General features: G+C 56.8%; 43 protein-coding genes and 7 pseudogenes (2 of these 50 running past the window's edge). 36 read left to right on the top strand and 14 right to left on the bottom strand.

The genetic code is table 11. The annotated features are described in order from the left end of the window. Together OMP40_RS33035 and OMP40_RS33030 are read right to left on the bottom strand one after the other, a co-directional pair. On the bottom strand, nucleotides 1-648 hold the start of the coding sequence (locus OMP40_RS33035) for a DegT/DnrJ/EryC1/StrS family aminotransferase (RefSeq protein ID WP_277537621.1). 714 nt of this gene lie to the left of the window's left edge; the window shows 648 of its 1,362 coding nt (coding positions 1-648); its start codon is at nucleotides 646-648; its stop codon lies beyond the left edge, outside the window. 145 nt (nucleotides 649-793) lie between these two features. Next, on the bottom strand, nucleotides 794-2,248 hold the full coding sequence (locus OMP40_RS33030) for an extracellular solute-binding protein (protein ID WP_277537619.1): 1,455 nt from the start codon (nucleotides 2,246-2,248) through the stop codon (nucleotides 794-796). Nucleotides 2,249-2,264: 16 nt separating this feature from the next. On the opposite strand from OMP40_RS33030, the gene OMP40_RS33025 reads away from it, so the two are divergent. Then, the gene (locus tag OMP40_RS33025) at nucleotides 2,265-2,459 is read left to right on the top strand and encodes a hypothetical protein (RefSeq protein WP_277537616.1); all 195 of its coding nucleotides are present in this window, start codon (nucleotides 2,265-2,267) and stop codon (nucleotides 2,457-2,459) included. Between the two features lie 76 nt (nucleotides 2,460-2,535). On the opposite strand, the gene OMP40_RS33020 is transcribed toward OMP40_RS33025, so the two are convergent. The 4 genes from OMP40_RS33020 to OMP40_RS33005 form a co-directional block, all read right to left on the bottom strand. Continuing rightward, the gene (locus OMP40_RS33020) at nucleotides 2,536-3,405 is read right to left on the bottom strand and encodes a carbohydrate ABC transporter permease (RefSeq protein ID WP_277537614.1); all 870 of its coding nucleotides are present in this window, start codon (nucleotides 3,403-3,405) and stop codon (nucleotides 2,536-2,538) included. Nucleotides 3,406-3,449: 44 nt separating this feature from the next. Continuing rightward, nucleotides 3,450-4,388, bottom strand: a complete 939-nt coding sequence (locus OMP40_RS33015; RefSeq protein WP_277537612.1) for an ABC transporter permease — start codon at nucleotides 4,386-4,388, stop codon at nucleotides 3,450-3,452. Between the two features lie 56 nt (nucleotides 4,389-4,444). Continuing rightward, on the bottom strand, nucleotides 4,445-6,082 hold the full coding sequence (locus OMP40_RS33010; RefSeq protein WP_277537610.1) for a polysaccharide deacetylase family protein: 1,638 nt from the start codon (nucleotides 6,080-6,082) through the stop codon (nucleotides 4,445-4,447). Nucleotides 6,083-6,334: 252 nt separating this feature from the next. Continuing rightward, entirely contained in the window at nucleotides 6,335-7,717 is a 1,383-nt protein-coding gene (locus OMP40_RS33005) for an extracellular solute-binding protein (RefSeq protein ID WP_277537606.1), read from the bottom strand. 190 nt (nucleotides 7,718-7,907) lie between these two features. Between OMP40_RS33005 and OMP40_RS33000 the strand changes: the two genes are divergently transcribed. The 3 genes from OMP40_RS33000 to OMP40_RS32990 all read left to right on the top strand — a co-directional run bounded on the left by OMP40_RS33000 (nucleotide 7,908) and on the right by OMP40_RS32990 (nucleotide 10,983). Beyond that, on the top strand, nucleotides 7,908-8,777 hold the full coding sequence (locus tag OMP40_RS33000; RefSeq protein WP_277537604.1) for a dihydrodipicolinate synthase family protein: 870 nt from the start codon (nucleotides 7,908-7,910) through the stop codon (nucleotides 8,775-8,777). Nucleotides 8,778-8,814: 37 nt separating this feature from the next. Next, the gene (locus OMP40_RS32995) at nucleotides 8,815-9,471 is read left to right on the top strand and encodes a cyclase family protein (protein ID WP_277537603.1); all 657 of its coding nucleotides are present in this window, start codon (nucleotides 8,815-8,817) and stop codon (nucleotides 9,469-9,471) included. Nucleotides 9,472-9,558: 87 nt separating this feature from the next. Further along, nucleotides 9,559-10,983 (top strand): N,N-dimethylformamidase beta subunit family domain-containing protein, encoded by a 1,425-nt coding sequence (locus OMP40_RS32990; RefSeq protein ID WP_277537601.1) that lies wholly within the window; start codon nucleotides 9,559-9,561, stop codon nucleotides 10,981-10,983. An 18-nt stretch (nucleotides 10,984-11,001) separates the two neighbouring features. Here OMP40_RS32990 and OMP40_RS32985 read toward each other — a convergent pair whose 3' ends face one another. Both OMP40_RS32985 and OMP40_RS32980 read right to left on the bottom strand, forming a co-directional pair. Beyond that, nucleotides 11,002-11,469, bottom strand: coding sequence for an IclR family transcriptional regulator (locus tag OMP40_RS32985; RefSeq protein WP_420872103.1), 468 nt, complete (start codon nucleotides 11,467-11,469; stop codon nucleotides 11,002-11,004). Continuing rightward, nucleotides 11,456-11,788 carry an IclR family transcriptional regulator gene (locus tag OMP40_RS32980; protein ID WP_277537598.1) on the bottom strand — a complete coding sequence of 111 codons (333 nt, stop codon included), beginning with the start codon at nucleotides 11,786-11,788 and terminating at the stop codon, nucleotides 11,456-11,458. Before OMP40_RS32980 ends, OMP40_RS32985 begins: the two co-directional genes overlap by 14 nt. A 191-nt stretch (nucleotides 11,789-11,979) precedes the next feature. Between OMP40_RS32980 and OMP40_RS32975 the strand changes: the two genes are divergently transcribed. From OMP40_RS32975 to OMP40_RS32915, 14 genes and pseudogenes are all read left to right on the top strand, one after another. After that, a complete protein-coding gene (locus OMP40_RS32975) occupies nucleotides 11,980-13,860 on the top strand; it encodes a beta-N-acetylhexosaminidase (protein WP_277537596.1) in 1,881 nt (626 codons plus the stop codon). Between the two features lie 30 nt (nucleotides 13,861-13,890). Beyond that, nucleotides 13,891-15,189, top strand: coding sequence for a M20 family metallopeptidase (locus OMP40_RS32970; protein ID WP_277537594.1), 1,299 nt, complete (start codon nucleotides 13,891-13,893; stop codon nucleotides 15,187-15,189). Nucleotides 15,190-15,226: 37 nt separating this feature from the next. After that, nucleotides 15,227-15,601 carry a Rid family detoxifying hydrolase gene (locus OMP40_RS32965; RefSeq protein WP_277537591.1) on the top strand — a complete coding sequence of 125 codons (375 nt, stop codon included), beginning with the start codon at nucleotides 15,227-15,229 and terminating at the stop codon, nucleotides 15,599-15,601. A 19-nt stretch (nucleotides 15,602-15,620) separates the two neighbouring features. Continuing rightward, complete coding sequence (locus OMP40_RS32960; RefSeq protein WP_277537589.1) at nucleotides 15,621-16,370, top strand: SDR family NAD(P)-dependent oxidoreductase; 750 nt, start codon at nucleotides 15,621-15,623, stop codon at nucleotides 16,368-16,370. A 25-nt stretch (nucleotides 16,371-16,395) separates the two neighbouring features. Next, nucleotides 16,396-17,496, top strand: a complete 1,101-nt coding sequence (locus OMP40_RS32955) for an alanine racemase (protein ID WP_277537587.1) — start codon at nucleotides 16,396-16,398, stop codon at nucleotides 17,494-17,496. Between the two features lie 3 nt (nucleotides 17,497-17,499). Then, nucleotides 17,500-18,403, top strand: a pseudogene (locus OMP40_RS32950) (SMP-30/gluconolactonase/LRE family protein). 15 nt (nucleotides 18,404-18,418) lie between these two features. Beyond that, a pseudogene (locus tag OMP40_RS32945) lies at nucleotides 18,419-19,310 on the top strand (fumarylacetoacetate hydrolase family protein). A 147-nt stretch (nucleotides 19,311-19,457) separates the two neighbouring features. After that, nucleotides 19,458-19,721 (top strand): annotated as a pseudogene (locus OMP40_RS42655) (alcohol dehydrogenase catalytic domain-containing protein); the annotation flags it as partial. Nucleotides 19,722-19,833: 112 nt separating this feature from the next. Next, nucleotides 19,834-20,376, top strand: a complete 543-nt coding sequence (locus OMP40_RS32940) for a zinc-dependent alcohol dehydrogenase (protein WP_277538196.1) — start codon at nucleotides 19,834-19,836, stop codon at nucleotides 20,374-20,376. A 281-nt stretch (nucleotides 20,377-20,657) separates the two neighbouring features. After that, nucleotides 20,658-21,365 carry an N-acetylmannosamine-6-phosphate 2-epimerase gene (locus OMP40_RS32935; protein ID WP_277537586.1) on the top strand — a complete coding sequence of 236 codons (708 nt, stop codon included), beginning with the start codon at nucleotides 20,658-20,660 and terminating at the stop codon, nucleotides 21,363-21,365. An 8-nt stretch (nucleotides 21,366-21,373) separates the two neighbouring features. Continuing rightward, the gene (locus tag OMP40_RS32930; protein ID WP_277537585.1) at nucleotides 21,374-22,309 is read left to right on the top strand and encodes an ROK family protein; all 936 of its coding nucleotides are present in this window, start codon (nucleotides 21,374-21,376) and stop codon (nucleotides 22,307-22,309) included. Further along, a pseudogene (locus OMP40_RS42645) lies at nucleotides 22,243-22,422 on the top strand (DUF4127 family protein); the annotation flags it as partial. The gene OMP40_RS32930 and the pseudogene OMP40_RS42645, both read left to right, overlap by 67 nt. After that, entirely contained in the window at nucleotides 22,385-22,786 is a 402-nt protein-coding gene (locus OMP40_RS32920; RefSeq protein ID WP_338131351.1) for a DUF4127 family protein, read from the top strand. The pseudogene OMP40_RS42645 and the gene OMP40_RS32920, both read left to right, overlap by 38 nt. Beyond that, nucleotides 22,689-23,900: a DUF4127 family protein gene (locus tag OMP40_RS32915; protein ID WP_338131350.1), complete on the top strand. Its 1,212-nt coding sequence runs from the start codon at nucleotides 22,689-22,691 to the stop codon at nucleotides 23,898-23,900. Before OMP40_RS32920 ends, OMP40_RS32915 begins: the two co-directional genes overlap by 98 nt. Here OMP40_RS32915 and OMP40_RS32910 read toward each other — a convergent pair. Further along, nucleotides 23,842-24,306 (bottom strand): hypothetical protein, encoded by a 465-nt coding sequence (locus OMP40_RS32910; RefSeq protein WP_277537583.1) that lies wholly within the window; start codon nucleotides 24,304-24,306, stop codon nucleotides 23,842-23,844. The two genes, OMP40_RS32915 and OMP40_RS32910, sit on opposite strands and share 59 nt — an antisense overlap. 130 nt (nucleotides 24,307-24,436) lie before the next feature. On the opposite strand from OMP40_RS32910, the gene OMP40_RS42640 reads away from it, so the two are divergent. From OMP40_RS42640 to OMP40_RS32855, 13 genes and pseudogenes are all read left to right on the top strand, one after another. After that, nucleotides 24,437-25,381 carry a cache domain-containing protein gene (locus tag OMP40_RS42640; protein WP_420872068.1) on the top strand — a complete coding sequence of 315 codons (945 nt, stop codon included), beginning with the start codon at nucleotides 24,437-24,439 and terminating at the stop codon, nucleotides 25,379-25,381. Nucleotides 25,382-25,631: 250 nt separating this feature from the next. Next, nucleotides 25,632-26,249 (top strand): helix-turn-helix transcriptional regulator, encoded by a 618-nt coding sequence (locus tag OMP40_RS42635; RefSeq protein ID WP_420872101.1) that lies wholly within the window; start codon nucleotides 25,632-25,634, stop codon nucleotides 26,247-26,249. A 174-nt stretch (nucleotides 26,250-26,423) separates the two neighbouring features. Continuing rightward, nucleotides 26,424-27,317, top strand: a complete 894-nt coding sequence (locus OMP40_RS32900; protein WP_277537579.1) for an ABC transporter permease — start codon at nucleotides 26,424-26,426, stop codon at nucleotides 27,315-27,317. A 327-nt stretch (nucleotides 27,318-27,644) separates the two neighbouring features. Continuing rightward, the gene (locus OMP40_RS32895; protein WP_277537575.1) at nucleotides 27,645-28,229 is read left to right on the top strand and encodes a carbohydrate ABC transporter permease; all 585 of its coding nucleotides are present in this window, start codon (nucleotides 27,645-27,647) and stop codon (nucleotides 28,227-28,229) included. A gap of 68 nt (nucleotides 28,230-28,297) precedes the next feature. Continuing rightward, nucleotides 28,298-29,296: a type 2 periplasmic-binding domain-containing protein gene (locus OMP40_RS32890; protein ID WP_277537574.1), complete on the top strand. Its 999-nt coding sequence runs from the start codon at nucleotides 28,298-28,300 to the stop codon at nucleotides 29,294-29,296. After that, nucleotides 29,253-29,963, top strand: a complete 711-nt coding sequence (locus OMP40_RS32885) for a type 2 periplasmic-binding domain-containing protein (protein WP_277537572.1) — start codon at nucleotides 29,253-29,255, stop codon at nucleotides 29,961-29,963. Before OMP40_RS32890 ends, OMP40_RS32885 begins: the two co-directional genes overlap by 44 nt. Continuing rightward, nucleotides 29,964-31,298 carry an ADP-ribosylglycohydrolase family protein gene (locus OMP40_RS32880; RefSeq protein ID WP_277537570.1) on the top strand — a complete coding sequence of 445 codons (1,335 nt, stop codon included), beginning with the start codon at nucleotides 29,964-29,966 and terminating at the stop codon, nucleotides 31,296-31,298. A gap of 313 nt (nucleotides 31,299-31,611) precedes the next feature. After that, nucleotides 31,612-35,481 (top strand): annotated as a pseudogene (locus tag OMP40_RS40770) (heparinase II/III domain-containing protein); the annotation flags it as partial. 1,423 nt (nucleotides 35,482-36,904) lie between these two features. Next, nucleotides 36,905-36,958: pseudogene (locus OMP40_RS42630) on the top strand (hypothetical protein); the annotation flags it as partial. A gap of 75 nt (nucleotides 36,959-37,033) precedes the next feature. Continuing rightward, a pseudogene (locus OMP40_RS32870) lies at nucleotides 37,034-37,615 on the top strand (chitinase N-terminal domain-containing protein); the annotation flags it as partial. An 88-nt stretch (nucleotides 37,616-37,703) separates the two neighbouring features. Continuing rightward, nucleotides 37,704-42,008 (top strand): heparinase II/III domain-containing protein, encoded by a 4,305-nt coding sequence (locus tag OMP40_RS32865; RefSeq protein ID WP_277537569.1) that lies wholly within the window; start codon nucleotides 37,704-37,706, stop codon nucleotides 42,006-42,008. A 373-nt stretch (nucleotides 42,009-42,381) separates the two neighbouring features. Then, on the top strand, nucleotides 42,382-43,266 hold the full coding sequence (locus OMP40_RS32860) for an extracellular solute-binding protein (protein ID WP_277537567.1): 885 nt from the start codon (nucleotides 42,382-42,384) through the stop codon (nucleotides 43,264-43,266). 249 nt (nucleotides 43,267-43,515) lie between these two features. Beyond that, nucleotides 43,516-43,815, top strand: a complete 300-nt coding sequence (locus OMP40_RS32855; protein WP_277537566.1) for a hypothetical protein — start codon at nucleotides 43,516-43,518, stop codon at nucleotides 43,813-43,815. Between the two features lie 917 nt (nucleotides 43,816-44,732). Here OMP40_RS32855 and OMP40_RS32850 read toward each other — a convergent pair. The 4 genes from OMP40_RS32850 to OMP40_RS32835 all read right to left on the bottom strand — a co-directional run bounded on the left by OMP40_RS32850 (nucleotide 44,733) and on the right by OMP40_RS32835 (nucleotide 48,716). Beyond that, the gene (locus tag OMP40_RS32850) at nucleotides 44,733-45,563 is read right to left on the bottom strand and encodes an extracellular solute-binding protein (protein WP_277537564.1); all 831 of its coding nucleotides are present in this window, start codon (nucleotides 45,561-45,563) and stop codon (nucleotides 44,733-44,735) included. A 133-nt stretch (nucleotides 45,564-45,696) separates the two neighbouring features. After that, complete coding sequence (locus OMP40_RS32845) at nucleotides 45,697-46,443, bottom strand: carbohydrate ABC transporter permease (protein ID WP_338131301.1); 747 nt, start codon at nucleotides 46,441-46,443, stop codon at nucleotides 45,697-45,699. Between the two features lie 148 nt (nucleotides 46,444-46,591). After that, complete coding sequence (locus OMP40_RS32840; RefSeq protein ID WP_277537562.1) at nucleotides 46,592-47,554, bottom strand: ABC transporter permease; 963 nt, start codon at nucleotides 47,552-47,554, stop codon at nucleotides 46,592-46,594. Nucleotides 47,555-47,633: 79 nt separating this feature from the next. Next, the gene (locus OMP40_RS32835) at nucleotides 47,634-48,716 is read right to left on the bottom strand and encodes a Gfo/Idh/MocA family protein (protein ID WP_277537560.1); all 1,083 of its coding nucleotides are present in this window, start codon (nucleotides 48,714-48,716) and stop codon (nucleotides 47,634-47,636) included. A gap of 475 nt (nucleotides 48,717-49,191) precedes the next feature. Between OMP40_RS32835 and OMP40_RS32830 the strand changes: the two genes are divergently transcribed. After that, a complete protein-coding gene (locus OMP40_RS32830) occupies nucleotides 49,192-49,425 on the top strand; it encodes a hypothetical protein (protein WP_277537559.1) in 234 nt (77 codons plus the stop codon). A 1,802-nt stretch (nucleotides 49,426-51,227) separates the two neighbouring features. Then, the gene (locus OMP40_RS32825) at nucleotides 51,228-52,076 is read left to right on the top strand and encodes a heparinase II/III domain-containing protein (protein ID WP_338131300.1); all 849 of its coding nucleotides are present in this window, start codon (nucleotides 51,228-51,230) and stop codon (nucleotides 52,074-52,076) included. Nucleotides 52,077-52,488: 412 nt separating this feature from the next. On the opposite strand, the gene OMP40_RS32820 is transcribed toward OMP40_RS32825, so the two are convergent. Further along, nucleotides 52,489-54,198: an NHL repeat-containing protein gene (locus tag OMP40_RS32820; protein ID WP_277537555.1), complete on the bottom strand. Its 1,710-nt coding sequence runs from the start codon at nucleotides 54,196-54,198 to the stop codon at nucleotides 52,489-52,491. Nucleotides 54,199-54,903: 705 nt separating this feature from the next. Here OMP40_RS32820 and OMP40_RS32815 point away from each other — a divergent pair. The 3 genes in view from OMP40_RS32815 to OMP40_RS32805 are tightly spaced (at most 2 nt apart) and all read left to right on the top strand, a layout consistent with a single transcriptional unit that may run on beyond the window. Continuing rightward, complete coding sequence (locus OMP40_RS32815) at nucleotides 54,904-56,166, top strand: polysaccharide deacetylase family protein (RefSeq protein WP_277537553.1); 1,263 nt, start codon at nucleotides 54,904-54,906, stop codon at nucleotides 56,164-56,166. Between the two features lies 1 nt (nucleotide 56,167). After that, on the top strand, nucleotides 56,168-56,629 hold the full coding sequence (locus tag OMP40_RS32810) for a hypothetical protein (protein WP_277537551.1): 462 nt from the start codon (nucleotides 56,168-56,170) through the stop codon (nucleotides 56,627-56,629). 2 nt (nucleotides 56,630-56,631) lie between these two features. Next, on the top strand, nucleotides 56,632-57,671 hold the 5' portion of the coding sequence (locus tag OMP40_RS32805) for a DegT/DnrJ/EryC1/StrS family aminotransferase (protein WP_277537549.1). The gene runs 61 nt beyond the window's last position; 1,040 of the gene's 1,101 nt are visible here — the first part of the coding sequence; its start codon is at nucleotides 56,632-56,634; its stop codon lies beyond the right edge, outside the window.

The following is a 57,671-nucleotide window of genomic DNA, read 5'->3' as shown; positions in this document are numbered from 1 at the left end:
GTCTTCCGCGTCTCCCGAGTTGACCGTGACCATGCCGCCGTCGCCCGTCGAGATGTGTTTGAAGTCGTTCGTGCTGAAGCAGCCGTAGTCGCCGATCGTGCCGACCAGCTTGCCTTTGTATACGCTCATATAGCTTTGCGCGCAGTCTTCGATCACCTTCAGCCCATGCTTGCGCGCGATCGCCATGATGGCGTCCATATCGCAAGGATTGCCCGCCAGATGAACGGCGACGATCGCCTTGGTCCGCTTCGTGATCCTGGCTTCGATAGAGGCCGGGTCCATATTGTACGTGTCCGGCAGGACGTCGGCGAATACGGGAATCGCGTTCTGGTACAGGATGCCGATCACCGTCCCCTGATCGGTAATCGGACTCGTGATGACTTCGTCTCCCGCGGTGACGCCGGCCGCTCCCAGCGCGACGTGAATGGCGGCCGTGCCCGAACTGGCGGCTACGCTGTAGCGCACCCCGTACATCTCGTTAAATTTTTTCAGGAAGCTTTTAACCTTCTCGCCGTAATGATAGAACAGCGTATCTTGCTCCAGCGCTTCGCGGAGCTCCTTCAATTCTTCTTCCCCGAAACGCTTTCCCGTTCCGAACGGCGTCGTCTTGACCTTGGGACCGCCGTGGATTGCCAATGCTTCAGCCATTATGAATTCCTCCCGATGGATTGCTCAAGTCTGTATAAGGTGGAGTCGACCGAGAAATAAAGCCGTCCGTCATGCACGGCCGCGGTCAAAGGGGATGAAAAAAACCCAAGATTACCTTGGGTTTTTGAAGGGAAGCAGGACGACCTTATTGCCCCATTTTCTTAAATCCGATCAACGTTCTTCCTTGCAGGCTTTCGTTCATTTCTTTGATAATATCCGTGCCGCCGCTTTTCATGAAGTCGTCGACCATTTTGTCCCAGCTGGTCAACGGCAGCTCGCCCATGATCATTTTTACTTGCGCGTCCGAAACCTTTAAGATGGCGTCGGCGCCTTTGTTGCTGTTTAACGTTTCGGAATACCCCATGTACTGGGGATCGACGTACTCTTCGTAGTTCGCGTACTCATTCTCAAGCTGTTTCACGTATTCTTTGAGAAGAGGATTCTGCGTCGTGTCGGAATACTTGTTGTCCAGCACGGAAGGCGCCCACATGTTGCTGTCGGGCAGGTAGGAAGAGACGAGCAGGCCTTGATCCGGCTGCGTGAACGTAGCCGCGCCGTTTTCGAACGTGTAGCCCGCATTCAGCTTGCCGGAACGGAAGTCGAACGTCTCGTTGTCCGGCGTACGTTGGTCGATCGGAATGAACGTACGTCCAAAGTCGACCAGCGACAGGATGCGGTCGATCTTGCCCTCGTCGCCGGCAAGCTTGGCGTTCAGCACCGTAATCCGGTAGTAGCCGCGCTGCGCGGTCAGGCCTTGCGTGCCGTCCGGCGCTTTAAAAGGCGGAATGGAGGAGAATTTCGCGTTCGGCGCGACCGACAGCAAGGAGTTGGCGAGGTTCTCGTCCATGCCGCGAATGCCGCCCATGAAAATGCCTGCTTTGTTGTTGTAAAAGTCGGATTGTCCGACTTCGAAGCTGGCGTTGGCGCCGAAGCCTTTGTTGATGGCGCCTTGCTTGTACAAGTCCGCGAACAACGTTACGTTTTCTTTGCGCGCGTCGGAGATGTAGCCCGGGATCAGATTGCCGTCCTTGTCCTTGTGGTACCAGGTATCTCTATCCCAGTAAGCGCCCATGCCGTAGCCGGGTGCGCCGCCGGGACCCATGACGAGGCCGTAGGTGTCGTTTTTGCCGTTTTTGTCCGGATCGTTCTTGGTGAACGCAATCGCGACTTGCGCAAGTTCGTCGTAAGTGGTCGGCATTTTCAGACCGAGGTTGTCCAACCAATCCTGGCGAATGACCCAGCTCTGCGTCGGCGTATTCGGATAATAGCGCGGAATTCCCCAAATCTTGCCGTCCTTGTTGGTGACGGCCGCCCAGATTTCCGGCGGAACGAGCGCGAGACTCGGATACTTTTCGATATAGTCGTTCAACGGCAGGAACGCGCCTTGCTCGGCCCATTTGTGCAAGGAGCCGGCCGCCAAATATTCCTCGATGCCCATGACGTCGGGCATGTCGCCGCCGGCGATCGTGGTGGACATTTTCTCTTGATAGCCGTCGTAAGGAACGATCGTCGGTTTATAATCGATGTTGAACTTATCGTTCAGAAGCGCTATGGCTTTGCCGTTCGAAGGCGGAATTTTGCCATAGGTGAAATCAAGCATCGAGATGGTGTATTTCTTGCCGGTGTCCGCGCCGCTGGCGCTGGCGCTGCTTGCGGGCGACGCAGCGGAGGCGCTCGCGCTCGGGGAATTTTCCGAGTTGCCGTTGCCCGAAGAACAGGCTGTTGCAACAGCGATCAGGGAGATGAAGGAAAGCGTTGCGATCATTCGATTTTTTTGTCTTTTTCATGGCGGGTTCGTCCCCTTCTTTTGAATTTGGCGTTGCGGCGGCGTTCGCTCGGACGCTGCCCGTCTTCTTTTGTTTCCCTTAGCTTTTGTTTCCCCTAGCTTTAACCTTTAACGGATCCCAGCATCACCCCTTTAGCGAAGTGCTTTTGCAGAAACGGATAGATTACGAGCACGGGCAGCGTCGCCACCAGCACGGCTGCCATTTGAACGGTTTGCGCCGGAGGCGGATCCTTCAACAAGCTGGCTATCAAATTGTTGTCGGGCGGGGATACGATTACGATTTGCCGGAGCACGACCTGAATCGTCCACTTCGTCGTATCGTTAATGTAGAGAATCACGTTGAAGTACGCGTTCCAGGCATCGACGGCATAGAAGAGGGCGAACGCCGCGAGGGCGGGCTTTGACAGCGGGAGCACCAGCTTCGTGAACATTTGAAGCTCATGCGCGCCGTCGATCTTCGAGGCTTCGAATATTTCCTTGGGTAGGTTTTGAAAAAACTGTCGAATGACGATCAAGTTAAACGTGCTGATCGCGCCGGGCAGGATAAGCGCCCAGTAGGTGTCGATCAGATGCAGGTTGCGAACCATCAAATAGCTGGGGATGAGTCCCGGAGAAAACAATAAGGTGAAAATGATCATCCTCAGGATCAGCTTCGAACCGACGAAGGAATGGACGGTAGCGAATGCCATACTGCTGGTCATGAGCAGATTGAATAACGTGATGACCACGGTGAGGCAAGCGCTGACCAACATCGCGCGGCCGAAAACGGGCGTGTCGAAAATATATTCGTACGCGCCCAAATCCCAATGCGATGGCCACAATACGATGTCCTTCTGAATATAATCCTGCATCGTCGAGAAGGAAACGGAGAAAATGTACAGCAGCGGGAAGACCATACACAGCCCGACGACGGACAGCAGCAGGTAATTGATTCCGTCGAACCACCTGTCCGATCTTGTTTTGAAATGCATGGCCAGATACTCCTTTCCTCATGGAATTCGATTAGAACAAACCGTCATTGCCGGACTTTTTTGATGATCCGGTTCGCCGTGAGAACGAGAACAAGACCGACAACGCCCTTGAACAAGCCGACAGCGGTACTGAAGCTGAAATCCCCCTGTTTGATTCCTTTCGTATAGACGTAAGTGTCCAGCACTTCGCCGATATCCCGATTAAACGGGTTAAGCATCAGAAAAATTTGTTCGAAGCCGGTGTCCAGAACCGTTCCGAGACGAAGAATAAGCAGGATCGCAATCGTCGAACCGATGGACGGCACAATGATATGCCAGATCCTTTTCCAGCGGTTAGCGCCGTCGACGATCGCGGCTTCAAGCAGCTCGTGGTTGATGGAGGCGAGCGCCGCCAGGAAGATGATCGTCGACCATCCGGTTTCCTTCCAGATCAGCTCGACGATGACGATGGGTACGAACAAATGCGGATTGGTCATGAAGGATACCCAATCGTAGCCGAAGTACTGGAGCAGTTGATTGATCAGGCCTTCGGGCTTTAGAAAAATCGTCGCGATGCTGACGATGACGACCCAGGAGAAGAAATGGGGCAAATAAATAATGGATTGGATGAGTCTTTTGGTTTTTTCGCGGGCAACCTCGTTTAACATGATCGCAAGCAGGATCGGTGCGGGAAAAACGAAAATGATTTGCATGAGGGAAATAAATAAGGTGTTTCGAAGAATCCGAAGCACCTCGGTATCCTCGAAGATTCGTTTGAAATTGCTGAAGCCGACCCAATCGCTCGCCCACATTCCCTTGAAGGGGTTGTAATCCTGAAACGCAATTACGTTGCCGAATACGGGAATGATCTTGAACAGCAGGAAATAGAGCAAGCCCGGCAGGAGAAGAATAAAAATATAGCGGTCTCTCCAGCTTTTTCGGAGGAGCGTTCGAAAGAAAGTTTTTTGTTGACGGCTACCATCAGCGGCCATTTCCGACGGCATTTTCATCTATCCTTTCCTGGATGATGTATTTCCGGCAGTGCGCGCCAAACCTCTTTTCATAAATACCGTCCGGGGAACGCTCGCCGGCCGCCACGGGGACGTATACGACCGCCGATTCCGGGAGCGGGGCGCCTTTCGGAATCGGCTTCCCCCGATTCGTCGAACCCGGCGATAGCGACCTTCCTCCGCGCTCTCTCCCATTCGTTCACTTGATCGATCGTCCATAAGGCGTATCCGCGTTTTTTGGCGCCGTCCACAACCTCGCGCACGGCCTGTCTGACCGATTCGAAATTGCAAATATGGGCTTGATGAAAAAGAAAATGCGCTACGCCTTCTTCTTTTCCGACGATATCCAGAAAAGGATCGACGAGGCTTGCATCGTATAATTGAGGGTGATTCAAGTCCTGACTCAGAAACCCGATTTCCAGCACGTCGTAAAGTCGGTTCCCTTCGGTGACATCGCTGACGGGAAAGTAGGGATGACAGGTGCCGAACAGGAGACCGGTATTTCCTTTTTTGCTGGGGCCGCGGGTTTGATCGGATTCAATGCCGTTCGACTCGCACCAACGGAACAATTCGCCCCAACCTTCAAAGCGGGTGTAGTGATTTTTATTGGAAGAGATCCGGTCGATGCCCGCCGCATTCCTGAGCCACTCGCTCTGGCTGCGAAAGGCATCTTCGCTCCAGATTCCGCCATCCATCTCCAAAGCGTTATAATGGAGGCTTATATCGTGGCCATCGGCCTTCAATTGCTCATAGATAGCCGGAGAATAACCCGGTTCAAGCATGCACCAGGTCGATCGAATGCCGACCTCCCGAAGCAGCTTCAATGCGGCCGTCGCATGCTCGTCGCGATTCAGATCGCTGTCGTGCGAGATGGCGGCCACGGCCGGGATGCCCGCAGGCCAATAACCCAGGAAAGGGAGCGTCTTTCCCTTCGACAGCGCGATTTCGATCAGATGCCGGACCATGGCCGCCCGCCACCAGTCGGCGTAGGGAAAGGCATAGTAAGGAATGCCCGTGGCGGTCGTCAGACGATCGAATTCCCAATCCATCGCGCAGCGGTCGTCCGCCTTCAACGTGTCGTCCTGAACGGGAATGGATCCGTCGGGCGCCGATGCGCCGTCGTCGTATACAGGACTCGTGCCTTGCTGCAGGGCGACGATCGTGCCGACGATGTCGACCGACCAGCGCTCGAACGTGCCTTCGCCCCAAGGGATGGAGAGCAGCGCCGGACCGGATTCGGCGCCCGATGGGCTGCCGTTGCGCAGCGTGCCGAACGCCTTGTCGCCTCGGACCTGACCGGAGAGCTTGCTCCAACCCGTCGCGGACAGGAATCGAACCGGGGCGGAGCCTTCGGGAAAGACGGCGTAGCCTGCGCCGAGCGGACGTTCCTCGAAATAGCCGAGCTTTTCCGCCATTCCCTTCAGACCGGCGTACGAGACGACGGTGCCTCCGTTTTTCACGTACGTTAGCAGTTTGTCCCGATTGTCCGCGTTTTCGTCGAACAAGGCCGGGATCAGAATATCCGGCTGCCATTCCAAGGCGTCTTCGAGCGAATCGAAGATGCGAAAAGGGATGCGGAGACGGCCCAGCACTTCTTCGACATAGCCTTCGAAGGAGTTGACGCCGTATCTTTCTTTGCGCGTTCGAACCGAGGCATCGGTTAAAATTGCTATTGTGCCCAATTCCACGTGGTGTCACTCCTTTGTGAATCAAAGCATTCGACATTGATGATAGACAATCTAACGTAAATGCGAGATCCCATTTTTTAAATTAGGATAGGTTTAGAACCAATTCCATTATATCATGAAGCGGTTGCCTTGCGTCAATAACGAAATGTCATAAAATTTCACCCCAATAAAAAAAAGAAACCGCTTCATAAATGAACGGTTTCTTTGTAAACGCAAACACCTAACATCGTGTACCAAAAGTCAGATCGGGTCTTACGCATTTCGCAATTTGTCGGTCAGACGCCTTATCGTCTGGGCCGGCGTTTCGAATCCCGCCCAGAACAGGTTCATCTCTTGAACGAGCGTCAGCTCCAGGGTCGGATCGGGCAGCATCTCGTTCATGAAGTACGCAGGCTCCGAATTGGTCTCCGTCAAGCCGAGCGCGCTGCGTTCGCGTTCCGTCCACACTTCTTCGTTCACCTTCGAATAGATGGACAGAAGTTTGGCTTCGCTTGCCATGCGCATCTGATAGTCGGCCCGCATCGCGAATTGGGCGAACTGCTTGGCCAGCGTCGGATTCCCGCTCGTATGCGGAATCATCATGCCGTTGGCGATCGCGAGGTTTCCTTTGACGGCGTCTTTGCTTGCAGGCAGGGGGATAACGGTCACGGGAAACGCGGCGTTGTTCATGCTGGTCGTCAGCGTCGTCGTCAGAAACATGCCAAGGCGGCCCTCGTCGAACAACTGGGCGAGAAGCTCCCAGTCGTTGACCGCCATCACCGGACTTACGCCCTCCCGATAAAGGAGCGATTGAACGAAATCCAGAAAACCGGCCAGCCCTTCGGTGTTCAGCATGCCGGACGGCTCTTGCCGGAACGGGTAGCTGTGCTTCCTGGCGAGAACCGGCCAGCGGTACAGCGATGAAGATAAGCCGAAGCCGTAAATGTCGTTCAGGCCGTCCCCGTTCGAATCCCTTGTCAGCGTTTTGGCCGTCTCGACGAATTGTTCCCAGCTCCATTTTTTATGCGGGAGCTCCAAACCGCTTTCTTCGAACAATTGCGGATTGCACGCGAGGAATACCGGCGAATAAGTGAGCGGGATGGCATACTGTCCGTTCATATGGCCGAAAATTTCCATGAGCTTGTCCTGGGCGATCTCCAGCTCCGGTTCGATATCCTCCAGCGTCAAGAACTTGTCGAGCGGCAAACGCTGCATGTCGATGTCGCTCATGATGACGATGTCCGCGTTGACGCCGAAGCTGGACAAGTCCTGGAGGAAGTCCTCGTTGCCGACGCCCGTGCCGAACTGTCTGAACTCGACGTTCGGATAATGCGCATTGAACATCTCGATCAGAATCGGCAGCGCCTTGTTCACGTAAGAGGAATGCTGCGGACAAATGATGTTGATGACGCTCCCCGCATGCTTGCCGATGTCGAGCTCCTTGCTGACCATCGTGCCGCGACCGACCATCTTGACCAAAAGCCCCTCATTCGTCAGCAGCTCGAGCGCTTGCCGCAGCGAATTGCGGCTAATGTCGTATACCTGGCACAGCTCCTTCTCCGGAAGCAGGAACTGGCCCGGCTTCAGATGGCCGGACAGAATCTCCGTCCGCAGCTTTCCCGCCAGCTCGATATATCGAAATTCCTTCTTGATCACAAAACCCCTCCATAAGGTGAACGAACCAGAAATTAGCTTCCTATTATTATTATAACGCCTGGCGTCATGTTGGTATAGGTTTGGTACAATTGTCGTTGACACCGTTTGAAAAAGGGTGCTATAGTTGAGTGCGTTCAGTCGCATAAATAATCGTTTTGTATTCAGAAAATAATTGCTGGAGGAATGGGCCGTGAAAGGTAACATACCCGTCATACCGACGCCGTTCGATAATGGCAAAATCGACTACGAAGGCTTTGAAAATTTGATTCGGCATACGTCCGACTACGTAGAAGGCTACGTCATCGGAGGGAGCACGGGCGAATCTCCCGCATTATCCGCCGAAGAGCGCATCGAGATCGCCGAATATTTCGGCAAGCGTCTGCCGAACAAGCATATCGTCATCGGCCTTGGACATACGAACCTGGAGGAAGCGTCGAGAATCGGCAAGGCGGCTGCACATGCAGGCATCCGGACCGCGCTTGTGCCCAGCCCTTATTATTTCCCGAATTCGCTGGATATGGTGAAGGCGTACATTGGGAGCCTGGCGGAGAAAACGGGCCTGCAGATCGTCTTCTACGACAATCCGGTCACGACCAAGACGTTCTACACGGCGCAGCAGTTGATAGAGCTCGCCGCAGCCGTTCCGGCGATCAAAGCGGTCAAGATGACCGACCATAACATGGGCAAAATCAGGTCGCTCAAGAAAAACACCGAGCTTGCCGTATTCGGCGGAGACGACATCATCGCCTATCGCGCGATCGAAGCGGGCGTCGACGGAAATATGATTATCGCGCCGATTATCTTCCCGAAGGCATTCAAGGAGAGCTGGGATTTGCACCGGGCCGGCAAGCGCGAAGAGAGCTTCGCCCTTTTCTCCAAAGCGATACTGCCGTTCATCCATATGTTCGGTCCCGGGGACGAGATTCCGACGACCAAAGCGCTCTACAAGCATCTCGGTCTGTTCAAGAGCGCCGAGACGCGGCTTCCTTTGCTGCCGTCCGACGAACATCGCATAAGCGAGACGCTGCTGGGCTATAACTTCGGCTTGTCCCAAATCTAAGCGCGGCCGATCCAATTTAGGAAAGGAGGGGACTTGCATGAAGAAGTGGCTGGACTTGACCGGCAAGCTGGAAAACGGCATGTGGAACTACGGCGCTCCGTTCCCCGAGATTGCCGTGGAAAAGGTTGCGAATGCGGCGGAGGACGGCTATGAAGGCCACGCCTTTCGCCTCCATTCCCTTGCGGGGACCTATCTGGAGACGGCGAACCACCTGTTCGCCGACCGGGAGCTGCTCGGCGACGTCGGCCTCGATCGCCTCGCGATGAGAGCATGGGTCGCGCAGCTGCCCGACAAGCGGCCGTACGAAACGATTGGGGCCGCCGAGCTGGAGCGGGCAGTCGGATCGGTGCTGGAGCCTGGCGACGCGCTGCTGATCGCGACCGGCTGGGATTCGCGCTGGAACCTTCCCGGCTACACGGAGTCGAGTCCTTACTTCGAATCCGAGGCGATGGATTGGATTATCGAGCGCGACGTCGGCTTGCTTGGCATGGACATCACGTCGATCGAAGATCCGCGCCTCCCCGGCGGGGAGATGCCGATGCTCAAGCGTTACTATGCCAAGGACCGTCTGATGGCCGCGCCGCTCGTCCGGCTGCGGGAAGCGGGCGAGGGGCCGTGGACGCTTATGGTGCTGCCGCTCAACATTCCGGATGTATGCGCCGCCCCGTGCCGGGCGATTTTGTTTCAGCCGTAGCGGCGAAAAGCAGGAGACGTTCGAGCCGGGCGGCTCTTTCTTTTTAAGGATCGGCAGGTCACTGAGAATGCGACGGGGGGGCGCCGTATGAGCAATGCTACCGTGAAAGAAAACAGGCTCGAAGGCACGCTGGATTGGCAAGTGACGCGATTCATCCACGAATATCCGGAAACGACGATCGGTATGCTTTATCCGCTGACCCGGGGGCTGCGGTCTCCGGCCATCGAAGGATTCGCTTCGGCCGCGAGCGTATACCCGGGCGAGCGGATCGACTTCATGGTCAGTCTGCACCCGGCCGGCGCTTATACGATCGATATTTATCGGTTGGGCTATTACGGGGGCAAGGGCGGCCGGCACGTTAGGCAGATCGGACCGCTGGGCGGCTCTCCGCAGCCGATGCCGATGGAGACGATCGAGCGGCTTCGGGAATGCGAGTGGGAGACCGGAGCGTCGCTTGTCGTGCCGGACGATTGGCCGAGCGGCGTCTATCTGGCCAAGCTGTCGAGAGAGGAACCTCAGCAAGCGCAAAGCTACATGATTTTCGTGGTGAAACGAAGAGGACCTGCGGACATCGTCGTTCAAGTGAGCGATCTTACCTGGCAGGCGTATAACAAATGGCCGGGGATCAACTCGCTGTACGACGACGGCACGCCGTATTTGTGGTATCAAGGGCCGAACGTGCGCGTGAGCTTCAATCGTCCGTATTCCAAATATGCCCAGATCGTGGATTCGCCGATGTCCTGCGGATCGGGACAATTCCTGCTGTGGGAGTTCCCGCTTGCGTATTGGCTCGAGGCGGAAGGCTACGACGTGGCGTACTGCTCGAACTTGGATCTGCACGAGGAAGCCGATTGGGCCGGGAAGTGCCGGGTATTCATCTCCGTCGGGCATGACGAATACTGGACCCGCCGGATGTACGACCACGCCGCGGCCGCGCGTGACGAAGGCGTCAGCCTGCTCTTTCTGTCCGGCAACGCCTTGTGCCACGAGATCGTGACTTACGGAGAAGAAGGCAAGCCGTTCCGGTCCTTCGCCAGACACAAGCGATTCCACGACGAGCATGAGCTGATGGGTTCTTCGACGTTCGGCTCGGCCTATGGCGACTGGACGGTCGCCAGGCCGGAGCATTGGATGTTCGAAGGCACGGGGATGAAGAAGGGAGACGCGATCCCGGGACTGGTCGGCTGGGAGTACCACGGGGCGCCGTTCAAGGAGATCGAAGGTCTCGAGGTCGTGGCGGAGAGCCGCCTGTTCCGTATACCGGATCCGGACGACGACAAGCTTGCGAAGCCGGAGCACGGCATTCACGGCGCGGTCATCTATCCGGGACCCAGAGGCAACTGGGTATTCAATGCGGGAACGATCTGGTGGGCGAACGGGCTCAGCAGTCCTCCGGGCCACATCCCGGCGTCGGGGACCTTCGGCCGGACGCAAGGGGTGGACGCCAGGGTGCAGACGATCACCCGCAATCTGCTGTCCGAATGTCTGAAGGGCAAGAGAAAGCCCGATTAATCGTCAGGCAAGCCGGCGCTAGCGAGGACGCTCTTGCCTTTCGTCCGAATAGCCGAGCTTGCCGGATATGGCCGACGCCTTCTCTTGAAGAAGCTTGCCGAAGGCGTCGAAGGAAATGCTCGGCAGCTCGCTTCTCAGCGCGGTAATCCCGATCGCTCCCGCCGTTTTCCCGCTATGGTCGAAGATCGGCGCGGCGATGCAGCGGATGCCGGCTTCGCCTTCCTCGTCTTCGATGGCGTAGCCCTTCTCCCGCACGCTGGCCAGGAACGCCTTGAAGACCGAAGCCGAGGTCATCGTATGCTCCGTCGTTTTGGGCATGCCGTGCATCGCGATGGCATGCGTCAACCGCTCGTCGGTCATATAGGCGGCGAGCGCCTTGCCTACGCCCGAGTTATGCAGCATTTGGGTTTGTCCGATCTGGGTGGAAAATTGGACGAAGCCGGGTCCGTTCACTTTATCGATGTAGCGCGCCTTATCGTTTTCCAGAACGGCCAGGTGGACGGTGAACTTCAGCTTGCTGCGCGATCGCTTCCATCTCGGGTCTGGCCGCCTGGCGGATATCCAGCTTGGAGAGCCTCTCCATGCCGACGTTGTAAAGCTTCAAGGTCAATTGATATTTGCCGGCTTCGGCCCTTGCGACATAGCCGAGGTTCTCCAGCTCGCTCAGGATCGTAAAGATCGAGGACTTCGGCAATCCGCTTCGCTCGTAAATGTCCGTGATGCCGAGCGCATCTCTGGAGGCTGCCAGCATCTCGATAATCGCCATTCCTTTCGCTAAAGCGGGGACGCTGTACTTGTTTTTCATACGCAACACCTTTTCAATATACTGAAAAATTTGTTCAAATCATTAAAACATATTTCGCAAACGGTCGCAATATACGAAACGATTTTCGTAAAAATGATTCTTTAGACCCGGAAGTTTGGTCTGCTTTTCGCGTCGAAATTCAATTCATTGTCTAAAATTTTTACTATCTGAAAATGTTGGGGTGGTTTGGAGTGGAATTCAAATTTATCGGAGATCTGGAAGGGCTGGAAACGGGACTTCGCGAGCTGGCCGCCGAAGCGGGCGTTACGCTGTCGGACGAAGGAAGAGCGGTCGAGGTGATCCGCCATGACGAAAATCGCATTGTCGTGGAGGCGAAGGAAGGCAGCCTGCGAATCGCGTTCGGACGGAAAATTCACTTCTTCCGGGCGGTCGGCCTGCTGGTCGCGGGGCTTCGAGAAAACGGCGAGTTCCGCATCGAAGAGGTGCCTCAGTTCGATATGAACGGCCCGATGTTCGACGTCTCCCAGGGCGGCGCGGTCATCCGCACCGCTTCCGTCAAGGCATTTCTGCGTAAAATGGCGCTCATGGGGCTCGACATGATCATGCTGTACGCGGAGGACAGCTTCGACGTGGCCGGCCAGCCGTACTTCGGCTACATGAGAGGACGCTACACGCAGGATGAGATCAAGGAAATGGACGATTACGCAGATCTGTTCGGCATCGAGATGATTCCCTGCATCCAGACGCTCAGCCATCTGGCGGACGTGCTTAAATGGAACGCCTTCGCCGATATCCGCGACGACCATGAGACGATGCTGGTCGGCTACGATCGGACGTACGAATTCATTGAACAGATGATCGCGGCGGCGGCGGCTCCCGTCCGGACGAAGCGCATCCATATCGGGATGGACGAAGCCTGGAAGCTCGGTCTCGGCAACTATTTGTCGAAGAACGGCCTGCGTTCCAAGTTCGACATTATGAACGACCACCTCAAACGGGTCATGGAGATCGTCGAGCGGCACGGCCTCGTGCCGATGATGTGGAGCGACATGTACTTCCGCGCCGGCTCGGAGACGGGCGACTACTACGACGTCGACGGCGTCATTTCCGACGAAGTGATCGCCGGCATGCCCCAAAATATGCAATACGTCTATTGGGACTATTACCACTACGACGAAGCTTTTTATACCGACTTCGTCCAACGGCACAAACGCTTCGGCTCGACCCCGATCTTCGCGGGCGGCATCTGGAACTGGAAGGGCTTCGTTCTGAACTACGGCGCGACGTTCGATTCGACGAACGCGGCGCTGAACGTGTGCAAGCGCGAGGGCGTGCGCGAAGTGATCGCCACCCTGTGGGGCGACGACGGCACCGAATGCGACTGGTTCTCCGCGCTGCTCGGCCTGCAGCTGTTCGCGGAGCACGGCTATGCGGCGGAGCTCGACGAGGACAAGCTTCGCCGGCGCTTCCACTACTGCACGGGCGCGCACATGGACGACTTCATGGCGATCAAGAACATCGACGAACCGCCGGGCATCAAGCCGGGCAACCTGGAGACCTACAACCCTTCTCGCTACATGCTCTGGCAGAACGTCATGATGGGGCTGTTCGACGCCAATATTCGCGGCCTGGAAGTCGCCGAACACTACGCCGGCCTGGAGAAGGAGATGGCGCTGTACAAGACCCGCAACGGGGAGTACGGCTTCGTGTTCGAAGTGCTGGAGCGGCTGTGCGCCGTGCTCGCGCTCAAAGCGGACGCCGGCATCCGGATCACGGACGCTTATCTGGCAGGGGACAAGGCTGCGCTGTCGCGTATGGCGCAGGAGACGCTGCCGGAGATCCGGACGCGGGTGGAGAAGCTCCGGGATTATCATATCGAGCGCTGGCATATCGTCAACAAGGCGTTCGGCTGGGATATTATCGACCTGCGCTACGGCGGACTGCTCGCCAGCCTGTCCACGGCGATCGCGCGCATCGCCTCGTTCGTGGAGGGCCGCGCCGAACGCCTCGAAGAGCTTGAAGAGCAGCGGCTGCCGTTCCAGAGCCAGGAAGGCCTCGTGGATTGTTATCTGTACAAGCATATGCCGACGCCGAGCCGCATCTCTCAATAAAGGCCGTGTCCGGAAAGGAAGGCGACAGCCATGAAGGGGAACGAACAGCTGCCGGCATCGATCCGGCGGTGGATCGCGTCGAATCGCGATCGGATGACCGACCTGCTTCTCGAGCTTGTTCGGCACGATACGGTGAATCGGGTCGTCGACGGGACGGAGCGGGAGTGCCAGCATACGCTCCATGCCAGGCTGCAGGAGCTCGGCCTGGCGTCGGAGCTGTACAGCCCCGAAGAGGTGCCTGGCTTCCGCGAGCATCCCGCCTATTATCCGGGCAAGGACTACGGCAACAGGCCGAACGTTAGCGCGGTATGGAAGGGGAAGGGCGGCGGACGTTCGCTGCTTTTCTCCAGCCATATCGACACGGCGGCCGTCGCGCCGGGCTGGGAGACCGATCCGCATGCGCCGTATATCGACAGCAACAAGCTGTACGGTCTCGGCGCTTACGATATGAAGGGCGGTCTCGTCGCCTCGATCATGGCGGTGCGCTGCCTGCAGGAGCTTGGCATCGAATTGCAAGGCGACGTCCGCATCGAGTCGGTCGTCGACGAGGAGTTCGGCGGCGCGAACGGCACGGTAGCCGGGCGGGCGCGCGGCGACCATGCCGACGCCGTCATCATTCCCGAGCCGACGAATCTCGCGCTGTACGCGGCGACGCGGGGCGGCGCGCTATGGCGCGTCACGTTCCGGGGGACGACGGGGCTGTCGTTCAACGGCGAGGAAGTGCGGAATCCGGCCAACGACGCCGCGCGGTTTATCGTGTTCCTGGAGCAGCATGAACGGGAGCGGGCGAAGCGGACGGGACCGGCTCCATGGTACGCGCATTCGAAGGATACGCTGCCGATTATCGTCACCCGGCTGGAAGCCGGCGATATGGGCTCGCCCCTGTGCGACGTCGGCCCCGTCGAATGCCATGTCGATATTTGGGTCGAATGTTATCCCGGCGTGGACGAGGACGGGCTGCGCGAGGAGCTGCTCGCCGGCTATGAGCGCTTCTGCGGCCGCAGCTACGAGCAAGGGCTGCAGAAGCCGGCGTTCGCCAGAATGATCCGCTTCCTGCCGGGCAGCGAGGTCGATCCCGGCTTCCCGCTGCTGCCGCTGCTGGCCGACGAGATCGAGGCGGCCACGGGGCGGCCGGCCGAGGTGACCGGCTCGCCGTTCGCCTGCGATGCCTTCGTATTCAACGCGTACAGCCCGTCGAAGGCGCTGATTCTCGGACCGTCGGGCGGCAACGCGCACGCGCCGGGCGAGTTCGTCGAGCTGGACAGTCTCGACGCGCTGACGGAAATTTATGCGAAAACGATCGTCAGTTGGTGCGGATTGTCGTCGTAAAAAAACGGAGTACATTCATCGGACAGGAGGAGAGCGCGTGAGACAAGCAGTGAGCACGAATCAGGCATCGATCGGCAGCGGTCCGTATTCCCAGGGCATCGCGGTCGGCCATATGCTGTTCGTATCGGGACAGGGACCGCTGGATGCGGAGGGCGAGATCGTGCCGGGAGACATCGAAGCCGAGACGAGGCTGACGATGGACAATGTCAAGGCAATCGTCGAGGCCGGCGGCTACACGATGGACGACGTCGTCAAGGTGAGCGTCTACTTGGCCAGCCTGGCGGATTTTAACCGCTTCAATGCGGTGTACGTGTCGTACTTCGATGCGCCGTATCCGGCACGGACCTGCGTCGAAGCCGGACTGGACGGCATCAAGGTCGAGATCGACGCGATCGTATGCAAGCAAAGCTAAGGAGAGGAGCGGGCTGTCCATGCAACGGTTTGTAAATCGCACGGCGCTGGTCACGGGAGCAGGACAAGGCATCGGGTTCGCCATCGCGGAGCGATTCGCGGCCGAGGGGGCGCACGTTCTGCTGGCGGATATCAAGGAATCGGTGTTGATCGAGGCGGAGGCGAAGCTGCAGGCGGCCGGTTATTCGGCTTCCAGGTATGTGCTTGACGTCTCGAACCCCGATCAGGTGGATGAGACTGTCGACCGGATGATCGAGGAGCGGGGCGCGATCCATATCCTCGCCAACAATGCGGGCATCGCCTGGGAAGAGCCGTTCGTCGACATCAAGCACGAGAACTGGCGCCGCATGATCGATGTCAACCTCAACGGCATGTTCTACGTCGCGCAGCGCGTAGCGCGTCATATGAAGGAGCGGGGCGAAGGCGCCATCGTCAATATGGCTTCGACCAACGGCCTGGCCGGCGAGGCGAAGTATGCGCACTACAATGCTTCGAAGGGCGGCATCGTCCTGCTAACGAAGACGATGGCGCTCGAGCTCGGCACTGCCGGCATTCGCGTGAATGCGGTATGCCCAGGTTACATCCAGACGCCGATGTCGGAGGCGATCGACGATCCGGCATTTGTCGAGAACTATATCAACAATCATATTCCGCTGGGCCGCGTCGGCAAGCCGAAGGATGTAGCCGGCGTATTTGCCTTCCTGGCGTCGGACGATGCCGCGTTCATTCACGGCGAATGCATCGTCGTGGACGGCGGCCAGCTGGCCTGAGGAGACCGTACGGGAGGTGAAAGACATGCAAAAATACGAGCTGGATACGCCATGCATCGTGGTCGACCAAGATAAGCTGAAGGCTAACATCGCGCGCGTCCAGCGGCTGGCCGACGAGGCGGGCATCGCGCTTCGGCCCCATGCCAAGACGCACAAGACGCCCCAGATTGCCAGAATGCAGCTGAAGGCCGGCGCGGTCGGCATTACGGTCGCCAAGCTCGGAGAAGCGGAAGCGATGGCGGACGGCGGGATCGGACCGATTCTGATCGCCTATCCGATCGTGGGCAAGACGAAGCTGGAGCGGCTGATGCGACTCGCTGCCCGCGCGGAAGTGACGGTTGCCGTGGACAGCCTGGAGGCGGCCGCCGGCATATCGGACGCCGCAGTCAATGCGGGCATCGTCATGCCGGTCTGGATCGAGGTCGATCCGGGGTACGGCCGGGCGGGCGTTCAGCCGGGAGAAGCGCTATTGCGACTTGGTCGCGAGTTGCGGACATTGGCGGGCATCCGCGTGACCGGCGTACTCGTATTCGCCGGTCAGTCGTACGATGAAGACAGCGATGAAGGGCGCATCCTTGTAGCGGAGCGCGAGGCGGCGACCGCCTTGGCGTCCGCCGAAGCGCTGCGCGGCCTGGGCTTCCCGATCGAATCGGTCAGCGCGGGTTCGACGCCGGTCAGCCGCTTCGCGTCCGCCATGAAGGGCGCGACGGAGATGCGTCCCGGCACATACGTCTTCGGCGATCTGACGCAGGTGAAGGCAAAGGCGATGAACGTTGGGGAATGCGCGCTGACGGTGCTCGTTACCGTCGTCAGCCGACCGGCGCCGGACCGGGCCGTCATCGACGCCGGGACCAAGGTGTTCACGTCGGACGGCGAGGATTCGCCGATCGGCACGGGCCGCGGCTACGTGATCGGGCATCCGGGTATCGAAGTCGCCTGGTTTAACGAAGAGCACGGCGTGCTGCGCCTGCCCCCGGAGGAACGGGAGCTGAAGATCGGCGATAAGCTGGAGATCGTTCCCGTCCACTGCTGCGCCGTCGTTAATATGCTGGACGTGATGCACATGGTCCAAGGGGACGAAGTGAAGGACGTTCTGCCGATCGCCGGACGCGGGAGGGTGAAATAAACGATGCGCCAAGACGAATGGAACCCGGTCGTTTCGTCCGCGCGGCCGGCAGCCTTGGGCGAGGGGCCGTGCTGGGACGAGCGGACCGGCACGCTGCTATGGGTCGACATTACGGGTGCGGCCGTTCGTCGACTTGATCCGTCGAGCGGGCGTTCGGCGTCGTACCCGGCTCCCGAATGGATCAGCGCGATCGTGCCATGCACGAACGGAAGCTGGATCGCGGCTGCCGATCGCAGTCTGTATCGCTGGGAGCCGGAAAACGGGAAATTCGAAGAAATTTTGCGTCTGGAGCTGCCCGGCTCTATTCGCTTCAACGACGGCAAGGCGGGACCGGACGGGCGGCTCTGGATCGGAACGATGGATCGGAGCGGGGGAACGGCCGATCGGCAGCCTGTACCGGATCGATCGCGATATGACCGTCATCGAAGCCGTGCGGGACGTGACTTGCTCCAACGGTCTGGACTGGAGTCCGGACGGCCGCGAGATGTATTACGTCGATTCGGCGATTCGCGAGGTTCGCGCCTATGCCTTCGACGCCGAGCGAGGCGAGCTCGGCGAGAGACGTACGGCGATCCGCCTGGAGGAAGGAACGAATGGGGTACCGGACGGGATGACGCTCGATACCGAGGGCATGCTCTGGGTTGCCCAATGGGGCGCCGCTCGGGTAGCGCGCTGGAATCCGGCCGACGGCTCGCTGCTGGCGCAGGTGCGCCTTCCCGCGCTTCAGCCTTCAAGCTGCGCGTTCGGCGGGGAGCGGCTGCAGACGTTGTACATGACAAGCGCATCCGACGGAATGCGGGAGCCGGAGCTTGACGCTTATCCGCATTCGGGCGCGCTGTTCGCGCTGGATTTGAGCGCCGCCGGGCTGTCGGGCAGGCGGCCGTTCGCATTCGACATGGCTTACTAACTGGAGGTATAAAAGATGAAGCTTCTGCACTATCGGGAAGACGGACGGATTAAACTCGGGATCTCCACCGTTCACGGCGTCCTCGACGTCGAGGCGGCGGAAGGCGGAGCTTCGCCGGAGCTGGCGTCCGCGGACGCTGCGCTTGCGGCGGGAAGCGCGGCGCTGGAGCGGCTTCGCGCGCTGGACCGCCGCGTCTCGGAGCAAGGGCCGGCGGCGTTCGCGGGCGCGCTTCGCCGCGAAGCCGACCTCGCGCTGGAGCCTTGCGTGCTTCGCCCCGGCAAATTGATCTGCGTCGGCCTGAACTACCGCAGGCATGCCGAGGAGACGGGCTCGCCTATTCCGTCCTATCCGATTCTGTTCAATAAATTCGACAACGCGCTGTCCGCCCACGGCCGGGACGTCCGTCTGCCGAAAACTTCGTCCAAGACGGACTACGAGGCCGAGCTTGGCATCGTGATCGGGCGCGAGACGTTTGACGTATCGCCCGAAGAAGCGCTGGATTACGTCGGAGGGTACTGCAATGTGAACGATGTCTCTGCCCGCGACCTGCAGCTGCGAACCTCGCAATGGCTGCTCGGCAAGAGCCTCGACGGCTTCTGCCCGATCGGTCCGTACCTCGTGACGTCTGACGCCGTTCCCGACCCGAACGGGCTCGGCATCCGCTGCTCGGTTAACGGCGAGCTTCGCCAGAACTCGAATACGAGCGACATGATCTTCGATTGCCGTATGATCGTCAGCTATATTTCCCGCCATATGACGCTGCGGCCGGGGGGATCTGATCATGACCGGCACGCCGGAGGGCGTCGTGCTCGGGTATCCCGAGGAACGCCAAGTTTATTTGAAGCCGGGCGACATCGTCACGGTCGAGATCGACGGTCTCGGCGCGCTGACGAACCGGTTCGTCTAAAGGAGTGCTAAACGTCATGAAAGCATTGGTCTATACCGCCCCCCGAAGAGATGAAGCTGATGGAATGTCAGGCGCCCGTGCCCGGACCGGAAGAAGTGCTGATCCGGGTCGTCTACTCGGGCATTTGCGGCTCGGAGCTGAGCGGGTATATGGGGCATAACTCGCTGCGCAAGCCCCCCGATGATTTTCGGTCACGAGCTGTCCGGCACGATCGAGACCGCAGGCCCCGAAGGCGAAGCGCGCGGTCTGCGCGCGGGCATGCGCGTCACCGCCAACCCGCTCGTGACCTGCGGCAAGTGCCGCTACTGTCTCGCCGGTCAGGAGTCCTTGTGTCCGGAACGCAAGCTGCTTAGCGCCGCCCTGCCCGGAAGCAACGCCGAGTTCGTCAAAGTGCCGGCCGCGTTCGTGCACCCGCTGCCCGATCACGTGACGCTGGCGGACGGCGCTTTGACGGAGCCCGTCGCCTGCGGCGCGCGCGTAGCCGAGCTGACGGCTGCCCGGTCCCGAGGACACGGTGCTCGTCATGGGCATGGGGCCGATCGGCATTTTCGCGCTTCAGGCGGTGCTGCTCAGCGGAGCCGGCCGGGTCATCGCGGTCGATCTGAGCGACGATCGGCTCACCTTCGCTTCTTCGCTGGGCGCGATCGCCGTCAACCCGCGGACCGAGGACCTTGCCTCGCGTATCCGGGAATTGACGGGCGGACTGGGCGTCAGCGCGGCGATCGACGCGGTCGGGGCCGCCGAGACGCGCCGCCAGTGCGCCGAATCGGTCATGAACGGGGGAAGACTCGTCTTCACGGGACTTCATCGGGCCGAGACTGCGCTTGACTTCAACGATCTGGTGCGACGGGAGCTCAAGATCGCGGGCTCGTTCGCCTATTCGAAGGCGAACTTCAAGCAGGCGTTCGACTGGATCGCCGAGGGACGCATCGGGCTGGGCGACCGGATCGAGATCGCGCCGCTGGCGGACGGAGCCAAATGGTTCGACAAGCTGGTCCGGGCGCCGGGCCGCGAGATCAAGGTGCTGCTGCAGGTGTCCGAATCGCCGGACGCGACTTCCCATTGATACGAAAGCTTCATTACCGGCTCGGCGTCGACACTGAAATTTTCGTCCATATTTGACGACAGTCGATAGGACAAGCGCCGCCGAAAAGGGGCCCGCCAGCGAAAGAAGCGCCCATCCCCGTGCGGTGGGCGCTGTTCGCCGTTGAGCGCGTTTTCATTTTTTGCGTCTTTGTATCTTTATTTGCGCGCAGCCATGCAAATATCGAGCATTTCCAATTCGCGCTGCACTCGGTATCGTAAAAAAGTCGGGGAAAATCATCAGGCTCAGGAGGAGGTCGTGGCATGGAAACGATATTGGACCGTTTGCGAAGTAAACTCGTTGTATCCTGCCAGGCATACGAAGGAGAGGCGTTGTTCGGGAGCGAGATGATGGCCCGCATGGCGCTCGCGGCCAAGCGCGGCGGGGCGGCGGGCATCCGCGCCAACCATCCGGACGACATCCGGGCGATCAAGCGCAAGACGGGGCTGCCGGTCATCGGCATTTGGAAAAAAGATTACGAAAGTTCCGACGTGTACATCACTCCGACGTTAAATGATGCGCTGGCCGTTCGCCGAGCCGGCGCAGAGATCGTCGCCATGGACGCGACGGGGCGGGACCGTCCGGGCGGGGAAAGCCTGCGGGATATCGTTCAGGAAATGAAAAAGCAGGAGGGTCTTCTGCTGATGGCCGACGTGTCCACCGTCGAGGAAGGCGAATACGCGCAGCGCATCGGATTCGATCTCGTCTCGACGACGCTGTCCGGCTATACGCCGTACAGTCCGAAAAGCGACGAGCCCGATTACGCGCTGCTCGAAGCGCTCGCCGGGCGGCTGTCCGTTCCCGTGGTCGCCGAGGGCCGCATCCAGACGCCTGCCCAGGCGGCAAGATGTTTGCGTCTTGGCGCTTGTTTCGTCGTCGTCGGGACGGCGATTACGCGTCCGCACCTGTTGACTGAAATGTTCGTGAAGGGCCTGGAACAAACAGACTTCCCGACCGTCGTGCCGGAATGAAACGCGTTGTGCTGGCTTTCGATATTGGCGGAACGAATGTCAAATCGGGTTTGATCGACGATAGCGGCGCGCTCCTGACCAGGCAGACGGCTCCGTCGCAAGCGAAGCTCGGAAGAGACGCGCTGCTGACGCGGCTTCATGCGTTGATCGGCGAATACCGGAGGGCAGCATCCGAGCGGAATGCGGAGATCGCGGCGATCGGGATCGGCACGGCGGGCTATGTCGATCGGCACGGGACGGTCGCCTACGCGACCGGCAACATTCCGGGATGGACCGGCGTCCGTCTGCAACAGGATCTTGCGTCCCTCTACACAATGCCGGTCAGCGTCGTGAACGACGTATTCGCGATCGCCGCAGGCGAAGCGTGGACGGGAGCCGGCCGTTCGTTCGAACGCTTTTTATGCGTATCGCTCGGAACCGGCATCGGGGCTTGCCTCTGGGAGGACGGCAAGCCGTATCCGGGGGATGAGGGGTTTGCCGGCGCGATCGGCCATCAGGTGATCGAGATCGCAGGCAGGCTTTGCACCTGCGGACAGCGCGGCTGCTGGGAAGCGTATGCGTCCGTGAGCGCGCTGAGCGCGATGCTGAACGAAGCCGGAGAGAAACGTCGATTCGCGACGCCCGAGCAGTTGTTCGAATTCGCGCGCGCCGGAGACCTGAAGGCGCTGGAGCTCGTCCGCAGGTATGCCGGATACGTGGCTGCGGGCTTGCTCAATTCCTTGTACGCGTTAAATGTAAAAAAAAATCGTATTGACGGGCGCGATCGCGCAACAAGGCGTTTTTCTTGCCGATCTGATCCGCCGGCATATCGCGGATACTGCGATGCCGATCTTTGTACGGGACGACTTCGAGATCGTCACCTCCGAGCTCGGAGACGATGCGGGCGTCGTCGGCGCGGCCCGTCCGGTTATACATCATGCCAAATAGGGAGGCGATTGCCTTGAAAAGCATCGTATACTTGCCGTTGGACGAAAGACCTTGCAATTACGACTTCCCTCAATATCTGGCCGACTTAACCGATCTGGAGCTTCGGGTTCCGCCTCGCGCCATGTTGGGCTGCAAAAAAAAGGCCTTCCGATCCGGACCGCGTACGGGATTGGCTGCTCGAACAAGTCCGTACGGCGGATTATGCCATCTTGTCCATCGACCAGCTCGTATACGGCGGCATCGTTCCCTCGCGCCTGCATCGTTTGACGGAAGCGGCTTGTATGGAGCGACTGACGCTTGCGAGACAATTAAAAGAAATCAACCCATCCGTCAAGCTGCTCGCCTTCAACCTGATCATGCGGGCGCCGGCCTATTCGAGCAGCGAGGAGGAGCCGGATTATTACGCCCTCTACGGCGCGGAATTATGCGAGCGGGGGGAAGCTGCTCGATCGGCGTCAAATCGGATGGACGGCGGAAGAGCAGTCTCGGTTTGACGAGCTGCTTAGGCGAATTCCGCCGGAAGTCGTCGCGGAGTTCGACGAGCGGAGAAGAACGAACGCCGTCGTTAATGAAGCGGCGATCGATCTGGTCCGCGAAGGGATCGTCGACCATCTGACGATTCCGCTCGACGACAACGCCGAATATGGCTTCACGGCGATGGAGCAGCGTCGATTGAAGCTGAAGGTCGTATCGTCGAAGCTGTCCCACGCCGTCTCCATCTATCCGGGCGCGGACGAGATCGGCTGCACCCTGCTCGCGCGGGCATTTACGGAAGCGAAGCAGTTCCGCCCTGGCGTATTCGTGCGGTACTCGGCCTCGAAGGGACCGTTTGTCATTCCGAAGTACGAGGACCGCAGCCTTCAGGAGAGCATCAAGTCGCATCTTCATGAAGCGGGCGCGCTGTTCGCGGACCATGCCGGCGATGCCGATGCCGTTCTGATGGTCCACGCTCCGGCCGTGGACGGAACGGCGGCCGCCGAGGTGGATACGCCGTACGAAGAGCGGCACCGCAGCTACAGCTCGGAAGCGAACCTGTCGTCGTTCGCCGATGCGATCGCGTATTATGCCGATCGAGGCAAGGTCGTCGCGCTCGCGGATGTCGCGCTGTCCAACGGAGCGGACTTCGCGCTGATGGATTTGCTGGCAGCCAGACGGCTTATTCCGCGGCTGAATTCCTATGCAGCCTGGAATACCTCGGGCAATTCGCTGGGCACCGTCATCGCGCATACGGTCATCGAAGCGTACTACAGAGGCGAGGGGCAAAGGGAGGACAACGCGGAGCGAAGACGTCGGAGCCGATGGAACCTCATGTACCGGCTGCTCGACGACTGGGGCTACCAGGCGAACGTGCGCACCCAAGTATGCCTGGCCGAGCTTCCGCGGCTCGGCGCAGATTATTTTAACCTGACGCACGTAAAGGCAAAAGTGGAAGGGATCATCGAGGACGGAATGAACGCTTTTATCCGGGAATCGATACGTCCGCTATTCGGCAGAAGTTATGCCGTATCGAAGGTGGATCTGTCTTGGGAGCGGATGTTCGAGCTTTCATTTACGCTGATCGAACAAGAGGAAGAAGCGGAGTTGTCTGCGTCGGGAGCAGTTCAATAGTACATACAAGGGGGGCGTCCCGATGTTCAGCAAGCTCCGCTTCTTCCGCAAAATGTCCTTTCAGGCCCAAATGTTGTCCGGCACCTTGTTTCTCAGCCTTTTTCCCGTCGCGCTGCTCGGAATCGCTTCCACGTGGCTGCTGGTATCGGGCGTGCAGCAAGAAGCGGATCGAAGCCACCGCATGATCCTGAAGCAGATCGAGTACCAGCTCAACGTGTTCCTGGCAGACCTTAAGGTGTCCTCGCTGCAAATTTCCGAAGATCTGATTATCCGGGAGTCGTTCATGCGAGGCATCTCCCGGGATCAGTTCCGATCGACGATGAGCATGATCGATACGATCAAAAAGTACAGAAGCGTGACCCGGACCCCGTTCGGCGTCACGCTTGTTTACCCCCGTCATCGTCAAGCCTATTCCACGCAATACGGATTGTCGTCCATCGATAGTCGTTACTACCGTCAAGTCGCCGCGATCGTCAATGCGCGATACATGGGCATCACGATCGTGACCCCCCGATACGTATCCGGGACAGGGCGACTTGCTGATCGTGAAGCCCGTGTCGGTCGACAACGAAATCGACGGCATCGTTCTGCTGCACGTCGACATCACCAAGTTTTACGAATATTTGCACCAAGTCGACATCGGCTCGACCAGCGTGCTGGTCGTGGACAGCCGCGGCCGCATCGTGCTCAGTCCGAATCGGGAGGAGATCGGCACGCGGATCTCTTCTACGTCCAGCCTGTACGCGTACTGGACGAACCCTGCCGCGACATCGGGCGCGACCGAGATCGGCGGCGAGACCTACAGCGTGACGACATTCAAGTCGCCCGCCAATTCGTGGACCTATGTGGCGATGACGCCGGAAAAGGAACTGAACCGGAAGGCAGGTCAAATCGCTTCGCTAACCTGGTGGATCGTCGCCGCCCTTGTCGTGCTGTGGGGCACCGTCGTATTTATAGGCGTCTATCGGTTGTACATGCCGATCCATCGCGTGTTTCAGAAGCTGCCCGCTCCTTCGGGCCGAAGGGGAGACACGATCACGGCGATCGATTCGTACGTGAGCGACATCCGGGAGGCGAACGAGAAGTTGAGCGGCCAACTGTTCGAACAGCTGCCTCTCGTCCGGGAAAACGTCGTGCTGCAGCTGCTGCACGGGAGCGTTCCGGAAGAAGAGATGCTGGAGCGAATGCGTCGGTACGATCGAACTTTTCAGGGGGGCTGTATTTTATACGGGGATTGTGGAGATCGACGCCCTTCACGAATTTATGCAAATGTTCCGGCAGGAGGACCGCACGTCGATGATGAGCGAGCTGTCTGCGATCGTGCGCGGCGCATGCGAAAATGCCTTCAATTGCATCGCCGTGACGCCCAGGCCGGGCCAGGTCGCCTTCATCGCCGCATCCGGACGTTCGGACGACGGCGAAGAGGCCGCGATCGCGGGCTTGTGCGACGATATTCGCCGGGAGATCCGCGAGCGCTATAAATTTACAGTCACGGCGGCCATCGCGCCGCCGACGGACGCCCTGCGAGAACTCGGGCAAGGCTACCAGCTTGCCCAGGAATATTTGAGTTTTCGCTATTTGCTCGGTCCCGACGCGACCATTACCCGGCACGATGTTGAGCGGTCCGACCGAATCGGGTCCGCAGACCGGATTACGGCAGCCTGGTACAAACGAATATTAACCAGCGTATCCGAAGGCGATTATGTCCTTGCAGAGGAACAATTCGGTCTCATGTTCGCGGAGCTGCCCCGTCATCTGCCCGACGACCGGATGATTCTGGGCGTGCTGACGTACTTCCTGGAGGAGATCGATCAGTTGATGCAGGACATTCAAGGCCGATCCCTCCAAGATTTGCTCGGCTTTAATCCCTATACGGACTTGTACGCTCAAAACACGCTCGGGCGTATGCGGGACTGGTTTCACAATCGGTTTTTCCCTTCGATTCGCCTGCAGTTGGAGCAGATTACGGTGGACAAAAGCCGGCTCATCGCCGAACGGACGCTGCAATACATCCAGCAGCACTACGACGAGGATTTCTCGCTTCAGCAGCTGGCCGGCGCGTTCGGCGTGTCCTCCGCACAGCTCAGCCGATATTTCAAGCAGACGATGAACGTCAATTTCGTCGACTACGTCATTCATTATCGGATATCCAAGGCGAAGGAATGGCTCGCGTATACCGATATGCCGATCAAGGACATCTCCGACCGGCTGAGATATACGACCACACAAAATTTCACGCGCGTATTCAAGCAAATCGTCGGCATTCCGCCCGGGCAATACCGCAATGACTGCATACAAGGTTCGCGTACGGCGAATGCCAAAGATAACGGAGATAACGGCTCGAATTAAGCCGTTATCTTTTTTTTGCGCAGTTGTATCTTTGCCTTTGACGATACCGCGCAAATAACGAGAATTTCCCTTAACCGAACAATTCGATATCGTCAAAGCATAAGCGGAAAGGGGGGGATTAGTTTGAGAGAACGAACGGGAGAAATGGCATTGAAACGGCCGGGCAGGACACGAATGAGAGACATCCGCAAGAACAAGTATATCTACTTGATCCTGCTGCCGGGTCTCCTCTATTACGGCATTTTCTGCTACGCGCCGATGTACGGCATCCAGCTCGCATTCAAGGATTTCAGGGCGATCGAAGGAATCTGGGGCAGTCCGTTCGTCGGCTTGAAGCATTACGCGTACATTTTCAAGGATCAGGAGTTTTGGCAGGCCTTTCGGAATACGATCGAGATCAGCTTCAGCCGTCTGCTATTCCAGTTCCCGGTGCCGATCGTGCTCGCGTTGCTGCTTAATGAGCTGCGGGAAGGCAGGTACAAGAAGTGGCTGCAGACGCTGTTCACCTTCCCGAACTTCCTGTCCTGGGTCATCGTATCCGGTATGATCGTCAACGTGTTCGGCACCGAAGGGGCCGTCAATCACCTGCTGACGCTGTTCGGCGGGAACGAGCAAATGTTCCTGGCCAACCAGGAGCTGTTCCGGCCGCTCCTCTACCTGTCGGATATTTGGAAAAGCTCGGGCTGGGTCGCCATCATCTACCTGGCTACGATCGCTTCGATCAGCCCGGACCTGTACGAAGCTTCGTATATGGACGGCGCCAACCGGTTCCAGCGCATGCTGTACATTACGTGGCCGGGTATCCGATCCGCCGTCGTGCTTATGCTGCTGCTGTCGGTGGGCAATACGATGAACGCGGGCTTCGACCAAATATTCAATATGTACAATCCGGCCGTGCTGCCCGTCAGCGATATTCTGGACACCTACATCTACCGCGTCACCTTCCAGACGTCCGGGGACTTCGGCTTCAGCACCGCCGTCGGTTTGTTCAAATCGCTCATCAATTTCGCGCTGCTGGTGCTGTTCGACCGGTTGGCGAAGGCAGTCGGCGAACGGGGCATTTTCTAACATGAAGGAGGTGTCGGAGGTGGGCTCCGAACGTAATTCGGACGGACAGACGCGCAAAATCAACTGGTTTTACGTCCTCAATGCCGCGCTGCTGGGACTGCTGGCCTTGACCATCCTGTATCCGTTCTACAATGCGGTTCTAATTTCGCTGGTGTCTCAAAAAGGAATACATGACGACGCCGTTCATGCTGTGGCCGACCGAGATCACGTTCGATGCGTACGCCTACATTTTCAGCAGCTCCCGTATTTTCCATGGCTATACGAATACGCTGCTAATCCTGGTGCTCGGCGTGCCCTACAATATGCTCGCGACGGCCTTTACCGCGTATGCGTTATCCAGAGAACGCTTTCCCGGCAAAAAAAATCGCCACCGCGCTGGTCGTGTTCACGATGTACTTCAGCGGCGGTCTTATCCCGCTGTACCTGCTCGTAAGAGACCTGGGCATCATGAACAGCCTGGCCTCCGTCATTCTTGTATACGGTGCCAATACGTTCTATCTGCTGCTTATGCGCAGCTACTTCGCCGAGATTCCGTTGGCGCTGGAGGAATCGGCCAAAATCGACGGCGCCAACGATCTCGTCATTCTGCTGCGGATCATGCTGCCGCTGTCGATGCCGATCGTGGCGACCGTGACGCTGTTCTTCTCGGTCGATCGCTGGAACGAATGGTTTAATGCGATGCTGTTCCTGCGGGAAGGGGATAAGTGGCCGCTGCAGCTCGTGCTTCGCAGCATCGTCATGTCGACGATCGACGACATCGGCAGCCGCAATGTCTCCATCCGCAAAACCGTGTTCGAGGATGGCGTGAAAATGGCCGCGGTATTCATCACGATGGCGCCGATCATGTTCACGTATCCCTTCCTGCAGAAATACTTTTTGAAAGGCATGCTGGTCGGGTCGGTCAAATCGTGACAGCCGATATTTACGGAGCTCGCGCTCTTTAAATATAAATTGTGAAAGAGAAAAGGGAGGAGCAAAACATGAAGTCATTCAAGGCAACAACCGCAAGTTTCGCAGCCGTTCTCGCGCTCGTAACCGTTGCGTCGGGCTGTTCGACGGGGAAAAACAGCGATCCGTCGACCCCGTCGTCGGCGTCGACCGACGCCGGCAGCAGCCAGCAGCCCGACAACGGACGGTTCGAGAAGCAGGTCAAATTCTCCGCCACCTCCGTCGACTTGAGCGACGACGGCAACTACATGAACGACGCCATCTATCAGACGCTCAACGACAAATTCAACTTCACGTACGATCTGATCCCGCTGAGCTGGGACAATTGGGTGGAGCGCGATCGCATCTGGGTCAATTCCGGAGATATGCCGGACATGATGTTCTGGAACTTCGATTTCAAGGATTATATGAATTTCTCGAAGCAGGGCCTGATCAAGCCGCTCCCGGCCGACTACGAGACCCGCTATCCGAACCTTGCGAGCGCCATGTCCAAGACGGGGCTGGCCGACTACTTGAAGTCGCTCGATCCCGAAGGCCGGGTCTACATGGTGCCGAACGTCATTTACAACACGCCGGTGACGGAGACGACCGATCTCGTGCTCGATGCCAAAGTGCTCTACTATCGGAAGGACTGGGCGCAAAAAGTGGGCATCAAGGTCGGAGACACGATAAACGCCGAGCAAATCTCCGAATTGGGCCGGGCATTCGTCGCGCAGGACCCGGGCGGCAACGGCGCGGGCCGTACGGTCGGTATCTCCTCGCAGCCGTATCAGCTGTACAGCGCTTTCGTACAAACGCACAATTCGTTTTACAACCAGTTCTACAAGAAGGAAGACGGCAAATACGTATGGGGCGGCAATGAGGATTCTACCTTCGAGGGGGGTCAAAAGCTTCGCCTCGTACTTCGAGCAAGGATTCATCGACAAGGACTATTACACGTTCAAGGGCAAAGAGCACTACGACAAGTTCGATACGGGCATCAGCGGCATGTTCATCGACGGCGCATCGGCGGCGAACGTCAACGAGCGTAATCAGGCGTTCGCCAAAGCGAATCCGGACATCAATCCTGCGGATGCCATCGGTCTCGCGACGGTCGTCGGACCGGACGGCAAGTTTCACGGTCAGCAAAATATTCTGAACTACTGGGCCGGCGAGATTTTTAAGCCGGACTTGAACGACGAGACATTCGACCGTATCCTGTCCATTCTCGATTACGTCGCTTCGCCGGAAGGCCAACGCCTCATCTTCGCGGGGATCGAAGGCAAGGATTACAAGATGGAAGGCGACAAGCTGGTCATTACCCGGGAAAAAGACGACCAAGGCAACTTTAAGTACATGGGGGACCTGTATCCGTCGTATTACTTCTTCTATACGAAGGTCGTGCTGCCGGACGACTGGTCCGCGCGCGATCCGTCTCTGCCGGATAGCATTCGCAACGCTGCCGTCAACATGTTCAAGGTTAAGGAGAAGATCGCCGAGCTCGTGCCTCCGGACTACGATGTGTTGTTCCTGTCCGCGCCGAACAAGGACAAGTTCAACGTTTTGATCGACGACGCCATCACCCAGCTGATCATGGGCAAAAAAGGATTTGGATGTGTCCTGGAGCGAATGGAAGAAGTCCGTCGAACCGAAGGTGAGCGCGGTTCTGAAAGAAATCAACGGAGCTTTGGCGAAACAATAATGGGAGGTCGACGATAAATGCTGCCAACATATCGCGTATTGCGCGCCGCTTTGGCCGGCGTCATCAAGAACAAGGATCAACAAGGCCACGAGGTTGGGGGTCTGGCGGAGCAGCTGGAGCGGTTGCCCGACAGCTACGACGCGCTGAGTGAATTCTCGCATCGGCTTGTCAACCTGCCGCTTCGCGAGGACTGGCCGTATGTCGAGCCAAGCGACCTGGATGCCATCCGGGCCGAGTCCGACCCGTCCAGACCGATCGAGCTCGGTTCTCTGACGCCCGAACAGGCTGCGGCGCGCGTCGAGACGGCGTTCCTGTCCTCGCTCTGCGGCTGCGTCCTGGGCAAGCCGATCGAGGAATTCCCCTTCGCGACGATGGACGACATTCGCGCCGCGTTGGAGAAGACGGGCGAATGGCCGCTGAACGACTACATTTCCGAGAAAATGCTGGATGTATACGGCCGCCGCAACATCTCCTGGACGGAGACGGTACGCGAACGCATCGCCTTCGTGGCGCCGGACGACGACATCACGTACACGATCATGGGCATGCTGCTGCTGGAAAATCACGGCACGGCGTTCACGAAGGACGACATCCGCAAGCTGTGGCTCGACTATTTGCCGATTCACCAGACTTGGGGACCCGAGCGCGGCATGCTGTTGAAGGCCGGTCTCGAATCGACGGTACCGGATCAGCAGCATAATATCGAGACCTGGGCCGATATCCTTAATCCCGGCGACGAGCTGTGCGGCGCGCTGATTCGCGCCGACGCCTACGGCTATGCGTGCCTGGGCAAGCCCGAGCTGGCTGCGGGTCTGGCATGGCGGGACGCCAGCTGGACGCATCGACGCACGGGCGTATACGGCCCCATGTTCGTAGCGGCGGCGATCGCGGCTGCGCCTTCGGCCCGGAATCCGCTAGACATTTTCGAGACGGCGCTGAAGTTCGTGCCGCAGCGCAGCCGATTTTATCATATTGTCGCAGATTCGCTGGAGGAGATCGGACGGGCGACCGACTGGATCGACGGCTACTATCGTATTCACCACAAGTACAAAGAGTACTTCGCTTGCTGCGTCTATCAGGAAGTCGGGACGCTCATCAACACGCTGCGGTTCGCGGAGAGCATCGGCGACGGCATTTGCAAGCAAGTCAGCCAAGGCAACGACACGGACAGCTTCGGCGCGACATCCGGCTCGATCCTGGGGGCCTACTTCGGACCCGGACATCTGGAGCCGCGCTGGCTTGAGCCGTTCGGCGGCCGGATCGTAACGAGCATGGGCACGTTCACGGAAGACTCGATCGAGAAGCTGACCAAGCGCATGGCTGCGCTGCCTGGTTTGGTGCGGGCGGAATAATTAACTTTAAAATGGAATAAATCATTCGAGACCGGAGGTCCCTTTCGTCATCGCAGTTGACGAAAGGGACCTCGTCGCTGATGATACGCAAAATATTTTAATATTGACGGCAAAAGCGTTAACAATTAAACTTGAAGCGTATTACATACATGTAAAATACATGTTTGTTATTGGGAGGACAAAGCACGGTATAGAAGGGGGTGAATAGGGAGCGGACTGGCTGCAAGCCAGTATGAAAACACGCAGCTCTTTCCGAAATTCAACAGCATGGGGACACTCGCATATTATTTAAATTTGGAGGCGTTTACCGGGCATGAAAAAAAGCGGAATCAGCGGTTTATTGGCTTGCATGATGGTATGGAGTCTACTGGCAGCAATAGGGTCCAAAGAGATTGCGGTTGCAGTCGACTATAGCAGCGAACTGCTGCCCAATGGCGGCATGGAATCGGTTACGGGCGGAAAGCCCTCGCAATGGGCGCAGGTCGGCGCCGATGGAGTGATCGCATCCGTGACGGACAGCGCCTATGTCAAAAGCGGCCTGGCCAGCGTGAAGCTGGAGGACGCCAGCACGACGAAGTCGACGGGCTTCAGGAGCGCGCGGGTTCCGGTATCGCCGGGAGCGGTCTACGTTGGCAGCGTTTTTGCTTATGACACGACGGGCAACTCCCAGTTATATTTAGAATTTTGGAATAACGCCAATCAACGGATCGGCGTTCAGGCGGAGTGGAACACGACCGCAGGGCGGTGGAATCAAGTGAAGATTACGAAAGAAGCGCCGGCCGGCGCTGCGTACGCCACCGTGCTCCTGTATCAATGCGACAGCTGCGTGGCCGTCAGTTACTATGACGATGCATCCGTCCGGGAAGCGCCCCCGGCAAACGACTTGAACGGCGATTTCGAAAATATTGTGGACGGCGCTCCGGCGAACTGGTCCAAAACCGATAAGGGGACCCAGCAGTCCGTGACGGATGTCGTTTACAGCGGCGCCTACAGCGTGAAGCTGGAGGACAGTTCGGCAACGAGCGGCAACGGGTACCGAAGCATCCGCTTGCCGATCCAGGCAGGGGAGACGTATCGGACGGCGGCCTATTCCTTTAACCGGTCAGGCCGATCCGAGCTGTACCTGGAGTATTGGAACAGCGCGGGCTCCCGGATCGGCGTGAAAAACTTAACGAACAATTCTAACAATATTTGGGTTCCGCTCGAAGTCGAAATGAAAGCGCCCGCAGGATCGGTGTATGCCACGGTTCTCTTGTATCAGAACGATGGGAACCAAGGAACCGCCTATTTTGACGGCGTTACTTTCAGAAAGGTATTGCCGGTCCCGTCGTCCAACCTGAACAACGGCAGTTTTGAAACCGCGGTTCAAAACAAGCCTTTAAATTGGACGGAGAAGGAAGGCACCGTATCCATCAGTACGGAGCAGGCGAAAGATGGCGTAAAGAGCGTGAAGCTGTCCGCATCGGGAGGCGGTGCGGCGCCGACGCTAATAAGCGATCCCGTTCGCGTCATGCCGGGCGAGCGCTACGCCGCCACCCTGCAGACCTACGTCATGCAAGGGACGCCGAGCGTTCAATTGGAATTTTATAACGATAACGCAGTCCTGTTATCTGCGGTTGCTTCCGACGGCGAAGGAGGTGCAAGCAGTTGGAGTCAGCTTGCCGCGAGCGGCGTGGCTCCTGCCGGCGCTTTATATGCGGTTCTTCGTATCGGCATGATGCCAGGCCAGGCGGGAACCGTTTACTTTGATGACGCGAGGTTCCGGCTGTCGGCCGACACGGCGAATTTCAAAACCCGTTCGAGTTTTTTCACGCCGGAAAAAGTCGCAGCAGCCCGAGAGAACGCGATCTCTTACAAATGGGCGGCCGATCTGCGCAATAACGCCGTTGCCAAGGCGGACAAATATTTGGAGAAGGGACTCGATTACTTATGGGAGAGCATACCGGGTCCTCAACTTCCGCGCAGCTACGGCGTCAACCAAGTGCTGGGCAGTCCGATTACCGGCAGAGAGATCGATCAATACGGGAATTATCCGTACAAGCTGGACCCGTTGAACGATCCGTGGAAAATCGTCGATCCGAGCAGCGGCTATAAATTCCCGACGAACGATTTCGGCGCTTATTATCGCAGCGGATTGGACGAGCACGGGGTATTCCAGCCGTCCTTGGCCGATCGCAGTCTGCTGGTCAACACGCTTTATCCGGAGAAAGGACCGACATGGGGCGTGGACGACGGATTCGGATGGGTGGACGAGAAGGGCAATCGCTATACGTTCGTCGCCTATTACAACCATTGGGCGCAATGGTATCTGGACGGCGTTGTCGGCGCTTCGATCGTGTCGATGAGAGATGCATACCTGTATACGGGCGATCCCAAGTATGCCCGGGCAGGCACGGTCGTGCTGGACCGCGTCGCGGATGTTTATCCGGATATGGATACGATGCTCCATGACAAAACGATCTATTTAAATTCCCATGGGGGTTCCGGATTGGGCAAGATTGTCGGCTCGATCTGGGAGACCATCCTGATCAAAGAATTCATCTCGGCCTACGATGCCTTTTTTCCGGCGATGGACGATCCCGAGTTGATCCAATTCCTTTCGGCGAAGGCAGAGGAATATCGACTTGCGAACGGAAAGGAAACGGGAGCCGAAATCCGGCGCAATATCGAAGACGGACTGATCCGCCAGATTTTCCCCGCAGTGAAGGCGGGCCAGATCAGCGGAAATAAAGGGACGCACGAAAGCACGCTGGCTTTGGCGGCAAGGGTGTTCGATACGCTCCCGGAAACGAAAACTTGGCTCGATTATATGTTGGCGTCCGACGGAGGCGGAGTCTTTAATACGTTAGTGGATGCGGTCGACCGTGACGGACAAGGCGACGAGGGCGCTCCGGGCTACAGCGGAGGCTGGCTGGACAGCTATCGACTGATCGCGGATATTTTGGACGGTTACGACTTGTATCCGGATGCGGATTTATACCAGAACGCCAAGTTTCGCAAAATGTTCAACGCCAACATTCCTTTAATTCTAAGCGACAATTATTTCGCCAACATCGGCGATACGGGCAAGACCGGCGATCCCGGCCTTCCTTCTCATGTATTCTCAAAGACGACGATGTTAAAAGCATATGAAAAATTCGGAGATCCGCTTTATGCGCAGATGGCGTATTTCCTGAACGGCAACAGCGCGGACGGCTTGCATCTGGACGTATTTTCGGACAACCCGAATGACGTCGCCAATCAGATTCGCGGCGTTGTAGCCAAGGAAGGAACGCTTGACCTGAGAAGCGACAGTCTGGCCGGTCAAGGCTTCGCCGTGCTGCGGGACGGAATCAATCTGTCAAACGCATTTGGCGTGAGCTACGCATTTCCTTCCATGGAAATCGTAAGTCAAACCGTTCCCGCAAAGCTGTTTGAGGATTCGGGAACGATGCAGCTCGAGGCGAATCAAGCAGGGGAAGCTATCAGCTATCAGTTTACGGTGCCGGATTCAGAAGACTACGAAATCGATCTCCTTCCTTTCAGAGCTTCCTCCTACGGCATTTACCGCGTAGCGATCGACGGAAACCCAATTAAGGAAATGGACTTCTCCGGCGTGAATATGAATCAGCTGGAAGCGATCGGAAACGTGCGGCTGTCCGCAGGTCCGCATCAAATCAGCTTCGTGGGGATCGGCAAAGCTGCAGCGTCCAGCAACTATAAGATGGGTGTCCGCAAGCTCCTGCTGCTTGACGAAGCTGCGAGGGAGAAGCGGGATCAGGCAGGGCCGCAGAACACCCTGCGAGATTTCTGGATGCACTACGGCCGAACGTCCAGCCACGGACATGCCGACACGCTGGAGATCGGGGTGCATAGCTTCGGTCTTGACCTCTCGCCCGATCTCGGGTATCCGGAATTTGCCGATACCGTCGATATGCACCGGGCCCAATGGGTGGTGAACACGGTCAGCCATAACACGGTTGTCGTCGACAAGAGCAAGCAGAATCCGCAGTGGGTGGCGCAGCCCAAGCATTTTGACGATACGGACCGCGTGAAGCTGACGGATGTCGAAGCGCCGAACGTTTATCCGCAAACGCAACAATACAAGCGGACGACGGCGATGATCAAGATTGACGACGAGAATTCGTACGGCATTGATTTCTTCCGCGTGAAGGGAGGCGGCGATCACGTCTTCAGCTTCCACGGAGCGGAAGGCACCGTCACTACGGAAGGCCTGACGATGGTACCGCAGGCAACCGGAACATACGCCGGTCCGGATGTGGACTATGCCGAATGCGTAGACAGCGTGTGCAATTATACCTACAAGGGGAGCGGCTTTCACTATCTGAAGGACGTGTCGCGCGACAGCAACCCGGCCAGCCAGTTCAGCGTGGACTGGAATATCGCGGATACCTGGAAAGTGCTGACGCAGCCGGCGAACATCCATCTGCGGCTGACGATGCTCGGAGCTGTCGACGATGTGGCTCTGGCAAGCGGCGTGCCGCCTCAGAACAAGCCCGGCAATCCCAAAGCCCTTTCGTACGTTCTCGCTCACCGCAGCGGGACGAATCTGGACAGCTTGTTCACCTCGGTGATCGAGCCTTATAAGGATAGCCGTAAGATCGCGTCGATCGAGCCTGCCGTCGTGAAGCGGGACGGTCAGGCAATAGACGGCAATGAAGCGAAAGCGGTGAAGGTCACGCTGGCGAACGGCAGAATCGATTATATCGTCTATGCGCAGCGGACCGACGTCGAATATATCATTGACGACAAGCTGAAGTTCAAAGGGTTCATCGGCGTGTACTCGGAGAAGGACGGCAAGACCGAATATCGGTACGTGCATGACGGGTCTTATATGGCCCCTATCGGAAATGAGGTTGAACCGTTCGCGGGTGCGTTAACCGGTACGGTAATCGGCTTTACGAAGGCGCTGGCCTTCCAGAATGACATTGTCGTGGAAATGAACATGAACGGCGTGTCGACCGATGCGCTTGCGGGCGCCAGCATTTACGTAGCGAACGACGGCGTCCGGAACGGCGCATATCGAATTCGTGGCGCAACGGATCTGGGAGACAACCGCTACAAGCTGGATATCGGAGATATTACGCTCATTAGGGGCTACAAAAATCCAGCCAACTTTGCGGAGGGATATCGCTACGATATCGAGGAGAATGCGTCCTTCCGCATCCCGCTGACCCGTCAAATATCGCCGATCACGACAACCGCCCAAGTAAGCGGAGAGCAGCAGAACGGCTGGTTCACCGGAGAAGCGACAGTTGCGCTGTCCGTATACGGCTCAGACAGCGGAAGCGTCGCCACAGCCTACCGTCTGAACGAAGGGACAGCGTGGATTCCGTACACCGATCCGGTAGCGATCGGCAATAGCGGCATGCATGAGATCCAGTACCGTTCCACCGATGCGTCGGGCTATGAAGAGCCCATCCGGTCATTGACGGTACGCATCGATCGGGACGCGCCCGTGAGCAGCGTGAAGGCAGAGGGGACGAAGCGGACGGACGGCGTGTACACATCGGAAGTATCGCTCGCCGTGGAGGCAACGGACCCCCCTCTCGGGTGTAGAGAGAACCGAGTACTCGCTTGTACCCGAAGGGGAGCCGGCCGATTGGAAGAGGTACGATGGACCGATTGCTTTAGACAAGAGCGGCGCCTATGTGCTGATGTACCGCTCGACGGATCGAGCCGGTCATGCGGAACCGCAGAAGCAGTTCTCCATCCGCATCGAGACACCCAGCAAGGGAGCACCGGGCAAGCCTGTTCTATCCGATGACAATGGCTACGATACCGGTCTCCGGGACGGGAACTATTCCATCAAAATGGATATGTGGTGGGGGGACAACGGCCGGACCTACAAGCTGTACGAAAACGACATTCTGATCGACACGCAGCAGCTGGCGGACGACTCTCCGAATGCACAGTCCGCCGTGACGTCGGTCGCCTACCGGAAAAACGGGACGTACCGCTATTATGCGGAGCTCATCAACGCTTACGGAACGACGCGCAGCGACGTCCGCATCGTGGAGGTCGCGCAGGCCGCGCCGGGCGATCCCGTGTTGTCCCACGACAACGATGACGGCGACGGCAGTTATAACGTCAAGATGAACATGTGGTGGGGGACGAACGGCGGCACGTATCGTCTGTACGAGAACGGCGTATTGATCGACACGCAAGCCTTGACGGAAGCGACGCCGCAAGCTCAAACCGCCGTAACGGCAGTCGCCGGCCGACCTCCCGGCACGTATGAATACCGGTGCGAGCTGGAGAACGGGGCAGGAGTTGCGTCGAGCGGCACCATACAAGTCATCGTGAAGCCATCGTGAAGCCAGCGTGAAATCGGCAAGCCGATTCGCTCCATCGTTCGTCAGCACGGAGGAACTCTAGACTTGATTAATCAGGAGGAGTCGACCGATGATGAAAAAAAGCAGAATAAGCGGATTTTTGGCATTCGTCATCCTATGGGGGATGTGCGTGACGCTGTGGCCGAGTACGACCGCAGCGGAAGCCGCTACGGAAATGTTGCCGAATCCCGGATTTGAGTTGACGTCGGAAGGACGACCTTCGCAATGGGAGCCGCTCCCTAACAGCTCGACCATCGCGTCCGTATCCGACAGCGTATATGTTCTTGGCGGGACGTACAGCGTTAAGTTGATAGACCCGGTCAAGGGCGGGGCGACAGGGCTGAGAAGCGCCAAAATACCCGTTGCGGAAGGAAAGGATTATCGCGGCAGCGTATACGCATTCGATACGACAGGAAAGTCGCAGCTGTATATGGAATTCTGGAACGGCGCGAATCAGCGGATCGGCGTTCAGGCCGAGTGGAACCCATCCGCGGGGGCTTGGAATCAGGTCGCCATCACGATGAAAGCGCCGGCAGGCTCCGCTTATGCGACCTTGCTGCTTTATCAATGCGACGACTGCATTGCCGTCAGCTACTACGACGATGCCTCTTTCGGGGAAGCAGCGGGTGCATCTGATCCGAATCTGGATTTTGAGACGGCAGCGAACGGCGCGCCTGCCAACTGGACGAGGTATAGCGACACGAGCGGCGCCATTTCCGTTGCGGACATCGTCTATAGCGGCCAATACAGCATCCGTATGGACGATTCTTCCCCAACAACGGGAAACGGTATGCGCAGCATTCGGCTTCCGGCTTCGCCCGGGGAGGTCTATCAGGCATCCGTTCAATCCTACAATGCATCCGGCATTTCCGAGCTTTATCTTGAATTCTGGAACAGCGCGAATCAGCGAATCGGCGTCGCGACCTACGCCAATTCCACCATCGGAAAGTGGACGCCGCTGGTCATCGAACAAACCGCTCCTGCCGGGACGGCTTACGCCACTTTACTCCTTTATTTGAACACGGGCAATGTGGGGACGGCTTATTTCGACGCCGCCGGGTATGGCCCGCTTTCGCCTGAACCTGTAAGGGAGTTTCCGCTTCTGGTCACCGATCATCCGCGTTTGTATTTTACGAAGCAGGACCTTCCGGCCATTCGCGGCAAAGCGGCCAATGCGACGGATTCTGCTTTCGGCCAGACGGGCAAGCTGTTGTGGAGCCGGCTGGAGAGTGTCGCAAGAGGTTACCTGCAGGATACCAGCTACACCATCACCGCATACGGCGGGTATACGGTAACGTTATCGCTTCCGCCCGTCCAGCCACAGCCGATGCCGAATCCCCCCGGATTTACGGATGGCGTCTACCCTTATTGGACGGCGATCGGAAGAGCGATCCAGTATCGGCTGGAAGTTCTCGGTTTAGCTTACGCGGTCACCCAAGAGCAGGCCTTTGCCGACAAAGCCAAAGAGACGCTGCTTTCTTTGACAAACTGGAATACGTGGACGGACCCGACTTACAGCTGCGGCAGTTCATGTCTGGACACGTCTCACTTGACATTGGGCGTGAGCATGGCTTACGACATCTTGTATGACGAGCTTAGCGCATCGGAAAGAACGCGGATCGAGAACGCGCTGATCGGGAAAGGACTTCGTCCGTTGTACGCGGATGTACGGACCAAAGTCGATCACAATATCCAGATGCTGCGCGCTTCCGCGCTTGCCGCCGGTGCATCCGTCTTACTGGGGACGGACCCGGACGCCAACAAATATTTGACGCGCGCGGCCAATTTCATCTCCTGGTACCTTGACACCAGAATGAGCTCCGGCCAGCAGGAAGGCCTCGGCTACACCGGTTACTCGCTCGACAACTTGATGCGGGCCGTCGATATCATGTCTCGGACGACCGGGCTTCGAGAATATATCGACCATCCGTTCATCAATGACTTTTTCGTCCGATGGGTTGTGTATGCCATGGCTCCCGGCGGAAGCAATTTGGCCAATTTCTCCGATTCCGCGTTGGATTCCGCGCCTACGATGACGATGAGCGTCATCAACAACTGGCTCGGCAATGGCGATGCGGGCTACTTTCTGGATAAATCGCGAGTGCTCAGCGACCTGGTCGTCAGCTTCCTGTACTTCAACCCTCAGGCAGTCATCTCGAAGCCAGACGACAGCCTGCCATCTTCGGCGACGCTCGACCCGATCGGATGGTCCTTTCTCCGAACGGGATGGGAGAAGGAAGATACCATGCTTGCTTTTGCCAGCAACCAATCGGCGCTCGGGCACAATCACTATGACCAGAACAGCTTCCAGATCGCAACGAACAACTCGTGGATCGCCGCAGATCCGGGGTATCAGGATCTCAGTGCCGGTCCTCTGAAAGAGTTTACGATCAGGGACGGTCACAGCACGATACAGGTCGACGGCAAAGGGCAGTCCAGATTAGGCGGCGGAACGCTGACCAAGGGGATGCATGCGCCCGGTTACGATTACGTTAAAGGCTCGGCGGCGGCGGCTTACGAGAACCCGAAGCTTACGAAGTTCGATCGGCATATCGTCATGATCAAGCCGGACTACTACGTCATGTTCGACGACCTGTCGGCCAACGCGAATCGGACATTCGACTGGGTTCTTAACAATGGAAACATCAGCGAATTTGCCATTGACGGACAGGACGGCACGGCGGGACAGACGACGATGGGCAACGATCTGTATACCCGCAACGGCAAGGCCGCGTTGAACGCCAAATTTTTGAGCCCCGACAAGCTTCCGATTACGGTAGGTCCGTATCCGGGCGCCGAAAGTATGGGCTATATCACGAAGGTCTCAAGCGGCGCGGCTTCCAAAGACTACCGCTATGTCACTGTGCTTAAGGCGACGCCCCTTCTGCAGCCGGATATTATTCAAGCGGAAGACCTGCTGCCTCCCAAAGAAAGTTCGGAGAAAGAGTTCAAGATTGTCAACGTGGACGGTGCGGCAGTGGTATTTTACCGGGCCGAGACGGCGGGAGATTATATGACGCTGGAGTTTGAGCTTGACAAACCCGGTACTTATACGATCAATGGAAAGTTTATTCAATCGCCGTCATATGGCAAAATTCAAACTTACTTGGACGGGCAGCCTGTCGGAGGCATATTCGACGGATATGATGCGAATGTCCGAACGGCGGCGCCATTCCCGCTCGGTCAGATCGAACTGGCGGCTGGCAAGCATACGGTCAAGTTCGAGCTGGTCGGCAAAAATGCCCTTTCCGCCAATACGTTTATAGGCGTAGACGGGATTCAATTGAAGCTGGACGGAACGGAAGCGCCAGGCGAGCCGCAGAAAACGTTGAATGCGGAGCTGCTGGAGAACGATGGAGTGATCGGCTCCAAGGTATGGCGCGGCGAGGCGGAAGAAACTGTCGACTCCGTACTGTTCAAGACAGGCGCCTCTCCCTATTCGGTTGACGGCATTGCCGGCGATGCCGACCAAACGGTCGTCACACGCAGCGTAAACGGTCGTATTCAAGCCTATGCAATGACAAGAGGAACATCGCTTCAGGCAAACGGCGTCGCGCTGCTGCAAGCATCCGGCCCAGTCAACGCCGCCGTTCAGGGCAGCTACGGGCTATGGGAGGCGACGGTCGAAACGGTGGCGGACGAAAACGTAAGTCTGTACGTTCCGTACGTATCGGCGGTTACGCTGAACGGCAGGCCGCTGACTGCCGGCGAATATATATTCGACAAGTCCGCCCGCAAGCTCAGCCTATTGTTGTCGGCGGGGACACACCGCATCGCGATCGCTGCCGATCACCCTGAAGAGGCTCCGGGCAAGCCTGTTCTGTCCGATGATAACGGTTATGATACGGGGCTTCTGGACGGAAATTATCAGATCCGGATGAATCTGTGGTGGGGGAACAACGGCAGCCGTTACAGGCTGTATGAGAACGGCAGATTGATTGACGAGCAATCGCTTGAAGAACGTTCGCCTGATGCCCAGTCCGCCGTCACGGCAATATCCGGAAAGGCGAATGGAACCTATGTGTATCGAGCCGAGTTGACGAACGATTTTGGCGCCGCTTTAAGTAATGAGCACACGGTAACCGTCACGAACGCATCCCCGGCCAAGGCAATTCTATCGCACGACAATCATGACGGCGACGGCAGTTACCGGATCACCATGAATCTATGGTGGGGTACGAACGGCACAACCTACCGCTTGTACGAGAATGATGTGCTCATCGATTCGCAGCAGCTCGCAGGCGCGACGCCGAATGCTCAGACTGCGGTTACTTCGTTGACGGGGAAGCCGCCCGGCGTTTATTCTTACCGCTGCGTGCTGGAGAACGCGGCCGGTTCGACCTCAAGCGAGGTTATTACGGTAACGGTGCGCTGAGTGATTCGAGTTCGTCGTGCCCACTTGATAGAATAAGGTACGTTTCAGCTAAATAGTGGCGCTATGAAATGGCGTCGCAGGGATTGTACCTCTGCGACGTCATTTTACTTTGTTCTTCTTGGCAGCAACCGGACGTTAGCACGTGAAAGTGCCGGCGCGGATGTGCGCTCATTTTGCCAGCGCCTGCTCGTATCGATCGAACCTGAAGCCCGCCACATCCTCCGCCTAGGCATTGATAACTGCCTGAAGCTTCGATATACTTGGAGGATAAGCAATGGCAATTGACATTTTTGAAAAATTGTGATGTTATCCGCCCGCTTGCGCAGAACAGTAGATCTGCGCCCAACATATGAATAAGGGATGGAATTTTTTGATGCGGAGAAGCAGATCCAGATATTCCGAGCGTTACAGTTATTTTATTCATGAACTGCGGGACCAGATCATTACGGGAGAGCTGCAGCCCGGCGAATATATTTTGCCAGAGAATACGCTGGCAGAGCAATACGAGCTGAGCCGAGTGTCGATTCGCAAGGCGCTCGCCGAATTGGTCGAAGATGGACTTATCGAGAAGATCGCGGGCAAGGGAAGCCGGATCAAGCAACCGGTCGACGATCATTCGGCCGCCGTTCTGAAGCTGGCCTGGTTTTCGACCTCGCATGAACTTGAGATCGTTCGAAAAATCATAGATCGTTTTATGGAAAACAATCCGTTCGTTAAGGTGGAACTTCAAGTTTTGCCGACAATCGGATATACGAATGCGATCGCTCAATCCATCGAGGCCGGACAAGGCCCCGATTTGTTCATTATATCCGACGTTCATGTTCGGGAATGGATGGACCTGGGAAAGGAAAGCGCTTTGAATGGCTACGTCCCGGCCAAGCTGAACGAAGAGAGCAGCTATCCGCAAGTGTTTGAATTGTTTAAGCGGGAAGACAAGCTGCTGGGAGCGCCGTTTTTGTTTTCGCCGGTTATTATTTGTTATAATGAGACCATTTTCAGGGAAAACGGCGTGTCCGATCACCCGACGATCGCCAATTGGGAAAACTTGTTGGAGATCGCCAAACAATGTACGCCCATGCAAAGCGAGAGCACCATCGTCGAGCAATACGGCTTTTGTTTTTCATCCTCGTATAACCGGTGGCCCGTTTTTCTTCTGCAGAACGGGGGGGAAGATCGTATCCGACGAAGGCGACAAATGCGTATTCTCCCGGGAGGAGAACGTAGAAGCGCTCAAGTTCTGCACGTCGCTTATGTATGAGCATCACGTATCGCCGATTTACGCACATGCCAACACCGCGCTGGCGGAAAGTCTGTTTTCCAGAAAGCGCGTGGCGATGATCATGACCACCTATTATTTTATGAACGATTTTAAAAATCAATCGATCGAGTGGGACATTCTCCCGATGCCCAAGCATCGAGAGCAGGGGACACTGCTTCTCGGGGGGGGGCGATCACGATAAACGCCCAAAGCAAACAAACTCGGTTAGCTCAAAAGCTGGTTGATTATATGACCGGTGTGGAAGCGCAGACGATGCTCAAAACATTCGGCTCTACCATTCCCGCTTTGCGGGAGGTGGCGGAGGATGACCGTTTGTTGAACCCTGCCATACATCCGAAGCACTACAATTATTTCAAGGAGGTTCTTCCATATGCCAGGCCGCTAATCGGCTTTCAATTGGGCGAGTCTCAAATATTGGAACTCTGCGGTGAACTGGATTTGCTGTGGGCCAACCTGGAAGGCGCGGAGGAAGCGTGCGCACGGATCGAGGCTAGGTTTAACGAACAATATTTTGATTCGCAAGCTTAAGCGTACATCAAAGGCCGGACGAGCGATCTCTGAACGAGAGAGCGCCCTTCGGCCTTTGCCGAATAGAAAAACGCCATTCGCAGCGATAAGCGCTGCAAATGGCGTTTTTTAAAGCTTTATTGCTGTTCTTGTCCAGATCGGACCGCGGCAGCCGTTACTTGATCCAGGCCTCGGAAGCGTCTTTGATGGCGATGCCGGCATTCACTTCTTGAATGATTTGTTCGCCGCCCATTTTTTTCCATTCATCGACCATCTTGTCCCAATCGGATACCGGGCGTTGACCGGCGATCATCTTGGTTTGTTCGTCGATCAAATACTGATCAAGCTGCGCGCCTTTATCGAGATTGGTTTGAGAGATGACCGGATAGTTAGGGCTGGCATACCAGTTGGTCGAATTCAGATGATTGGCCAAGCTGCCCGTCAATTCTTGAATGAGCGGCAGCGAGTAGCCTGCCGGATAGTTCATATCCGATTCCTTCGCCGGCCATCCGCCGTCAGGCAGGAACGTGGACGGAGCCAGCCCGAGGTTGACGGCATTCTCTTTGAACTTCGGCTTGCCGTCCACCATATCGTAAGATACGCCGACATTGCCGAGGTAGAAGTCGTAGTCCGGATTCGTATCTTTGCGATCTTCCACCGGATAGAACTTGCGGGAGAACTCCAGAATCTCCAGAATACGCGCCAGTTTTACAGGGTCTTTGGCGGCTTGCGCCGAGATGACATTAAATCCGCCGAACCCGCGAGCGGCCGTCCAGCCTTGCGAGCCATCCGGGGCCTTGAACGCCTCCAGCGATACAAACTTGGCTTCGGGCTGGATAGCGAGCAAGCCTTTGACGTAATCCTCGGACATGCCGTTGATCGCTGCGATGAAGATGCCGGCTTTGCCGGAATAGAACTCCTTGTTGGTGTTAGCCCAGTCAAGCGTGACAAAGTCCGGCGTGACCGCGCCTTGCTTGTAAAGGTCGGCGAGCGTTTGAACGACTTCCTTGTATCCCGGAGCGATGGAGCCGGGAATGAAGCGGCCTTGCTCGTCTTTGTGATACCAGGCCGTAGGGTCCCAATACGTGCCCATATTCAGCTTCGGATTCAGGTCTTTGCCCAGTGCGAAGCCGTAAGTATCTTTTTTTGCCGTTTTTGTCGGGATCGTCGTTGGTGAAGGCGAGCGCGACTTTTTTCAGTTCCTCGTAACTCGTAGGCACGGAAAGGTTTAAATTGTCCAGCCAGTCCTTCCGGATCATGATGGAAAAGACGGAACGGGCCGGGCTGAAGGTAGGAATCGCGTAGATTTTGCCATCAACCTTGAATTGGTCGTAGATGTAGTCCGGAACGCCGGACATGCTCGGATACTGTTGGATGATCGAGTCGAGATCCGCAAAAGCGCCTTGCTTGGCGAACTTCGGATATCGGTTCCAGGCATCGTCGCCTTCGAACGAGATAATATCCGGCAGCGTTCCCGAGGCGAATACGGCCGACAGCTTGTCGCTGTAAGATCCTTGCGGAATGACGTTGATTTGGTAATCGACGTTAAAATGTTCGTTGATCAGTTTGACGCCGTTTTTATCGGTCGGCGGCACCTCGCCATATTTATATTTAAGCGCGGTAATGGTTACTTTGGGTTTGTCGGCATCGCCGGAGCCCGCAGCGGAAGCGCCCGGCGAAGAAGATGCCGGGGATGAGGCGGCCGGAGATGAAGAGGCGGCCGGCTCGTTATTGTTGCCGGCGCATCCGGCAAGTACAGATAAAATCATTGAAGCTGATAAGATGGAAACTACTTTTTTTGTTCAATTGATTCCCCTCCAGATTCGGTTCGTATTCCCTGATTTTTTCTGGCATTGCCGACTGCATGCTTGCTGGTTGGCTGGCTTGCTGGCTAGGCTAGGCTTAACCTTTGATCGAGCCGATCATCACCCCTTTCGCGAAGTGTTTTTGCAGGAACGGATAAACAATAAGAATCGGCAATGTCGAAATCAGGATAGCTGCCATTTGCACCGTTTCCGGCGGCGGTTGATTGGCCAGCATTTCCGGATTGATGACGCCCAGCGCGTTCATCGCATCGGATTGCACGACGATTTGCCGGAGAATAACCTGAATCGGCCATTTGGTTTGATCGTTGAGATAAAGGATGCCGGCAAAGTAATTGTTCCAATGGCCGACCGCATAGAACAGACCGAATGCAGCCAGTATGGGCTTGGATAACGGCAACACGATTCTCTGGAAAATGACCAGATCGCTGGCGCCGTCGATCAGCGCAGATTCGCTAAGTTCCTGAGGGAGCGACATAAAAAATTGTCTTACGATAATCAGGTTGAACGGCGCGATCGCGGCTGGCAAGATGAGCGACCAGATCGAATCAAGCAGTCCGGTCTCCTTGACGACCAAGTACGTCGGAATCATCCCGGCGGAAAACAACATCGTAAATAAAATCGCAAGCATGATGAATTTTTGACCATAAATTTTGCGCGACAGACCGTAGGCCATGGTGGTTGTAAAAAATAAATTAACGAGTGTGCCCAGGACCGTAATATAGACCGTGACGCGCAGCGAGCGGATGAAGGAGTGAGAACTAAAAATGTACTCGTATGCGACAATCGACCATTTTCGCGGCCATAGCAGCAGTTGACTTCGCAAAAATTCTTCGTAGGTTGTGAACGAAACGGAAAATAGATAAAAAAAACGGAAAAATCATTACAATCGCGAGCAATAACATAAAGGCATAATTGACCCAGTCGAACACGCGATCCTGAAACGTACGGATGTTCATGAACCATGCACCTCCTTAATAAACGCCTTCTTCTCCCATTCGCTTGGCAATGTAGTTCGACCCGAGTACAAGAACAAGTCCTACGACACCTTTAAATAAACCGACCGCCGTAGCAAAGCTGTAATCGGACTGCCGGACCCCTTTGGTGTAGACATAAGTATCCAGCACATCGCCAATATCGCGGTTAAAGGAATTCAGCATCAGGAAAATTTGCTCGAAGCCGCTGTCCAGTACGCTGCCCAAACGAAGGATGAGCATGATGACGATCGTCGCGCGCAAAGCTGGAAGCGTAATATGCCACATTCGTCTCCAGCGGTTCGCGCCATCCACCGAGGCGGCTTCATAAATTTCGGGATTGACACCCGCGAGCGCGGCCAAGAAAATGATCGTTCCCCAGCCGATTTCTTTCCAGATAACCTGCAAAACGATTAGGGGACGGAAGAAGTCGGGATTCGTTAAAAAACCGATGGACTGATTCATTCCGAAAACTTGCTTCAAAATGTCATTGATGATGCCGTCTCCCCGCAAGAAAATCGTAAAAATGCCTACGACGACAACCCACGAAAGAAAGTGCGGCAAGTAAACGATCGATTGTATAAATCGTTTGAAAAGCTCGCTCCGCATTTCGTTCAGCAATAATGCCAAAATGATAGGCGCAGGAAAGGCAAATAAAATTTGCAGCATGGAGAGGGAGATCGTGTTCCACAAGACGCGCCCGATTTCCGCAGAAGAGAAGATATCCCGGAAATGCTGGAGCCCGACCCATTCGCTGCCGGAGAATCCCAAAAACGGACTGAAATCCTGAAAAGCAATCACGATGCCGAGCATCGGAACGTACCGGTAAATCAAGAAAAAGAGCGCGCCCGGAAGTATGAGCAAATACATAAAACGATCTCGCCATATCTTTCGCAGAATCCGCTGTCGGGTGGAGACGACGACCGGCGAATCGGATTGCCGCTGCTTAACGAGAGTTGACACCGCATCCCCTCCAATAAAATACAGTTAAGTTACATGTATTTATCTGATATAAAAAAAAAGTACGATTGCTAATATTCGGTTATCTGATGCGCAGATCCGGAACTTCCAGCCAGATCCCGCCTTGCTCGGCAGAATGCTGGGCGATGATGCCCGGCAGCGTATATTCAATCGCCCGATAGATATCGATAGGAGGTTGGCTGCGGCGATCCAACGCGTCGATAAAATCTTGCAGCAAATAATACTCCGAAGTACCGTGACCGCCTTTGGACATGTCTTCCGTCGCGTCGGGATTGCTGATGTCGCATTTCAGCGATTGAGCGGTATCGCCGAACACCGGGTGATTTTCGACATAGATCCAACCGTCTCCTTCGTAACCAAGCCTGCCATTTTCGATTTGACCCTTGGATCCGTACAGGGCATAATGTCCGATTTCAGGATTACGCGGCGCAACCGAGCTTCGCAGAAGTTTGATCGTGCAGCCTTTGGACGTTTCGAACAGTGCGACCTGCATGTCGATACAGCCGACTCCGCCGTTAGGCACGACCGATTTGGAACTGCCGATCCCCATCGCTCTGACGATGCGGTCGTCGAGCATCTCGAGTATGGGACCGAGCGAATGGGAGCAGTAATGCAGAGGGGGACGCTGATTGCGCCAATAGGCGAATCCGGTATCCGGATCGATAATTCTGGAGCGAATGTCGTGCACGTATTCGCATTCCGCATGGAAGACGGTTCCGATCAGACCTTGTCGAATCCATTGCTTCCAGTTCTGCAGGAAATGAAAATATACCGTGTTCTCAGCCATCATATAGGTACGCCCCGTAGCCTTCACGGTATCGATCAGGCTGACGCAATCTTCAATGGTGGAGGCCGCCGTTACTTCGCACAGCACGTCTTTGCCGGCCTTCATAGCTGCAATGGCTTGTTCGGCATGGAGCGGCAACGGCGTACCGATCATGACGATATCGACATCTGATGCGAGCAGCTTGTCCAAACGATCGAAACGCCCGGATGGATCGATGCCGAGCTCGTCTCCCGTCCGCGTGAGCAGGTCGGCGTCCTGATCGCAGACGGCCGTAACTCGAATACGCGGGTGGTGCATATAAGCAGCGGATCGACGGGACCCTCCGAGCCCTACCAACCCCAATTTCCAAATTTTCATTCGTTATCCCCTTTTCGCATACCTATATTCTTCGGGTGTAGGTAACAACAATTGTAACGTATAATGACATGTTGGCTATTACGGCAAACTAGCGAAGAAAATGCATAAGCAAAGTCCTTTCATCACGAATTTGAGTAAAATATAGCATGATTATTTTTGACGGTCAATCCAAAAACGTTTCTTTGCCGTCGGGGCACAATAAACCTGTATTCGCTTACAGGAGAAGGGCGGGGATGTCTGGTGAAGCATAGTGTTAGATTACCTGACTGAAAGCGCTGACGATAAAGGTCGCCGGATTGACCGTTTTATTTTTCGCATGCTATAATTTAAATATATATTTTTACAGCGGCGCGAACAAGGAGCGCTTTTCTTTTCCCGAGATAAATACATGTAGTTAAACTGTTTTTAATTACGGTGAATACGATTGCCGGGACCATTTTTGGAATCAAGATAAAACGCAATGGAGGTATTCAGTTTGGCGGACATCGCAGAATTAACCGTCGAACCGCTGCTCGATCGTATCTATGCCGGCGACCGGGTCTTGCTGAGAGCGACGGTCAAGCTGACCGACGGCGAGCGGCTGATCGTTACCCAGGAGGCGGAGATCGCCGTCGCAGCGGAGGAGCAGGGGGGAGATCGCAACCGAGAACGGGAAAACGCTGTTTGTGGCCAAAACGGCTGGAACGGTAGAGCTGAGGGCGGCATATAAAGGGCTTCAGACTGTCGCGCAAGCGGAGGTTATGCCATTGATGCCGGCTAAGGCGAGGGGGTCTTACTATACCGACGAAAAGGTATCGGCCGCCCGCGCCAACATCGGGCAGTTCGGGGGGGCCGCCGAGACGAAAAGGCTGGCTGTCGGCAAGGCCGACAAGTGGCTGGGCGATTTTTCGCTGGAGAAGCTGTGGGAGATGATTCCCTCGCAGAACATCCCGCGCAGCTACGGCGTCAACCAGCTGGACGGCGGTCTGGCGTGCGCCAACGAAATCAAGCCGTACGGAAATTATCCTTACCGTTTTTCCGTCACGCAAGTCGATTGGAAGCTCATATCGCCTGTATGCGGCGTCCAGTTTCCGACCAATGACTTCAAGGCGTATTACGAGGGCGGGCTGGACGAATACGGGCGGTTCGACCGGGCGCTGGCGAAGCGGCACAATGACGAGCTGATCGCGAAGGGAGAGCAGGGCAATCTGGTCAATCGGATCAGGGAACAGATCGCGGCCAACTCGTCGATCGCACAATTTGTGACCGACGCGCAAATCTTGGACCCCGAATGGGGCGTCGACGACGGCATGGGGTATCAATTCGATCCGAACGACACACTGGCATACGGTCGCCCGTATACGTTCGTCGCCTATTACGCGCATTGGGCGCTCTGGTACAACGGCGGGATGATTAAGACGGCGCTGAAGGATTTATCGGACGCCTACTTGTTTACCGGAGAGCAGCGCTACGCGGACGCGGCGCTCGTCATGCTGGACCGGATCGCGGATTTATATCCGGATATGCAGGTGTCGCAATTCCCGCATTCAGCCGTCTCCGGCTATCGGCACTACGGGTTTTTGCCGAGCGACGGCTGGCACTTCAATCCGGGACGAGGGAAAATCGTCGGCAGCATCTGGGAAAATGAAATGATGAAAGCGGTCATGTATGCCTACGATGCCGTATACCCGGCGATCGGCACCTTGGGGGCCAAGGCGTCCGAAGTGCTGAACGGCAAAGCGTATTCCGCGAACAAGAGTAAATCCGATCGGATGAAGGTGAACTTCGAAGACGGCGTGCTGCGAGAAATTTTTAAGGCTTACAAAAAAGGCGATCTCCAGGGCAATCCGGGCATGCATCAATCGACGCTGGCGCTGGCGGCGGTCGTGCTGGACCATGATCCGGAGACGAGCGAGATGTTGAACTTCGACTTCCGCTCCGGCGCTTCGGACTGGAAGGACGATATCAAGACCGGCGGGAATATCATGAACATTCTCGTAGACGACGTTAGCCACGACGGCCAGGGCGATGAGAGCGCGCCCTTATACAATGCCCTGTGGCTGTCCAACTGGCTGGAAGTCGCCAAGATGCTGGACGGCTACGAACTGCCGGGAGGCGGGACGCTGGATGGCGGATTGGATGCGGATCTGTTCAAAAATCCGCGCTTTCGCAAAATGTTCATGGCGATGTACCCGCTCCTGCTTACCAGCCATTATACGCCGAATATCGGCGATTCCGGCCAGACGGGGTGCCCGGACGTATCTATCATTCGCCTGGACGAGCTCATTGCGGGCTACAGCCGATACGGAGAAGACAAGTTGGCGCAAGCGATTTATCTATTGAACGGCAGGACCGCCAGCGGCATCGCGCTCGACATTTTCTCCGACAATCCGAATGCAGTATCGCAAAAAATCGGAAAGGTTATTGAAGAGAAGGGCGAACTGAACCTTGGCTCCGACAACTTATCCGGTTACGGCCTTGCCATCCTGCGGGACGGGATCGATCTGTCCGGCTTCACGAACCCTGAGCTGGATGATGCACTGCTCCAACCCGCCGACGAGGGGGAAGGCCAGGACGACGCAGCGAGCGCTCTGGATGTATTACGGCGGCACGGCCAGCCATGCCCACGGCGATCCGCTGAACCTGGGGTATATCGCTTACGATCTCGATCTGATGCCCGATTTGGGTTATCCCGACACGACCAGCGACGCCCTGGCGTTTTTCCCGCGGACGACTCGCTCGCACAACACGGTCATGGTAAACGGATTGCCCGTCGATGCGTACGGCGAGCCGACGAACTTCGACGACAGCGGATTCGTCAAGCTGGCCAGCGTCAACGCAAACGGCGTGGCCGGCATATCGAATGCGCCGGGCGGCTTGTACAAGCGAACGACGGCGCTGATCCGGATCAGCGATGAAGATTCCTATATTGTCGATCTGTTCGATTTGAACGGCGGCCGTAATTACGAATACAGCTTCCATTCAGGCGAATCGGAATCCGCCAATACTCGTTATGAAGGGTTGGAGCTGGAGTCCTCGGGCGCGGACGAACTGTCGGTGAAAAATTTTCGCAAGCATGCCGGCGCGACGAACGGCTCGTTCAGCGTCGACTGGAATCTTCAAGATACGTACAACCGTTACGGCAACGGGGCCGGCGCCGTCACGGACGTTCATCTCAAGGTGACGATGCTGGGCGACTATGAAGAGGTTACGATCGCCGACGGCATTCCACCGCAAAATTCGCTGACGAATCCGAAAAGGCTGGAATACATGTTTGTAAAAAAGCAACGATTCAAGAACGGTTTATACTTCCGTCATCGAGCCTTATCGGGGCGCATCCACGATCGCTTCGATCGAGCGGCTGCCTGTCGTCGAGGATAACGGGGCTGCGGCAGACCCGGCCGCAGTCAAGGCGCTCCGCGTGGCGTTTAAGGATGGGCGCACGGACTTTATCGTGCAATCGCTGGACGCTTCGACGGTTTATACGGTCGCCGGCAAGTTTGCGTTCTCCGGCTTTTTCGGCGTGTATTCGGAGCAAGACGACAAGCTTGTCCGCGCTTACTTGCATGAAGGCACCCGGCTTGGCGACCTTGTGAACGGCACGCCGGCCATTACAGGATTCGTGGCGGGGAGGACGGATACCCTTGCGGTCGACAACTTGATCGACCTAGCTGTCGCACAGCAGGTAGACCCGGCCTTTTTGATCGGCAAGTACATCTATATCGACAACGATGCCGATGTCAACGCCGTCTATCGGATCGAAGGGGCAAGCCGGCATCATGACCGTATTCGGCTATGCATCGGCGACGTCTCCGTCGTTGACGCCTGGCGGGACAGCGAAGATTTCTCGCAGGGCTACGCCTTCAGCTTCGAGCCCGGAGACGCGTTCCGCATCCCGCTGTCGCTGAGCAAGCGCTATGCGGAGGGTTCCGGCGACGACAGCGGCGATCCGAAGCCCGCGACAGGCGCCCCGGAATAGGGGACAGCGGCGAGCGAGGGGCATAGCTGCAATCGAGACAAAACGCCGTCCGGTCACAAGACCGGACGGCGTTTTGATATGCACGATAGCTTCGTCCTTCCCAGCTAGGGTTAATTCCGCTCGTTCAAGTCCCGGGCCCTGATGACGTACAACGAAGTCGTAACGGAGAAGTAAATGTCTCCGGCGGCCGTCAGTGTAGCCGCTCGAATCGTTCCCGGCAGCAGAGACAGTAAGGACGCTTCCCCCGCTATGAAGATGGATTCGAATCAACTCGTCGCCACAGAAGGCGGCCACATGCTCGTCGTCGAGCTTGAGCAGCCACAAGCAGGGCTGACTGACGGCGACGGTGTGGACCACTTTTCGCTCGGCGACGTCAAAGATATGAATTTCGACGCCGGCCGCGAACGCGACTTTGCCCTGAGAGGCTGCGATGCCGTAAGTATCATTCGGACTGGCGGGATAGTCGTACTGATCGATCAGGCCCTTGCCCGGTTCCCATATTCCGAGCTGCCAAGGAATGTCGTGACGGGTGGAGAGTCCGCTCGTGCCGCTGTGCGTCGTAAAATAAACGTATTGATCGTCGGCCGCGACGCTTGCGATCGCCCGCTCGGGAATCGGGTCGTACCAGTTCTCGACCTCCAGCGTCTCGGTATCTACGCGCGACAGCCCTCCGCCGTAGACGCCATAATTAGCCGACCAGCCGGTCCAGATGCCGCCGTCTGGTCCGCGGACGCTCCGTCCCTCGGGACGGATCAATCGGGGACCCACCGAGCGCAAGGTCCGGGGATTGACGTTATTCAGCTGATCCCACGGTTGGTCCGGATCGTAGACCGTATGATCTCCGCCGACATAAGAGGCGGTGAACAGTCTATCGCCGACGAAGACCATGCCGTACACTTCCCCGCCTTCGTTGCAAACCGAGGAAGAGTTCCAGTATTCGCCCGTCGCGGGGTCGAACCGGAAGATCGTCTGGCCGAATCCGCTCGCTCCCCAAATTCGGCCCTTCGGGTCTTCGACAAGCGTGAAGATTTCCGTGACCGGGGCTTTTGCCGGAATTTGCGCAAGCGCGATCGGTTGCGGCGTATCGTAATCTTGTGGATTCGAAGGCTTATCGACGATGAAGTAGTCTTGCCCCCTGAAGCTGGCCAGCCGACCGTCTTCCAACTCGATGAAGGGGAGCTGTTGGCCGTTGGCCAATGTGATCTTCGATGGCTTGAGCTGGTCGGCAAGGCCGGCATCGTCTAGCGGCTGAAGGGTTCGAGGGTCGTAAAAATCCAGCTGTCCTTCGGTTTGCGTACAAATGAAGCGATCGTTGATTTCCCGGATCTCCGCTTCGGGACGGCCGAATTCTTGAAAGGTGCCTTTCGCGATGTCGTAAACCTTTAATCCTTTGGTATCGAAGCCGTAATAGACGAATATGAAGCCGGGAGCTTCTCCCCATACTGGCCGACTGTACAGGTTTTTGGGGTTGTCGGACACCTTGCCGAGATTGACGAGCGTATGCGTGGCAGGGTCGTACTGCATCAGGGAACAGCCGGGGTACGTACCTCCGTATACTTTGCCGTCTGAGCCCAATCCCATTTTCCAGAAGTAGGATTCGCCGATTGACTTCAGCGGCTCCGCCCATGTACGCGTACGAAGATCGAGGACATGCAGGTAAGCCTGCTCGACGCAAGTTCCGATAACGAGCTTCTCATTGTTCCAGTTGACGATCCCCCCATGCGCCGTTCCCTATCGGCAGCTCGCGTTGCTCGCCTTCCCCCCGTTTGCGTATCGATAATGACGACGGTTCCCGTACCGCCCAACGCAAAGTTGGACAGCACATGCTTTTCTCTCCCGTCCAACGGGTCGATCAAAGAGGTTTGACCGAGAATATTGAAATTTCTGCAGGGCTGGCCGACGAGTTCATAGCGCTTTGACGCGGCTTCTCGCTTAAACAAATAGGTTCCTCTTTTCTCTGCTTCAGATTAATTTAAATACATGTATGCAATATGTTCATAATAGTATTATAGGAGGATGTGAATAAGGGGTCAACTCGATCTGCAGGCAGTTTATAGCGGCAGGCTGAAGCGTGATGATACCTTCCACAGCGCACACAAAATGGGTTGAACAATCGAAAACGTTCATGTATAATTACGTACAAGTAAAATACATGTATATAAAAAGAGGATTTGCTTTACAAATCTTGATCTAATTCGAAACGGTATTGCACAATTAGGAGGATGCAGCATGGAATTGGCACGGGTAGCCATCGTTCAAGAGAAGAGAACCAGCCAAAAGAGATGGCAGTACGGAGTCAACGTTTTTGAAGGCTATATCGAAGAGGCGCTGGCCCATCTGCGTCTCCCATACCGCACTTATTTGACGCTTGAAGAAGCTTTGGCTGCGTCGCCCGACATATTGATTGCCTCGGTATATGAAGAAACGGCCGCAAACGGCAAGCTGCTGCTCGAGTATGCGGAAAACGGCGGTACGGTAGTATCGTACAGCGGGACCGCGCAACTGGCATCTGCGCTCGGATTTGTCGAGCGGCGGCCTGTTCAGATCGGCTATGCTTCGTTGTCCGGCTCCCATGTTCCGCTGCGGTTTATATCGGCTCGCCCCTGGGCCGCGCAGGAAGGGAAGGATCCCGTGCTTACCGAGTTTGGCAGTGTGTTCGCAGGCAGCCCGGATGGAGCTCCGCAAGGTTCGGCGCTCCTGTCTGTCAAGGTCGGCCGCGGTTCGGTCGAACGCTGGTCCGTCGATATTCCGGGAACGATCGTGCACTTGCAGCAAGGGACCGGTCCTGTCTACGACGACGGCGTTCAAGCTGCGGATGGCACCGTCCAACTGCGCGAAGGCATTTTGAAGGCGGATGACCGCTGCGCGATGGATTATGAGTTTGACCGGCAAACGACGGAAACCGGCGTAAACTACTTCGCTTACCCTTATGCGGATATGTGGCGCGACGAGATCGTCAAGCACCTGATCGCGATAGCCGTGAGCAAAGGCAAAACGCTTCCCTTTCTATCTTATTGGCCATCCGGCGTAGATTCGGTAGCGGCAATCTCGCATGACAGCGATTCGAACGAAGACGTCCACGCCGAGACGACGCTGGAGCTGCTGAAGGAGCTCGACATTCGAACGACCTGGTGCATGATGGAGCCGGGCTATAGTTCTTCTATATATAATGAAGCGAAATCTCGCGGGCACGAAATCGCGCTTCATTATAATGCAGTCGAATTCGATGGCGGCATATGGGACGAGACCCGATTCAAAAATCAGGCGGCCTGGTTAAAGCGTGCAGCCGGCGTGGACCGGATCGCGACGAACAAAAATCATTATACGCGCTTCGAGGGCTGGGACGATCTGTTCCGCTGGTGCGAACGCTACGGGGTGGAGTCCGATCAGAGCCGCGGACCGAGCAAAAACGGCAATATCGGCGTTTTGTTCGGAACTTGCCATCCTTACTTCCCGATCAGCGACTTCCAGGAGCAAAATCGATTTTTTTAATGTGCTGGAAATCGGATTTTTCAATCAGGACTTGAATCATCCCTACTTATACGATTCCAGTGTCATTGAACCGTTTCTCCGAATAGCCAAGCAGGCGGAAGGCGTCGCGCATTTTCTGTTCCACCAGGTTCATATTCACAAGATCGAAAATGTGCGCACGGCGGTAAGAGAAGTCGTCGAAAAGGTGAAGGAATACGGACTTGCGATGTGGACGGTCGGCGAAATTAACGACTGGGAACGTGCAAGACGGTCGCTGTTCATCGTCGACGTCGACGACCGGGGCGTTCCGGTCGTGCAAGGCGCGTCGCTGCCGCAGCCGGCAGACCTGTATGTGCCGGTACCCAAGGATCGATTGACGGACGGGCAGGCGTACGAGCTCAAATTCGGCGTTCCCTGCCGTAAATACTCGACCGCGCGGCACGCCGATCGTGCGACAGCGGTAATCGCAGCTAAGGAGGCCTGAGCATGTCCGAGACGAAACGCGAAAAGCTGGCCATCGACGGCGGAACGCCAGTCAAGACGACGCCCTTCGGAACCGGAAAGCGGTTCGGCGAAGAAGAATTGGAACAACTGCGCGAGGCGCTGGACCAAAATACGTTGTTTTATCATTTTGGGGGCAAGGTCGGGCAATTTCTCGGCGATTTTAACGCGATGTACGGCGTCAAACGAAGCGTCGCGACGTCGTCGGGCACGGCGGCCATCCATGTGGCGCTGGGCGCTGCCGGCGTGACGGCCGGCGACGAGGTGATTACGAGTCCGATCACCGATCAGGGCACGGTCATCGGCATCCTTTATCAGAATGCCATTCCGGTGTTCGCGGATGTACTGCCCGACACGTACAATCTCGATCCCGCATCGGTCGAGGCGAAGATTACGCCTCGCACGAAGGCGATCGTCGTCGTTCATCTTGCCGGCAACCCATGCGATATGGATGCGCTGCTGTCGATAGCCCGCCGGCATAACCTGAAGCTGATCGAGGACTGCGCGCAAAGCTATCTTACAACCTACAAGGGTCGGCTTATCGGAACGATTGGCGACTACGGCTGTTTCAGCACGAACGACTTCAAGCATATCTCTACAGGGGACGGCGGCATCGTGACCGTCAACTCGGGCAACGAAGAGGACTATGCGGTCACCCATGCGTTCGCGGATAAAAACTATCAGCGTTTTACGAACGCGGTGCGGCGCGAAATTCACCATCTGGCGCCAAACTACCGAATGACCGAGCTGCAAGGCGCGGTCGGCATCGCCCAGCTGCGCAAGCTGCCCTGGATTTGCGCGAAGCGGACCGAGTACGGCAACCGATTGACCGAAGCGTTGGCCGGGGTACCCGGCCTTGTGCCGCCGAAGGTAACAGAAGGCGGCACGAGCACGTATTGGTTTTACCTGTTCCGCTTGGAACCGTCGCGCTTGAGCGGGACGGTCGACGCGTTCTGCGCGGCCCTCCAGGCGGAAGGGATTCCTTGCTCGCGAGGCTACATTCCGCAAGCCGATCTATATGCAGC

The sequence above is a fragment of the Cohnella rhizosphaerae genome (assembly GCF_029525575.1).
In the GTDB taxonomy this organism is placed as follows: Bacteria; Bacillota; Bacilli; order Paenibacillales; family Paenibacillaceae; genus Cohnella; species Cohnella rhizosphaerae.
The sequence above is the reverse complement of the archived record's forward strand: the minus strand, read 5'-3'. Positions and strand labels throughout refer to the sequence as shown.

Excerpts from the sequence above, each read along its gene's own strand:
- OMP40_RS32900 (WP_277537579.1), top strand. The coding sequence starts at position 26,424 with ATGAGAGACATCCGCAAGAACAAGTATATCTACTTGATCCTGCTGCCG.
- OMP40_RS32940 (WP_277538196.1), top strand. The coding sequence starts at position 19,834 with ATGGGCATGGGGCCGATCGGCATTTTCGCGCTTCAGGCGGTGCTGCTC.
- OMP40_RS32980 (WP_277537598.1), bottom strand. The coding sequence starts at position 11,788 with ATGAAAAACAAGTACAGCGTCCCCGCTTTAGCGAAAGGAATGGCGATT.
- OMP40_RS32960 (WP_277537589.1), top strand. The coding sequence starts at position 15,621 with ATGCAACGGTTTGTAAATCGCACGGCGCTGGTCACGGGAGCAGGACAA.
- OMP40_RS33030 (WP_277537619.1), bottom strand. The coding sequence starts at position 2,248 with ATGCTTGATTTCACCTATGGCAAAATTCCGCCTTCGAACGGCAAAGCC.
- OMP40_RS32860 (WP_277537567.1), top strand. The coding sequence starts at position 42,382 with ATGCGGAGAAGCAGATCCAGATATTCCGAGCGTTACAGTTATTTTATT.
- OMP40_RS32820 (WP_277537555.1), bottom strand. The coding sequence starts at position 54,198 with ATGCAGTACGACCCTGCCACGCATACGCTCGTCAATCTCGGCAAGGTG.
- OMP40_RS33015 (WP_277537612.1), bottom strand. The coding sequence starts at position 4,388 with ATGCCGTCGGAAATGGCCGCTGATGGTAGCCGTCAACAAAAAACTTTC.
- OMP40_RS33020 (WP_277537614.1), bottom strand. The coding sequence starts at position 3,405 with ATGCATTTCAAAACAAGATCGGACAGGTGGTTCGACGGAATCAATTAC.
- OMP40_RS32835 (WP_277537560.1), bottom strand. The coding sequence starts at position 48,716 with ATGAAAATTTGGAAATTGGGGTTGGTAGGGCTCGGAGGGTCCCGTCGA.
- OMP40_RS32990 (WP_277537601.1), top strand. The coding sequence starts at position 9,559 with ATGAGCAATGCTACCGTGAAAGAAAACAGGCTCGAAGGCACGCTGGAT.
- OMP40_RS32880 (WP_277537570.1), top strand. The coding sequence starts at position 29,964 with ATGCTGCCAACATATCGCGTATTGCGCGCCGCTTTGGCCGGCGTCATC.
- OMP40_RS32850 (WP_277537564.1), bottom strand. The coding sequence starts at position 45,563 with ATGATTTTATCTGTACTTGCCGGATGCGCCGGCAACAATAACGAGCCG.
- OMP40_RS32935 (WP_277537586.1), top strand. The coding sequence starts at position 20,658 with ATGGAAACGATATTGGACCGTTTGCGAAGTAAACTCGTTGTATCCTGC.
- OMP40_RS32890 (WP_277537574.1), top strand. The coding sequence starts at position 28,298 with ATGAAGTCATTCAAGGCAACAACCGCAAGTTTCGCAGCCGTTCTCGCG.
- OMP40_RS42635 (WP_420872101.1), top strand. The coding sequence starts at position 25,632 with ATGTTCGCGGAGCTGCCCCGTCATCTGCCCGACGACCGGATGATTCTG.
- OMP40_RS32815 (WP_277537553.1), top strand. The coding sequence starts at position 54,904 with ATGGAATTGGCACGGGTAGCCATCGTTCAAGAGAAGAGAACCAGCCAA.
- OMP40_RS32865 (WP_277537569.1), top strand. The coding sequence starts at position 37,704 with ATGATGAAAAAAAGCAGAATAAGCGGATTTTTGGCATTCGTCATCCTA.
- OMP40_RS32995 (WP_277537603.1), top strand. The coding sequence starts at position 8,815 with ATGAAGAAGTGGCTGGACTTGACCGGCAAGCTGGAAAACGGCATGTGG.
- OMP40_RS32885 (WP_277537572.1), top strand. The coding sequence starts at position 29,253 with ATGTTCATCGACGGCGCATCGGCGGCGAACGTCAACGAGCGTAATCAG.
- OMP40_RS32970 (WP_277537594.1), top strand. The coding sequence starts at position 13,891 with ATGAAGGGGAACGAACAGCTGCCGGCATCGATCCGGCGGTGGATCGCG.
- OMP40_RS32825 (WP_338131300.1), top strand. The coding sequence starts at position 51,228 with ATGATGCACTGCTCCAACCCGCCGACGAGGGGGAAGGCCAGGACGACG.
- OMP40_RS32855 (WP_277537566.1), top strand. The coding sequence starts at position 43,516 with ATGACCGGTGTGGAAGCGCAGACGATGCTCAAAACATTCGGCTCTACC.
- OMP40_RS32895 (WP_277537575.1), top strand. The coding sequence starts at position 27,645 with ATGCGTTATCCAGAGAACGCTTTCCCGGCAAAAAAAATCGCCACCGCG.
- OMP40_RS32955 (WP_277537587.1), top strand. The coding sequence starts at position 16,396 with ATGCAAAAATACGAGCTGGATACGCCATGCATCGTGGTCGACCAAGAT.